A 55546-nucleotide genomic window follows, 5' to 3' on the forward strand; every position below is an offset into this window, starting at 1 on the left:
AAAAAAAACCGCACAACGGCGGGTTTGAGTCAGCGCAACGTTTACCCGTTGGCTAGGTCGACGTGCTGTTTTGCTGTCATGTCCAGGCCTACCGCACGCATCACGCCGATCATGGTTTTCAATGTCGGATTGCCGTTTTTCAGATTGTAGAGGTGTGCGCGGGTGACGCCTGCCTCTTCTGCAATTGAGGTCATGCCTTTGGCGCGAGCTACCACGCTCAGCGCTTGCGCGATAAAGGAGGCATCCCCCGATTCGAAAGCATCAGCCATAAAGATGGCGATAGATTCCGCGTCAGTGAGTAATTCCGCTGGATCGTATTCGTAAATTGGTTCTTTCATTCGTCTGCACTCCACTGGCTTGCCAGAGTTTTAGCGGTTTCTATATCCCGCGCCTGACTGCTTTTATCCCCACCGCAGAGCAATAGGACCAGCTGATCGCCGCGCTGCTGGAAATACACCCGGTAACCGGGGCCATGATGAATTCGCAACTCACTGACGCCTTGACCTACTGGCTGCACGTCACCGACCAACCCGTGGGCTACCCGCAGCACCCGCGCCGCGATAATCAGTTTGGCCTTCTTGTCACGCAGTTTGCGTTCCCAAGTCATGTAAGTGGCGGTTTGGATAATCGTTTTCATGGGTATAAGTGTATTATATATATGACACATAGTCGAGCGGAATGGCCTATTCTCGCATGCGAAAAAGTAAATAAATAGTCATATTGGATGATACTTATAGTTTACTATGTTTGTGTTTGTTGAGATAATTTCTCCGTCGAAGCAATCCTGCTTCGGCAGCTTGGAACCAGCGGCGGCAACCGCCCAGGCAAATCGCGAAGGAGCTTTCAATGAACACTCATACCCAGTTTCAAACCACCGCCCCGATCTTTCACAACTGGCTGACCACTGATGACTTCCTGGCTTTTGCCAAAGGTATTTCTAAGCCGATGACTTCCAATATCGACGACATGAAAGCCAAGTTCGACGCGATCTTCTCTGACGCTTGCAAGCGTGGTTCGACGTACGAAACTGTCGTGCATAACTTCTTTTGCGCGGGTGTCGAGGCCGAGTTCGGCACAGACGAAACAGCCCCCGAGTTCGCGGAAGTTTTCGTGTATGCCCGCGAATATGGCTACATGAATGCAAGCGAAAATGCCGCACGCGAACAGGAGGACGCCGAGAACGGCTATTGCCAACACGGCCTTGATGAACAGACGTGCCCGTGCGGTTGCTTCGAAGGCGACGCATACTAAAACCACCCCGCCGCCCCTGTACGCCGGGGCATCTAAAAGGAGTTTCCATCATGGCCCGTGGCGTAAACAAAGTGATTCTAATAGGGACTTGCGGTCAGGATCCCGAGGTTCGTTACCTTCCCAACGGTAACGCCGTGACCAATTTGAGCTTGGCCACCAGTGAGCAATGGACAGATAAGCAAACCGGGCAGAAGGTCGAAAAAACCGAGCGGCACCGGGTATCCCTGTTCGGCAAGGTGGCCGAGATTGCCGGCGAGTATCTGCGCAAAGGTTCACAGGTCTACATCGAAGGCAAGCTGCAAACCCGCGAATGGGAGAAGGACGGTATCAAGCGTTACACGACAGAAATTGTCGTAGACATGCAAGGCACCATGCAGCTGCTGGGGGGTAGACCGCAGAACCAGGACGGCACCAACCAGGCGCAGCAACAGCGGCGACCACAACAACCGGCCCCGCAACCGCAGCCCGCATATGACCCCATGGATGACGACATTCCCTTCATGGACCCCTATCGTTTTTCTTGCCTGCTGCAGTAGACGTGACGGTCTGTGCAACTAGAGCCCGGCCCAGCGCCGGGCTTTTTTACAGACAAAATAGTACAATTAGATTATACCTTTAGTTGACTTGGTAACGATCTTTTGCGATAATTTCTATGTCGAAGCAATACCGCTAAGACAGCCTGGAACCAGCGGCGGCAACCGCCCAGGCACATCGCGAAGGAGATTCAAAAATGCGTCTATCCAGCAGCTTCCGCAACCCTTGCATGGTTCGCAGCAACACCCCTTTGACTAACGACGAAATCGCGCGTGTCGCGCCGTCCATCTTTGCCGTCGAAGCGCACGACAGCCGCTCCGATCGCTACCGCTACATCCCAACCGTCGACGTGCTTACCGCGCTGCGCGCAGAAGGGTTCGAACCCTTCATGGCTTGCCAAACCCGCGTGCGTAACTCCGACAAGATCCAGCACACCAAACACATGATCCGCCTGCGCCATGCGTCCAACATCATGGACAAGGAAGCCAACGAAATCATCCTGCTCAACAGCCACGATGGCACCAGCAGTTATCAAATGATGGGCGGGTGCTTCCGCTTTGTGTGCGCCAACGGCCTTGTCCTGGGCGAAGCCGCGATGGATCAGAAAGTCCGTCACAGCGGTCGACAAGACGTAATCGGCGAAGTCATCGAGGGGGCATATGAGGTGCTGGACCAATTCGCACTGATCGAGGATCAGCGCGAAACCATGAAGCAAATCCAGATTCGCCCCGAGCTGCAACACGCTTTCGCCGAAGCTGCATTAGCGTACCGCTACGACCCAGCCGAAGGCCCGGCGCCTGTGACAGCTTCACAGCTGCTCATGCCTCGCCGCCGTGAAGATCGCACCGATGATCTCTGGACCACATTCAACCGCGTACAGGAAAACTCCATCAAGGGAGGGCTTACAGGTCGCAACAAGCAAGGTCGCCGCACCAGTACCCGCGCCGTCACCGGCATTGACCAGGACGTGAAGCTAAATCGCGCCCTTTGGGTTCTGGCTCAGCACATTCGCGAAGCCGCCTAACAAGTTCAGGCCGGGCGCTACACGCCCGGCCTACCTCGCAAGGAGATAGCCGCCATGCCGAAAGTTTTCTTTGTACCAGGTCAAACCACAATCATTGATTACGCCCGCGAGATTGGCCCCAACATGTGGGCCGCTCGCTGCAGCTGGCTAATGTTGCCGGAGATTCGCGTGCGTCACCCCGGCGCAGTGCTGGACGATCAAACCGCTTTCCTGCAGGCGCAGGAATCGGCCAACGGCACCAAGCCTGCGCGCATCACTGAGGCGCGCTTTGATTTTGCGGTCAGTCATGGCCAGGTGTTGGACTACTTCGCCGATGACACCGGCGATTCATTCATACTGCAGGCCCCCGAGGTCGGCGATTTGGTGCGCGTGTATGCCCGTTGTTTCGGTCATTGCTGGTCGTTCCTGTGTCTGTCGATCATCACCCATAGCGAGATCCGTTCCCGGATCTGCACAGCGGTGGCCACGAATCATTGACCACTGAAAAACGGAGTTACTACATGCAGTCGATTTACACCGCCGAGGACTGGAAAAGAATATCGCCGGTATTCGCCTCGCGTCGCTTGGCGGTCTCTACGGTAGAGATCGCCAAGGCCATCTTGGTAGATGGCCAGCGACCGCAAGACGTGGCCAACGCTAGGGACATGTCTAAACAGACCGTTCACGCAGCAGTAAAGCGAGTTCGGGCAATCCTAGACGAGCACGGGGCCAGTGAGCTGGTGCCCGTTATGGTCTGGTTACCGCCCGAGCTGGCCGCGCAAGTCATGGAGATGGCCAAGCCCTACATGGATGCCAAACCGGCAACGAAAAAGGGAGGCAAGGATGCGTAAGACCGATTTTAAATCATGGCTCAAAAACAACGGCATGGCCCTGCCGGTGCTGTTTGAAGATGACCCGGTGGCGTACACGTTCGCGCCTCAAACTGTGACCCTCACGCCTGAGTTGCTGCACCAGCTCGACCGCGTGCGCCTGTTGCAAGACGCCGCCGATGATCACAACTGCCCGGATCGGCAAGCGTTGGAAAGCGAGATTGAACAGGCTCACCGCTTTGTAAGCTGGACGCTGCAAGGCATCGTTTATCCCGAATCAAAATGAATGGAACTCACCAATGAAAACCGCCACATCACGACGCCATAAAATCCTATTCGTTGGGTTGGCCATCTTTTTGGTAGCCGGATGGATTCAACAAAAATACGCCAAGGACCGCGCCCAAGCTGACTATGAAAGTCACTGCGCGGAGATTGCGAAAAACCCGGCCCGGATGCCATGCGTTACCCCAACGTCGCCTAATATTCCATTGCCAGCCCAGGGTTAGAATGCTCGTTGCGTAACATCAACTGATTCCAAAAATGAGGTGCCGCATGCAACACCAAATTGCTGACCTTCGACAGATCGCCCAGGTATGGCGTAAAAATAACCAAGAACAGTCTGGTGGGATCGTGTGTATTTGGGAGCAGTCTGCCTACTGCTGGAAAAATGAACTGCGCGACCCTGACCATGAAAGACCAGGTGTGTACGCGGTTTTAGAAGATGGCCAAGTGTTCATTGCCGAAGGTGGTGATTATTCAAACGGTGCCAAACAGTGGGCGGCGATTGCCCCCGCTGCAAACAAGAATCCAGCCTAGATCTACCCCCTAATTTCCCTGTGCGTGCCCCCTTCGGGGGGCGGCTGTCGTGAACCAAGCCCTGGCCAAAAGCGCGCCAGGTCTTGGCCCTTCGGGCTTCCATCCTCACGCCTCCGGCCTTCGGCCTGCGCGCTCCGCTTGCTTTGTAACGGCACAGGGTTTTACCTTGGCCGACCTCCCGGTCGGATTTAAAACCTTCCGGCCTGGCGGCCGGACGCTGCAGCAACTCACGTTCAAGATCTTTGCACGGCTCAGGAAATCGTCCTGCAGTTGCCCACCGCCCGGGCAAACAGCACGTCCAGCCCGTGGACAACTGCTCCGCTCGCTCTGGCCTTTGTTGGGCCTCGCTCGCTGGACGATTTTTCGTGCGTGAGCTCCTGCAGCGAAAAAGCAGCCTTCGGCGACCAAGAGCTGCGCCCTTGGATCCGCAGCTCATACGTCGCCTGACCGGCAGCGGCCAGCCGCAATCAACTGACGTTCATCCTGAAACGTCAGACATTTGCGACCGGCTCAACTGGGTGATGGATCTGCTGGGACTTCCACCAGTTCTTTTGAATCCACGAACGGCACATTGCAGTCGACGCATTGCACGCGACCGCTCAAACCTGGCTTACCCCACAAATTCAAATGGCAGCTCGGGCATGTGTATTTGCGCTTGTTCTTCGGATCCTCGGGGTTTGTGGCAGGAGTCAGCAACCCCGCCGAAGTTAGCGCCAGTATGTCTATCGTCGGATCAGCCACAGGCTGTTCGACGGGTTTTCCATCAGGCCCGTAAAGCTGGGTCGCTGACATGGCCACCCGTTGGGTAACCACGTCAATCCAAGAAAGCATGCCGCCCTGTTCAATCAGTTCCTGGCATGCAACAGCGAATGGCCCACCATCAATGATGTAGTGCGTCATCTGCTGGCCGCATTGCTTACCACCTGGCTCACCTGTATCGGACGGCATCAGTCCGATGGACTTCATTTTGTTGGCCCACTCGCGGTTGTGGTAGCCGCTTCGTGATCGCGTGCCGAAGTGGTCTTGCCACTGATGAACCTGTTCATGTGCAAGCGTGGAAAGCGTCTGATCGATCCGACGATGCGCGAAGTACGCACAGTTGAGCGCAATCTCATCGCTTTTTCCCGCGCCGTTCCGGCGCAGGAAACGCGACGGCGAGAAATACCCAAACGTATTGGCTTTTCGCTGCAGGGTGAAAATGCAGCCGGGCAGCTGCCCGCCAAACAACTTTTCATTGAACCAGTCATAGGCCCCTTCAATTTCTTCGTAAAGCTGCTGACTTGGTGTAGCGGACATAAGGACTCCTTTCTCGCATGCGAGAAAAACCCCAAAGCCTGATTACCAGCGGCGGGGCGGGTGTAATTCGTAGGAAAGCATATCCTGTATCGTACGATACAGGATACACCCCAAAAAAAGGGGGCGTGCCCCCTCGATCAACCGAACAGCCTGAGCTGCTGGCCTACAACCATGAGAAGTGCGCCGATAACCACACCGGCGCCGATGAGCATTGCGCAAAATCCTACGGCGCGGCGCTGCGCTTGCGCCGTGATCAGATTGGCCGAACTCCGGTTAATCTCGTTACCAATCCTTGCGACCGCTTCGCGTCCGGCAAGGATCAGGGCATTGCGCTCCTTTTCCATCATGGATTCGAAGTTCATCTGCGACTGGAGCAGAGCCTTACCCGAGCCATCGCGCACCGCCTCGGAGATCTTCGCCGCCAACTCGCCGTCTACCTGTTCCAGGCGACGGACGAGCGCGTCGAAATCTTCCATCATCTGCCCGACCATCGCTTCACGCGCTGTCGTAGCGTCCTTGGCCATCGCTTACTTCCCCTTTCCAAACAGCGTGGCGTACACCTGATCGAGGTTCTGCCAGGCCGACTTTGCCAGGCGCTGCACAGAGATCATCCGTTTGGCCTGTTCCTTTGCGGCATCGTCTTGCGCGGCTCGCAGTTGCTCGCGGTAATCCGTGGTGTCCTGCACCACAGCGGCGATGCTGGTTTTCAAAGCCCGGAGGCGTTCGAACACTTCGTTCGAGTAAATCACCGCATCACGCTTGAGCATGAATTTCTTCTCCAGCTCGTGGAAACCCATCAACGCTGCGAAGGTGTGCGGCAAGTCGTCCGCGTCGTCGATCTCGACCTTGTTGAAGACCACCAGAATCCGGCTGCGCGGAACGCCCAGCGTGGCCAGCGTCTTGATCGTGTTGATGGTGTCCGCTTGCTGTTTTTTCTCGGATACCGTGGGCACCAGGAAGAAATCGAATTCTTCGTGCGAGCCTGCAAACTGGCCCATGTACTTGAAAAAATCCTCGACGTTGGATGCTCCAACGTCGACCACGGCGTTGTCTTCCGTCATGAGAATTTCCGACAACTCACCGAACCGGCGACCCTTGAGCAGCTCGATCTCGGCGGCATCATCCGATGCGCCGGCATTGATCGTTTCTACCGCGAAACGTACGCCGCCCATGCGTGGCGACAGCAGCGAATCGGACAAGGTTGTCTTGCCGGTGTTACCGCTGAAATTGACTACTGCGATTTTCATTTTGGCGTCCTTTTTCGACGGCCTGCATTCTCATACATGGCCAGATCTGAGGCGTTCTGATCATCCCCAGGATTCATAATCTTGCTCAGCTCAAGCGCCCCAACGGGGCCGCTTGACTGACCTTCGTTTCTCCATCTGTATCGTACGATACACCTCCTTCTATTTCTGGCTCCCCTCGCTCAACCACTGGCTGCATGCTTGGCGCTGGGTTCGTAGTTTGGTTCGATTGCGTGGGCTTCTGTCGTTGCGTTTTTCGATACCGATACAGGTAACTTTTCAGCGTCTCCATGCTCAGCTCGATCCCCTGTTGTTTCAACACATCCAGGATCACTTGGCGACGTACACCCGCGCTCAGTTGTTGCTCAATCAATGGCATCACCTGGCGTATTTTCGCTGCCTTTGACTCAGGCCCTACCGCCATCAGTGCATTCGTTAGATCTTTGTCGCCCATTTTGCACCCTATCTGCACCCCTATTGCACTCTAGGTGCATCTTAATCGCCCCCTACCTGTAGTCAAGTTGCACCCCTCTTGCACTCTCTTAGCACCCTTCCTGCACCCTTTCTGCATACCATCTGTGCTACCCCCCTACGGCCTGCGGCCTGACTAGTGGATACGCCCTTAACAAGAGCTTCAACTTTTCCCCTTAACAGGGTCAAAGTCTCAATACACAACACGCACCCCCCTAGCGGTAGGTTAAAGCCGCGCTGGGAGCGGCTTACAGAGCAAATTCATGAATTTCATGCGCTATACATATGTATTACAAAATTATCATTTAGACCAATAAAATCAAGCATTTTATGTATTGCATTTGCTATACGCTATTTCGGAAGTTATCGTTATCCTGAATTAGTCCCATATTTGGCTCAGAGAGGACCACCGTGGCGAAGACACTTCCAATACGTTTAAACGACGACCAAGAGGCTCGCCTTGAGCAAGCGGCAGCGTTGGCAGGCTACAAACACCTGTCCACCTACGTGCGTGACAAGGCTCTGGCCAACGAAAAATCGGGGAGCCGACAGACCGATTTGGACAGCTGGGCAGATCAGCAACGCATGCTTGGTTTGCTCGAAAACGTCAGCCAGGCTCAGGCGCAAAATCGCACCCTTTTGACCATTGCTGTCTACTTGCTGCGCCAAGGTTTACAGCAAGGAAAGGTCAACCAATTGCGTGCCGAACTCAGCCATCTGGTCGATACCGATCAGTTGATCAGTACGCTGTTGCCAGAGCTGGCCAGCGATATCGAACGTCTATCAGGAGAGGACAATGCATAAAAGAGAAGTCGATTCTGCAGTGATGACAGCGGGTTTCGGTTTGCCGATCGCTGGATGGGCAGCAGGCGTTTATTTGGCACAGATGCCGTTGACGCCATTCCCTGCAGCGTTCAAGGAAACGCTTCACAACGGCTGGCAGAACCCGATTGTACTGGGGGCCACAATTGCCACGTCAGCGGTCGCCGCTTCGCTGGTTTATTACCTGTACGAGTATTGTGACGATGGGTTCCGGGGCGAGCAGTACCAGGAATTTTTGCGGGGCTCGGAGATAAAAAACTGGCATACCGTCAAGGCAAAGGTGCGCCGCCGTAACGAGAAGACGAATCGCGAGCGGAAAAAGCGAGGGTTGGCCAAGTCTGAGCCGGTCATGATTGGCAAGCTGCCTATGCCTCTGCACCTTGAAGATCGAAACACGATGATCTGCGCGTCTATCGGTGCCGGTAAGTCGGTGACCATGGAAGGCATGATCGCCTCGGCATTGAAGCGTGGTGATCGCATGGCCGTTGTCGACCCAAACGGCACGTTCTATTCGAAATTCAGTTTCAAAGGCGATTACATTCTCAACCCATTCGACGCCCGCTCCGCTGGCTGGACCATCTTCAACGAGATCCGTGGCATCCATGACTTCAACCGGATGGCCAAGTCGATAATCCCGCCCCAGGTCGACCCGAGTGACGAGCAATGGTGCGCGTACGCTCGCGACGTATTGTCCGACACCATGCGCAAGCTGAAAGAAACCAACAACCCGAACCAAGACACGCTGGTGAATTTGCTGGTGCGGGAGGATGGCGACACCATCCGCGCTTTCCTGGCCAACACGGACTCCGAGGGCTACTTCCGCGACAACGCAGAGAAGGCAATCGCCAGCATCCAGTTCATGATGAACAAATACATTCGTCCGCTGCGCTACATGAGCAAGGGCGATTTTTCCATCTACCAATGGGTGAACGATCCTAATGCCGGCAATCTGTTCATCACTTGGCGGGAGGACATGCGGGACACCATGAAACCACTGGTGGCCACGTGGATTGACACCATCTGTGCAACGATCCTCAGCTCAGAGCCGATGACAGGCAAACGGCTATGGCTGTTCCTCGACGAGCTGCAGTCCCTCGGCAAACTGGAAAGCTTCGTTCCTGCGGCGACCAAAGGGCGGAAACATGGTCTGCGTATGGTCGGCAGCCTGCAGGATTGGTCGCAACTCAACGCCAGTTATGGCCGTGACGATGCGGAAACGCTGCTTTCGTGCTTCCGAAATTACGTCATTCTTGCTGCAGCGAACGCCAAGAACGCAGGCATGGCCAGCGAAATCCTCGGCTCTCACGATGTTAAGCGTTGGCGGAAATCCTACACCGCGGGCAAGTTGACCAGGACCGAGGAAGTCACGCGGGATGAGCCGGTGGTTCAGGCTTCTGAAATCTCCAACCTTCCAGATCTGGTCGCCTACGTGAAATTCGGTGAAGACTTCCCGATCACCAAGGTAAAGACGCCGTACATTGATTACAAAGAGCGCGCCCAGGCAATCATGATAACCGGTCAAGCCGCGTAACGAGGTAGCCATGTTCAATGTTACCTCTATCAAGGGGAGCAACCAGTACGCTGCAGCTGGCTACTACACAGCTGCAGACGACTACTACGCAAAAGAGTCCCCCGGCGAGTGGCAGGGAATCGGCGCCGAGCTTTTAGGCCTGGATGGGCCAATCGACCAGAAGGAGCTGGCCAAGCTTTTTGACGGCAAGCTTCCGAACGGCGAGCTGATGCCCAAGCCCGTCAACAAGGAAACAGGTCAAATAGTTAATCGTCGGATGGGTTTGGATCTGACGTTCTCAGCTCCGAAATCTGTGTCTATGCAAGCCCTGATCGCCGGTGACAAGGACGTGGTAGCTGCGCACGACCGCGCAGTAACCAAAGCGATGGAGCATGTCGAGAAACTGGCGCAGACCCGCCGAAAGGAACATGGCAAGTCCATGCTCGAACGAACGGGCAACCTGATCATCGGTAAGTTTCGCCATGAACTCAGCCGCGCCAAAGATCCTCAGTTGCACACCCACGCCGTAGTCATGAACGCGACACGGCGTGCAGACGGTAAATGGCGAGCAATACACAACGACGATATTTTCAAGATCCAACCGCAGATCGACGCCATGTACAAGGGCGAGCTGGCCAAGGAGCTGCGCGAGCTGGGCTATGAAATTCGGGTGTTGGACAAAGACGGGAATTTCGAGCTGGCCCATATTTCGAGGGACCAGATCGAGGCGTTTTCGAGCCGGTCCAAGGTGATCGAGGAAGCGTTGGCCAAGGACGGGAAAACACGAAGCAACGCCACGGCCTTGGAGAAACAAATTATTGCGATGGCCACCAGGCCACGCAAAGACGAGCGCGACCGTCATTTGGTCAAAGAATACTGGGTCATCAAGGCGCGAGATCTAGGTATCGAGTTCGGCGGCCGCAGTCAGCTTGATAACCGCGAGTACGGTAGGCGCTCAGAGAGCATCCATGCAGAACACAACCTGCCGGAAGGCATCACCGCTGGCCAAGCAGTGGTGCAATACGCCATAAACCACTTGACCGAACGTGAGCAGGTTGTCGGCGAGTCTGATCTGCGCACAGCTGCGCTACGGCGCGCTGTTGGCTTGGCATCGCCATCCGAAGTCGACGATGAAATCAAGCGTCTGGTGAAACAGGGAACGCTTATCGAATCTCCACCAACCTACACGATGGCCACAGGTAAGGATGGGACGGCGCTGTCACCTGCTGGGTGGCGCGCATTGCTGAAAGAACAAAAGGGCTGGACTGACAAGGAAGCCCAGCAGTACGTCAAGATGGCGATCACCCGTGGCTCTTTGGTTGAAGCTGAAAAACGGTACACCACTCAACGGGCGTTGAAACGAGAAAAGGCGATCCTCGCTATCGAGCGCAGCGGACGTGGCCTAGTCGCGCCGCTGTTGAGCAAGGAGCAGGTAGCAAAAGCACTTGAGGGCTCAACACTATCTGCAGGCCAGTACCAGGCCGTGGAAGTGATCGTCAGTACGAGCAACCGATTTGTTGGCATCCAGGGCGACGCAGGAACCGGCAAAACTTACTCAGTTGATCGCGCTGTTAAGCTGATCGAGTCAGTCAACAACGCCATGACCGAGCGGACTACAACGACCGATGCGGTTTTCCGTGTCGTTGCTTTGGCACCCTACGGCAACCAAGTAACCGCACTGAAAAACGAAGGGTTGGACGCTCACACACTCGCCAGCTTTTTCCATACCAAAGACAAGAAGCTGGACGAGCGGACAATCGTCGTACTCGATGAGGCAGGTGTAGTCGGCGCACGCCAGATGGAGCATCTGATGCGAATCATCGAGCAGTCCGGCGCCCGACTGGTCCAGCTGGGCGACACCAAACAAACGGAAGCTATCGAGGCTGGCAAACCATTCGCCCAGTTGCAGCAGAACGGTATGCAAACTGCGCGGATCAAGGAAATTCAGCGACAGAAGAACCAGGAACTAAAAATTGCTGTTCAGCATGCGGCTGATGGCAACCCGGGAAAGTCACTTGAGCATGTCAATCATGTTGAAGAATTCCGGGAGCCTGGCCAACGGCACCAAGCCATCGTTCGTGACTACATGTCGTTGACGCCGGAAGAACGCAAAGAAGTATTGATCGTCGCCGGTACGAACAAGGACCGCAAACAGATCAACGCAATGACAAGGGAGTCGCTTGGCCTCGTAGGCAACGGGAAAGAGCTGCCGACGCTCAACCGCGTCGACACCACACAAGCCGAACGACGGTACGCTCCAAGCTACAAAAAGGGAATGATCGTACAGCCCGAGAAGGATTACATAAGAACTGGCTTGTCCCGAGGGGAGCTGTATACCGTTGACCAGGCCCTGCCCGGAAACGTGCTGGTGGTAAAAGACAAGAACGGGAACCGCGTCGAGTTTAATCCTCGGAAGCTGACCAAGCTCAGCGTGTACAACCTTGAGAAACCTGAATTTTCCGTTGGCGATCTGGTGCGGATCACCCGTAATGATCAGAAACTGGATCTCACCAACGGCGACCGAATGCGGGTTGTTGGGAACGCCAATGGCGTCATCGAGCTGGCATCCCTCAAAGAGAAAGACGGCACGCCAGAACGAGTAGTGGCCCTTCCAACTAACCGACCATTGCATCTAGAGCACGCCTATTCCGCTACCGTCCACAGCGCCCAAGGTCTTACAAATGATCGAGTGATGATCTCCATCAACACGAAAAGCCGGACAACCTCACAAAACCTTTGGTACGTGGCCATCAGCCGGGCAAGACACGAAGCGCGCATCTATACCGACTCAATAGCCGGATTGCCTGCCGCCATTGCAAACCGATACGACAAAACTACAGCCCTGTCATTGCAGCAGGCGCGAGAGCGTCAGCGTAACGAGTCCATCAAGCCGCGCACGGTGTTGGACGGTAAGGCGCTGGAACGCAAACAGCGTTCCGCTCTGGACGGACCGAGCGCAGGTAAATCAGGCGTGTAGATGATTTTTTGAATTGTGATGAGAATATGGGGTTCCGGTATTGCCGGAACCTTTCGCATTTAGATGACAGGATTTTATGGCTGATTGGAAGAATATAGGCCAGGCCAGGTGGTATGACTGCAAGCTGGGGACCATGAGAGACGAGGACTTGGCTCAGCTTGTCGGTACGACAAAAAACGTAATTCGTTACCGGCGTCAGCTATTCGATATCGAAGCTTGGAATGTAAGAATGGCCATCGAGCCCTACCGGCATTTGTTGGGCATAGAATCAACTCGAACTGTAGCGCGCCTTTGCGGGGTTTCTGCCTACAGCGTTGATCAATACCGCAAATCTTTAGGGGTCAAGGCCAAGCCGGGACCGCCCCCACTCCCAAAGCCGAAGCGTTTCCCGGTCAACCATCCGTTACGTCGCTACAAGCCGCTCTTGGGCATAGTGCATGACCAGGACGTGGCAGATCTTGCAGGCGTTTCAAGAACAACGGTTCGTAACTGGCGCGAAGCGTTGGGGCGTGCGCCTGCTGATCCATTACCGAAGCAGCCAACCACGGCACAGCTAAAAAACTATGTCGGTCCGTGGCTGGGTTACGAATCATTGTCCGGCGTTTCCATCAGTCGCGCTATCGAATTCCGAAACAAGGTGATTGCCGAGCAGAGCTAGGATCGCCGCTGGCAGCCAGGGGTGCCCCCTGGACGGCAGAACAAAGCAACACCAAGGGCGCTGCCCTTGTCAACTCGCTGGGGTCGCCCAGGCCTCAGGTGCGCGGGGTGGTGAAGCTACCCCACACACCCCGGCGCAGACTGGGGGTCACTGCGCACCGTCAAGCAGAATACGCCTGCGGCGGTCCTGCGGAGGCGGGACCCACCTTCGGCGGGGCCCCCGCCATTCCACTTGACCGCGCTACGTTCTGACAGCATGGCGCGGAATCGCATTTATCGAAGGCAGCAAAAAGGGGGCAAAGCCCCCTTTTCTTAAAATCTACCTAGGTTCAATCTCGGCCCATTCCGCCAAGTCCCTTGGGCTGGTGCGAAGGCACCTTTTGTTCATGCTGCAGCTGACGATCTTTGACGATGCCCACACCGGCGAAAGGGTAACGAATGGACAAGTCTTTGCCAGGGTGGACAAGGCCGGACTTTGCACTGCTCAGCGCGGAGCGATCATGCGCAATGTGCGTGACGCGATCACCGTTCACGATCTGCTGTATGACTTGGTTCTCCTTGAACCCAACCACCTTGCCTTCGTAGGTTTTGCCAGCGACAGCGCGCTCGTACGCAGGCATATCCTTCGGTTTTGAATTGGCAAGTTCTGGTTCTGCAGGCTTACCAGCTGCAGCACCGGCATGCTCCTTTTTGCTCAGCTCAAGAGCGCCTTTGAACGACGCCTTGAAATCAGCTGCACCAGGTGCATTATCAAACGGCAAATCCTTGTATGGCTTACCTTCATGCACACCGGTGCCAGCGTACATTTTCGCACGATCACCGGGCTCCTGTACCAGGATCATCGGTTTATTGCTCAAGTCAGCCTTGAACCACGCTTCTCCAGCGGCCTTTGCGTCAGTGAATACCTGACGCTCTTTGCCTTCCTGATTGATGGTGTAGGTGGTCTGAGTAACGTCTTCTTTGGCCATGTCCTAATCCTCTTATCTGTCTTAGATCTGCAGCTATTGAACGCGGTTTAAACCCGCCCTATTCCAGCGGCGCCTTTCGGCAGGTGTTCCGGTGATCTTTGCCCATCCAGCTCCATGGCAGGCTTCGCTATGCCGACGCTTTCAGACACATAACGAATGCTCACTGACCTGTCACTGGTGAACACGTTGGCTTGCACGCTGTTGAGCGACGTGCGCTTGTGTTCAATCAAAACATCGTAACCATTGACCCGCGATGCTTGATAAAACGACTGGGAGTCGCGGTGAACGATTGGGCCCTCGTAGGCCCTGCCAATGTCAGGCTGAATAGCTGGACCGTACTTTTGAAACAGTTCGAAGGAGGGCTCACTACTGCGCTTGTGATCGGTTGCCCAGTCTTCGGCATTCCGTGGCGAAGCGTTCACATGCTCCGCCACGTTCTCACCAGGTCGCTTGCCTCCAGTCAGCTGATAAGCACCACGTTCACCCTGTTGCGTTCGATCCTTGTCCATTGGGTTTTCGTCTTTGTCCATTGGTAGACCCTCGCTCAATACTGTGGTTTGAAAGCTTTGCCCTGATCCCACCGGCTTTGCCAGTGGTTCAGGTATTGCTCGGCGAGATCGGCATCATTCCAAACCACCAATGCGTTCTCGCTGTTGCTTTTGGCGGCGGCAGCGGAGTAGTTGAAGCTTCCGGTTTCTACCGCTTTGCCATCCACAACGATGAACTTGTCATGGTGAATTGCGTAAGTGCTGATCGTGCGCGTCGGTATGCCAGCACGTACCAGGAGTGACAGCGCGTGTTTCCCCGCCCGCGAGCCGTTGCCCTGCAGGTTGCCCTGGTAATCAGCAACCACCGCCACATCGACCCCGCGCTGTTTCGCTGTGATCAATGCTTTCGCTACATCAGGACTGGTAAACACGTAGGCCGAGAGCCTGATCGAGCTGGAGGCTGAATCGATGGTTCGCAGTACCAGGTCGCGGGCAGATCCTTCCGGAGAAAACCCCACCTCGATGCGACGTGCACCGTCAACATCGACCGCCGCCGCTGAAGGCTGGGCGTCCGTTGACTGGTCCGCCCAGGCAATTGGAGACACCAAGCCTAAGAACGAGGAGAAGGCAAAAATGCGGACGGCGTGCAACTTAGAAACCATAGCGCGAGCCTCCCCACTTATCGTTTGCTTGTTTGGCCCCAGCCTGATCATCAACACATTGCGCCACGAAATCACCGCGAGCAGCGGCAGTGCGTGAAGGACTGAAGTTGCCGTGTTTGAATTTCACGATGCTGAAATAGCGCTTGAGATATTTGTCGCAATCACCGTCGCGGGACATGCCAAGCAGACAGAGAGTTGCCCCGCAAGCATCCTCATCACTGTTTTGCCCATACGAAAAGTCAGTAGGGGGTTGCGCGCCTGCTTGGGCAACACCGGCAAATGCCAAAGTCGCCAAGAGAGCTAAGAATTTTTTGCGCATTAGGATCTCCTTTTCTCGCATGCGAGAAATCAGTTGATTATCTGTACGAATGAAGGGGCCGTTTGTTCCTGCTGCACGGGCACTGCCGCTGGCTCAGCATTAGCTGTCGGAGCGTCGAAGGCTGTGAACTTCCGTTTCTCATCGGGCGCATCACCGGTATCCAACTGGACCTGAATCTGCGACTTCTGCTGCGCTTGAGGCTGTGCCTGTGCTATCGCCTGACCGTTTCCATCCGTGAAGGTCAACCACGGCCCTGCAGGCTGCTCAGAGGCTCCCTGAGCGCGCTTGCGCGCTTTAGAGGGTGACTTGGTGCTAGCGATTACAGGAATGGCTTGCGTGGCTTCCTGTACGTCGAACGCGGGCACAATCGGATCATCAGCCGTTGGTTTACTTGCACGGTCGACCACCCTTTCGACGTAGGACATTCCACCAGGGCTATCAGCATCGAAGCCAAGCCGCTCGTTACCGCTGTAATACATGGAAGTCGCTTTCAAAAGAGCTTCTTGTTCAGTAGCACTTGTTTTGAGCGCTTGGGTGTAATACTCAGTGAACAACTTGCTGATGGCCTGCAGGTTACGGCACGGTTCGAACACATCCTGATAGCTCAGGCCCCGGGCTCGCATGTTGGTCATCAACAATTGGCCCAGGCCCATCGCGTAGCGATGGCCGTCACGTTCCAATTTCTCCGCTGTGGCAATTGCTTCACTCAGGGACTTGGGCTGACGCTCAAGGCGAGTACCAACCACACCAATGGCATATGGGTTGAATGACGACTCATTACCGATCAAGGCTTTTAGCGTCGACGCATGGACGTTTGGCGCGCACTTAGCGGCCAAATCTGAAAAGCGTTGTTGCTGGGTTTCTTCTGCGGCAACGTGGCCGACAAGGCAGGCCGATGCAAGGATGGCCAGCGCGAATTTAGGCAGCTTTTGCATATTGCACCTCCGTGATGAAACGACGGCCATCAAAGCCGTATTCCCACTGGATCACTACGTCGATCAGGTGACGTGAGAATTCCACAAGTTGGTTTTTGGTCATGTCAGAGCCGCCACGCGATGCCATCGACGCAAGCCGGTCAAACATCAGGTCGGGGCTGTCCGAGTGGATAGTGCTGAATGAACCGCTATGGCCGGTGTTCAGCAATTCAAGATAGGGGTAAGCCTCAGCACCGCGAAGCTCGCCCATGATTGCGCGGTCAGGCGTAAGACGAAGAATCGACTCAAGGTGATCAAACGGCGTGACCCGCGCTTTGCCTTGGCCACCACGGGAATAGATCAAATGAACCACGTTCTCGCTTTTGAGACGGATCTCGCGGGTATCTTCGATTGTGACGATCCGCTCATTAGGGTCTACATGCTGCAACAGCATGTTGAGGAAGGTGCTTTTGCCCGCGTTTGTCCCTGCCGAAATCATGATGTTTTTGTGGGCCTTGACGCACCCAATGAAAAATTCCGACCAGCGCTTGGCGCGGTACAACTCGACCAGGTGATCATCGCTGTACTGATCTGGCGTGCGTGCCTCGTTGATCTGGTCAAACGCTCCCGAAGCGATGTATTGGTCCATCGTCAGCTGAACGCGGCCAGGTTTACGAATACAGACGATGCCGCCGATATGTTGCTCAACGGCAGGCGCAAGCACGCACTGGACCCGATAGTCGCCACGTTCCGAGTCCGCTACGTGGTCGCTCATGTCCATAGGGATGCGACCGGACAGGATCGGCGCATAAGCGTTGACCTCTTGCTCTGTATGCGCCGCAATCAACTCGGCCAGCGACTTGATCAGCGGAAGGGTGACGCCATCCACAACGACTGGGCGCATGAACCGGCTACCGCGATACGCGGCCCATACGTTGCCTGGACCATTAATAGCGATCTCGGATACCGCTGGGTCATCGAGCAGGAAATCAAAACTGCGCAGCTTTTGGCGGAACGAAGCAATCTCAGACATGGAAAAACCTCAGTTAATGAATTTCACGCCGCCGTTGTCAGCCTCTTTGGCTTCCTCGGCGAACTGTTCGGTGAAGTCCAAATCACGCTGCAGGTAGATCACCACGCGTGAGCCATGAGGAACGGTGACTGTTGGTTGAATGTTTGCGTACCGGCTAAGAATGGTTTGCGAGGACTCAGCAGCAGCCTGTTGCACTTCAGTACGGTACTGAGAGGCCGAGTTTTCTTGATCACCAGAGGAAACGCCGGAGTTGGAGGCACCCGCGCCGATGATCGAGACAGCAGCAGCAACACCGAAGATCTGCGCCCAGTGGTTATCAACGACACCACCCTGGCCAGCGGAGCCCAGCTGATCAGAGCCAGCGCTATCCAAAGCAATTTCCATTGCACGACGCCCCGGCAACTTGGGCATACGCAACCAGTTCCAAACGGTGAACAGGCGCTCTTGACCAGGTGAAAGACTGGCGTTGTAGCTTCCGCATACCGAAGACCCCCAAGGGATCATTACGCGGCGACCCTCCGCTGCATAAACGTCCTGTGCAGTGGTTACGCAAATCTGACCTGGCAATTGACTCTGCGCACGGGGCTGCAAAGTCGCCTCGATTGCAGCGCCCTGCAGAACCTTGTACTGCAAATTCTCCAGAGCCCGAGCTTTCGCCACCGGCACGCCGGTGGAGTAAGTCGACGATGCGAAATTCTCGTTTGCATTGCGGGAGACGCGCCCGGAATTACCCGAGTTACCGCCCAGCAACGACCCACCGGCTGGTGGTTGAGCTGGATCTTGATCGTCACGACCTTGCGCAAAACCATCGTCCTTTGCAGTTGCAAAGATCGCCGAGCGTTGACGCGCAGCGAGCATCTTTTTGCGCGCAACTTCTTCTTGAAATTCCAACGCTTGCCGCTGCTTTTCAGCTTCGCTCAAACCCTCTTGGTTGGTCTGACGCTCAGCTGTTGAACGGGGTGTGTCAGCTGGGGCGCCCGGCTCCCCATCGTTGCTAACTGGCTTTACCTTCGCCGCTTCGCGCTTGGGAGTAGGGTCTTGGACCTTCCGGCGCTCAGCAGCGACAATCTCATCGTTTTTTGCTGGGGCAGCTGGTTCACCACTGTCATGCTTGAGCCAGTAAACGAAACCACACGCCACAACTGCTGCGCCAATCATAAGAACGCCGCTGCGCTTTCCACCAGAACCAGCCTTTAGCATCGAGTTCGATTGCGACTCGTTCCACTCGGCCATTTCTTCTTCGCGGGTTTTGTCCGCTTGCTGATCAGTTGGTTTGATAGGTTCCTTCGCCATGGTTATGCCCCTCCCCCATCACGCGCACCCCGAGTAACAGTGCGTTTATACGGATTCGAAAGGTTTTCAACGCAGATGTAGGAATTGCCGCTGCGCACCACGAACATGCTGGCCAGGCGCTGAACCACCCAATACTCACCCTCGCGGCGAGCATTGACCATCGCCTCGGTGCCATCAGGCAGCACGCGGTAAAACTGCGGGAGATCCGCACCCTTCTTCATCAAAAACTTGGTGAACTGACCATCATCCATAACGCCCTGCAGGCCGATGGCTTCTTTGTCACCCGAATAGCCGTAGTTGATGTTCGGGGAAGAAGGAGTACCGGTGCTGGTGACTGGCCCAGTAGCCGCAGGCGCTGGGGTTTCCGCTGCATCGTTAAACGATGTGACACGGCTGGTCGGATAAACGAATCGGATCAAGTACGACTGACTTGTTTTCGCCTTCGTACTGTTGAGCTGAAAGTAATACGTCCGCTTGGATGTAATCACCGTCATGTTTGTGTCTGCATTGTCTTCCACGGGCTTCAAGAAAACCCGGTTACGGAATGGCATGCTCTGCCAGGAAATCGTGTCACCAAGTGCTACGACCTTGACCATTTCATCCGCTTCGAACTCAATGGATGTTTGGTATCCGTAAGTGCCGACCAGTTCGTAAATTTGGTTTGGGTCATAGGGCACTTGTTTGACACGGTTGTCAGAGGACAGAGCCCTCGGCAACTTTGCAGCTAGTGCATTAAATGCACACAAAGCCAAACTCAGGGTAATAGCTGTCGGTAGAACGAACTGTTTTTTCATGATTAGTTTCCTTGTGGGAATGAATTACTGGCGGCTCAGTTCTTCACTCTTACGGTATAAAGTTGCCAAGGTGCCAAACGGGTTTTCCCAACGATCACCCAAGGCTCTAGGGATCATCGTGTGTGCAACCTTTATAGTTGCCAGGTAGGAAGTAACCCTTGGCTCTTTGTCACCCCACTTGTGATTGGTTGAAATGAATATCACCTGATACTCATCGCCAATCTTGTTCATGCGCTTGGGTTGGGCTTCGATCCAGTCGTTTTCCCCGAGCGATGCGTATGGATTGCGCGCGTTATCGGGGCTGATCTCCTTCTCATATTCGACAGCGACATTGCGGGTCATGTACGTGTGGCAGGTATCGGACAGCTGTTGCTTGCGCCGAGGGTCAAAGGTGTTACAAGCACGAATGAAATCAAACAGAACGCCTTCGATGACAGCCTGCTCTTTGTCGACGTTTTCCGCCGTAACCGTGCGCTGCTTGAGCACTTCATTATCGGCGCCGATCACCGTCACCACATTGACGAACGTCTTTGTTTCAGCCAGGAACGCGATGGCTATGGTCGACCCCACCAGGGCTAGTGCGAAGGCACCGTTCAGAAAGTAACTACGGTTACGTTCTTGTTTTACCTTCTTGTGTTCGAGTTGACGCTGACGGCGCGCAATCTCATCTTTCTTTAATGTCTTGTCCATTGCTTATTTCCCCAATCCTACGGTTCGCAATGCCATCATCGCCAGTGAAGAACCACCGACTGTTGCGCTGGTAGCAATCGCAGCTGCCCACCCACGAACTTGCAACAAGCAGATGATCAACACGCCTTCAACGATGATAAGAGTTCCCCATTGTTGAGCGGTGATCAATGCAGCATCCGAAATGGTGGCTGTATTGGCGATCTCATCAATTGCTTGGCCGAAAATCGCATAACCAAAACGAACAATCGCGATGGACAATATGTAGATCAGCGATAAGTTCAGCATTTTGCTAAACCAGCTCATTGTCCATTGCCGCGTTTGTTCGAAAAATATGAAACCGAGCAGTATTGGCAATATGCACATAATTATTGCTGCGCCAAACTTGGCAATCAGCATATTCAGGATTGCAGCGATAAACAGAATGCAGTTCACCATAAACAAACCGGAACCCATGATGATCATGCCAAACTGACGCCAGCTAACGTTCATCAGCGTGCTTGCAACCTGTCCGACATTCACATAAAGCGCGTCAAGCATTGAAGTGCTATCAACACCTCGGCTCATGATTTGTGCCGCAATGGTTTCAGTCCAAGTACCCCAAATCTGATAGAGCGCCGACCCACCCGTTGACCAATTAAGCGTCAGGAAGACCATAAACGTGAGCATTGCCCGTTTAACAATGTCCCACGGCGCAACAGAGATTTTGCCGTTATAGGTCTGAATACCCAGGACTGCCCAATATGCGACGGCGATTGTCCAGACCAGAGGCTCTACCAAGCCAGCGAGATTTGGGAAGACCTCGGCGACAAAGCTAGTTGTCACCTCATCGGTCGCCCCAATCAGGCCCTTGAGGGTTAGGTCCGCCATGGATTCGATGCCCCGTACACAGACTTGAAGTGCGTGATGACCTCGGAAGAACGGAAGTCATCAGCGCCAAGTGCCACACCCGTTTCGGCTTTGATCTCTTTCGACGTTTTGTCGATGCAGCCAGCGACCAGGCCCCCTTTATACGATGGGCTCTTCATGTAGATCTCGGCGAAGCATGTCCCCGGAAACCACCTGGCCACATCAGCTTTAGTGGCTTTCAACAACGGGTTGCCAGAGGACGCTTCGATCCGTACTGGAGCATCGCCATTGGAAGCCGCAGGAGCCTCACTACCGAACTGAAAGGTGGTGGTGTTGACGTAGATGATGGTCCCCACAACAAAACCGGCGACGATCACGCACACGGTGTTGGTGACGGTGAAGAACTTAGACATTGCGGGCCTCCTTGGCCTGAATAACGAAAGGCTTGAACTCACACGCGCATGGCGACTTTTCGATCTTGCCGGTGTTGGTTACACAGCCCGACGCGGCCGATACGATGACTAGCAGCAGCATGAACTTGCCAAACCGGTAGAACAGCCACAGAGGCCCCCAGGCCGGTACGGTGAGGATCTTGAGAATCAGCCAAAGAGTTTTCATGTGATCTCCTTTTCTCGCACGCGAGAATTAGTCTTTTTTCCAACGGAAGAACTGTTCGTTCTGCGACGTTGCTTGGTTTTCCTGATTAGCCAGGTTCGTCTGCAGGTTCATGTTCAACGCCTGCAGCTTTGACTGGGCCGAAGTGAGCATCCCGTTTTCAGTGGCGATCCGGTTTTGCAGATCGGCGGCATCCTTCGCGTTGGTGGTGTTATCCACTTGCATTGAAAGGGTGGTCAGGTTGTTCAAGTGAACCTGTACCTCGCTGTACAGCGCCTCACCGGCAGACATGGCGGCAACGACAGAGTTAGAGCTGAGCTGGTAGCCCCGTGCCCGGTTGCTGTCAGGATTGGCGAACAGCTCTTGCGGCAAGGTGTTGACCAGTTCCTCGTAATACGACTGCTTGCTGCCGTAGGCACCAGAGTTCTGACGCGAAACCACTTCTTGCCAGGAACCGGGAACCACCGATGCAGAGTTGATCGAATCGCTCAGGCCGATAGCGCCACGGCCATAGGAACCGCGCATGTTGTTCATAATGTCGGTTTGCGTTTCGTACTGCTGTTTCAGCACCTTGTATTGCTCACGCAGCTCCGCAAGGTTTTGAGCCAGTCCAGCCCAGGTGCCCGCGTCGCCAGTTGGCACGCCTGTTGCGCCTGCCTGACCGGTAATTGCCATGGATACGGCAATGGCCAAACTCAGTTTCTTTATCGTCTTCATCATCGAATTGCCTTCAAGTTGTGGGTGTTATTGGCCTTGGCTTCTGCCATGAAAACTGGCACCCAGACCTCGGGGTCATTGGTGCCCAGGCGCTCAATGATTGAGTACATCAAGGCCACACCAACATCGTTTGAAGACAGGACCGGAATGAAATCGGACAGGTCTTCGTCAGGGTTATCGGAGGACAGGTCGAAGCACGCACGAATCGATTCCTGGCCGCGACGAATCAAGAACTTGCGATCCTTTGGGTTCAGCTCGCGCAACCACTTCTTTTCTTCCTCCGTCAGGTTCTTATGGTCTTCGTCTTTCACCGAGTCGCTGGCCAGGTAGATCTTGGTTACGGTCTGCTTGTCGATGGAGTCGGTTTCACTGTGGAAGTACTTCGCGTCCGGGGTGATGAAGATCAAAATCCCGTTTTTACGGCGGATCTGCATGATGAAATTGTCAATTCGATTGCGCCAAAAATCGTTTTTGACCAGGTTCTGACCTTCATCCAAAACCAGAATGAAAGGTCTGCCATCCATAGCCTGCTCAATGCAGTGCAATGGGTAGCTCATCACTACTGGCAATTCCGGGCGTGCATCGCCGCCCTTCATCAGCTCCGACATTTCAAAGCAGTAATGCCGCGACTTACTGAGATCGAAAGTGTCATTTTCGTTATCAAAAACGCCGGCGTTTGCACCTTCGATTCCTTTGGCACCATGCCAAATAGCCATAACGTCAGCTAAGGCGCCGTGCCCGTAGGTCCATACGACATTGCGCAACCGGCGATTTTCGAATGGCAGCTCGTAGTTCTCGTTCACTGCATCCTTGAACCGCTTGATATCGTCGGCCTCAGTTGCGGTGCTTGCGTAGCACTCCCGCATCTGGATCTGCAGATCAATGAGGTAGGCACGGTTCTCAGCCGTGTCAGGCAATTTGAAGGGGTTCCAACCCATGCTGTTGTGTGGGGAAAGGATCGAATGGACGCCGCCCATGGCCATCATGAAAACGGTGGCCCCGTAGCGCATGTCAAACCAGTACACAACCGGCAAGGCTTTGTCCGCTTCACTGACGGTTTCAGCGATCAATGCGGTTTTACCCGAGCCGGTGCCTGCAGCCACGCCAGTGTGGCCAGCGACCATCCCTTCCAATTCACGGTGGTAGTTGAAGTTGTATTGAGTGCCACTTTCGGTTTCGAAAGCAGTGATTGCAGGGCCCCACAGGTTGCCGTCACGACGTCCGCGAGCAAAGTTGTGCAACGATGCGAAGCCCGCAAAGTTGGTTGACTTGATCTTTCCCCGGCGACCGATAAGAGCTTCTTGTTGACCAGGTAGCTGCGACCAGAAGAACGTCTCAAGAGCCAACCACTCACGAACCGACTTGACGTTCAGGTCGACAAAGCACCCTTCGATCAAACCAACTGCATCATCCAGTCGCTTCACATTCGCTTTGCGGCTCTCGGCGGTAGTGTTTGCGTCTGATGGAACGTGAATGAAAATGGTCAGGTGATGTTTTCCATTGACCGTATCGCCACGGCGCAAAGCACGAATACCCTCTGCCAGTTCCTTTGCATCGTCCTCCGAGATTTTGTGTGGATCTGCAACCTTGAGACGCCGGGTTTCATCCATCATCGCGGATTCAGCTTCAATACGGTTTTCGAAGAAAAACGACTGAGTGATGATGAATTCAACTGGCTGCTGAAGGAATTTGTTCATCATGCGCGACGGTGTACGACGCGGCCATTCGGCCATGCTCAACATGGAACCGATGCGTGCTGACGTACTGCCTCGAATCTCACACATGTTTGCAAGGATGCGGAAATTCAACCGGGCGTAGGGCAAAGCCTCCTTGATTTTCAGTTCAGTGACGGGGATCTTCCGGAACTCAAGGTTGATCAAGTAGTTGAAGAAGCTGCTCAGCTCGCAGTATTCCTCGCCCAGGTAATCGTAAACAGCTTCTGCGTCGTACTCAGCGTGATCACCAAGCTGCACCTTGAAGTCGTCCCATTTCCACTGGAAGCGGGACACTGCTTGATATGCAGCTTCGCGATCAACTACACCATTGGTTGCGGTCGGATGACGCTGGATGCACAGACGAGTAGCGCCGTAGTCGGACAAGCCTCGCAGTACAAGGTTTGCGGCCTTGTAGAGCGAGTCCGCCATGGCTTCATGTGTCTCGCCTGCTTCATCTGCAGCTGAGTTACCAGTGACCAGCGCAATTGCCCGATCCATGAGCCCTGGAACGCCAGAGCGAAAGCGATTCCGAACCAGCGAGATATAGATCTCGTTGACGTAGAAACCTCTGTTCACATAGCGCTTGCGCAACCGGGCATTGAAATACTTGGAGAACCAAGTACCGCCCTGCCCTTCGGGAAAGTCGATCACCTTACGGCGGATGACATGAACGTAAATGGCAAAATCACTGCTTGCCACTGTGCGTAGCACGGTATTGCGGCGTTCTTCGAACAGCTTGATTTGCGTGCTAGTGAGCGAGTCGAACATCAGGCCATCAATCTTGATGACCTGCACCAGTGAATCCTCGCCGGTGATGACTGTTTGATCGTCATAATGCACGTCATACGGCACCATCTCGCTGACCACCAACTCATCGAGATCCTGATCGGACCCTTCTGGATGTTGGACACCAAGCGAAAGATCCATATTTCGCACTAGCTTATTAAAAGCTTTATCAACGAGGCGCATAACTTCTATATCCCCACAGTTTACGTAGCCGTGATGCTCTCAACTTGAATGCCGCTCTAAGCACACCAAACAAGTACACGTCTTTGCTACAGATCCAGTACGCAGCGGCAAACAGTATTGGCATCGTAACGAGCACATAAAGTGATCGAAGTAACAGTGCTGCCAACACTGGGGTTATGAGGCTGATCAAAATACTCGATAAGGTAAACGGCCCCACCATTGATGGCCGGGCCATCGCCACTACGAGCACTTCACCTTCATCAGGATCTTGCTCGGCCATGGTTTACCTCAAGCTTGATTGAGCGCCTTCTTTGATCGTGTCGACAAAGTTCGGGGCAAAAAACACCAGGAAGATACCGAATACCGCCCAGCCGAACTGGCCCCACGACATACGACCGGACTTCGCCTGGAATCCGCAGAACGCAATGGCTGCGATACCCAGGTAGTAACCAACGTCAAAGATGAGGAAGGATACGAAGTCCTTGGCCATGCTCTTCAAACCACTGAAGTCCAGTGCCGCATTTGCGAATTCAGGGATCAGGGCCAGCGAGAGAATCGACCCCAGCGTCGCTAACTTGGTGGCCTTGGCCATACGGTCATTACGCATCAGCGCTTTGTGCGACGGGGTCTTTTGCGAGATTACGCTTTGCAGGGTTTGTGATGCCTTGGCCTTGAGCCAAGTACGCCAACTTTCTTTGTGCAGTCCTTCTACGGTGCGTCCAACTTTGGAAGTTTGAGATTGCATACCATTGCCTCTTTCATCATGACGGGGAACCCCCGTACGTTACTGTTATTACTCTAAAAGGATTGTTAGGGCAGGTTTCCTTTATGAAGTCGATAGCAGTATCGGCATTCTTGAATAACCTGGTTTTCCCTAACGCGGTTACAACGTTGTAAACCTGTCCCGTCGATGGACTTTCAATAATTAATGCCCACTTTCGTCCGTCGCTGTCGATTCGTTCCTCAAGAACGACCCGGTAGTCAGGCTGTGCGACGGCGAAAACCGCCAACTCTCTTTTGTCTAGGCTCTGCATCATTTCCCCAGGGCAACCGTTCACTAGATACAGGGGCGATACTGGAGTCCTACACGTCTTTGATCTAGATCCCACCTCTCATTTCTTCCCTCTATCGGGTTTTATTACATGAAATCGACATTTCGTTACACATAATAAGTATTTAATTAAACAAAATCAATTTTTCATTTTAATAAAATTGGATCAGTGCAGAAAAAAACGTAAGGCCTAGCCCCAGGCATTAGCCCGGCTACGGTTATGGTTCTATAAGTGTTTAAAAGGTCTGCGAATTTCCATATTCACGTCATCGAGTGGTGCAAGGCTGCGCCTTGCCTAAGAGCGGATGTGGCACCGTGACAGTGCTTCACGCCCTAATGACAACGGAAATGAGATTTTGTTACGAATAGAGGACGGACGGTCAGAATGCCCGATCTAGAGAGGTCGGGCGGCGGACAGGAGCCGCCCTGATCCGCCACCCTTGATCGGTGCCCATAGATGCGCAAGGAAACACCCCGCTCTATAGAACCCCGACCCGGCGCCGATTTTAGCAGTCTGCCTTTTTCTCGCATGCGAGAAATAGCGAAAAGTAAACCCTATATATGTATTGACCAATGGGTTTACCCATGCAAGGATGTGCCTACACAAATCAGCGCTCACCGGAGAATACCCATGGCGATGAAAGTCACAACCGTGGCGAACCAGAAAGGCGGCGTCGGCAAAACGACTATTGAAGTCCATCTTGTCAGTCTCGCAGCCGAGCAAGGTAAACGCGTTCTTGTCGTCGACCTCGATGAAGGCGATCTGTCGCAGTTCTACCCGCCTCTCGAAGACGGTGACGACACAACCTATGTCCAATCAAGCATGCTATTCAGCGACGAATATAAGGGCTTGTACCCTCGCCAGGTCGCGGCAAACATCTGGCTAATCGAGGCCGATGTTCCATTGCTGGATGTTGACGACATGGATCTCAGCATCGTGACCAGGTTGAAAGAAGCGCTCGATCACTTCTCCGCTGATTTTGACCTCTGCATGATTGACACACCGCCCAACCTGCAACGCCGGATGATCGCCGCGCTCGCAGCATCTGACGCGGTAGTGTCACCCTTCAATATCAGCGGCTTCACACTCGCTCGCATGCCCAAGCTTCTGTCCACTATCGAAGCTGTGCGTGAGCAGTACAACCCGAACTTGCAGTTCCTCGGTTTTCTTCCAAACCAGATCAACAGCCGATCAACCAATGAAATTGACCTGTTGCCAAGCCTTCAGGAGAGCTATGGCGATGCCATGTTTCCGGTCCATATCGTTCACCGGCCATGCATCAACTCGGCACTCGCTAGCGGCAATCCGGTTTGGTGGAAGGCGAAATCCGGTAGTCAGCGTGCTGCAGGACGGGAAATGAAATCTGCCTGTACCGCTGTTCTTGAGAAGGTCTGGTCAATCTGAGGTAGATCACAACATGACGAAGACACCAAATCCTTTTGGCAGGGCAGTTTCTGCGACTGCCAAAAAACTTTCGGATTTTCAGAAGAAACCGGCGCTCAATGATGGTGAAACCATCATCGGCGTCAGCACCGGTGAAATCCAATGCATCAAGCAGATTCGAAACCGTAATAACCCCGGCTTTTCCAAGGAGTCGCTTGAGGAGCTGGGCGACGACATAGAACAGAACGGACAGATCGAGCCTGCAATTCTCCGTCCCCACCCCAAACCCGAGTCAGGTTTCAAATACCTGATGGTTGCAGGTGAACGCCGTTACCTGGCTTGCGAACTGAAAGGCATGTTGCTGAAAGCGGTTGTGCGTGAACTAACAGACGCACAGGCCAAGCGCATCCAGCGTTCAGAGAACGTACACAGCGAAAACCTCAGTCAGCTGGACATTGCACTCGCTCTTAAAGCCGACAAGGACGAGCTGGGAACCCTGCAGGCGGTTGCTGACGAATGGAATAAAAGCCTCAATTGGGTAGCGGAACGCATCGCTTATCTGGAAAACGTAACCAGTGACGGGGCCAGCCGTGAGGCTGTTACCAAGGGCATCACGGCGGATATATCGACCGTCAATGATCTTGGTCGCCTTGATCGCTTGGACAGCGCTGCAGCTGCTGACCTGCTACAGCGTGCAGACGCAAATCCAGATATGAACCTGCGGACAGAGGTAAGAACTGCGCTGCGCAGCACTAAAGCGCTGCGCGTTCACGGCGGGTCTAAAACTAAAGCAAAACCCGCTGGCCCTGCCCTTCTGGATGATGAACTCGACAAGCTACGCGAGGCTAATACCGTCCTGTCAGCACAGGTTGAAACCCTGGAATCCGAAATCGAATATCTCAAAGCCGAGCTGGACAAAGCCCGAGCCGCCCAGGCCGAGAACTGGAAAGCACCGGAATGAGTAGCCGAGTTGCTGACCAGGACCTACGGATCCCGCCCGATGAATTCGAGCGGATCCGTTCAACGTCAAAGATGCATGCGCGCAACCTCGATGTGGCTTATGAGCTGCTGGTCGAAGGCAAGGGCCTTGTAGCCGTTGCAAATGCTCATGGGCTCACCAAGCAACGGGCACTTGCCATTCGCGACAAGATTTATTCGGCTTACTTGATGAAGACACCTGAAGGTTGGAAGTGCGCGCAGATCTGCGCACCCACGGACATGATCGATCGCTTCGTCAAGGAAGCCGATGCGGCACGCGTGCGCTATTGGCAGAAGAATTCAATGAATCACAGGGAGTAGACCCATGAAGCGAATCCTTTTAGGCGTGTTGGTAATAGGCTGCGTTCTGGGAGCCCTGTCAGCTCTGACAGTTGCGTTTATTGGCCATAAGCAGGATCCAGCACAGTACAAAGCGTTCGATTTCAGAACATTTGATCAGCCCGTTATTGACGACGCACCAGGTTGCGAAATTCGATCACCGAAAGGCGAACTAATGAACCGGATTTTCAAGGGTTCGCAACCTAACCAGCTCAACCTTGAGAAAGGAACCACATTCACCATTGATTGTTTCCCGATTAAGGAATCAGAAAAGTCGACAACAAGGAATTGAAACCATGAGCAATGACAAACCAGTCACCATGAAAGAGCTGTCCGAAATCCTACGCCCTCTATCCGAAGCTGTGAGCAGAATCGACCAATCGTTGTAGCTGATGGCTCAGCTTCAACTTGCCGCTGAGTTCGAGCCAGAGCAAATCGAACGGCAGAAGCACTATCAAAAATTAGCCACCGCCGAACTGAATTATAAGAGCGCACGCGAAGCTCGGACCGAAGCGCTGAACAACAAACCATTGCCTTTACCTGATGTTGGCCACACCGAGCTGGTGAAACTGGCCGGGAAGGAGAAGGCTGACAAACAGTACAAACCCGTGATTGATGCTATCGCGCAGATATCAGCGGCATCTGATCACCGCACGGCAGTTGAAAATGCTGCGCCGGTACTGACAAGGCTTCGTGAAGCTTGGAAGCGCTGAAACAGCAACATGGTGCCCCTGTATCGAACGGCACAGGGGCATAACGTCCGAGCCTAGCGACATCCACACCCACCGCAGCGCCTGCACGAAAAAGCGAGTAATCAATATGACGGGGGGCCCCTGCGAGGTGTGATCACCTTGTCATATTTGGGTATATCTCAAGTAAGACACGGCGGCGCTCTCGATCTGCCCGAACGATTCATATTAAGTGATAGCCTTTCTGATACACTTTGATAAACACACCCAAAATGATACAGAGAGGCTTCCATGTTCGTGCGTGCTTATCTCCGAGCCTCCACCGAGGATCAGGACGCCAGTCGCGCCCGTGATCAACTGGAAGAATTCGTTGCGAGCCACGGAAAGGTTATCGCTGCCAGTTACATGGAGAACATCAGCGGCACGCTAGCTGATCGGCCAGAGCTTCAACGCCTTCTGAACGATGCGCGCCGGGGTGACATAATTCTGGTTGAAGCTATTGACCGGCTGTCTCGTATGAATGACCAGGACTGGCGGGCACTGATAACCGCGATAGACAGCAGAGGTCTGCGAATCGTAGCCGTCGACCTTCCGACTAGTTACCAGGGTCTCACATTGCCGTCTGGTGACGAGTTCACTGATCGAATGTTGGCCTCAATCAATTCAATGATGACGGATATGATGGCGGCAATCGCCCGGAAGGATTATCTGCAGCGTCGGCACCGGCAGTCGCAAGGCATCACCAAAGCAAAAGCTGCAGGTGTTTACAAAGGCAGACCGGCAGATCTGGCGCTGCGTAAGCGTGTTAGTGAGCTTCTGGCCGCTGGCTTGGGTATCCGAGCAATCGCCCGTCATGCCGTTTGTTCAACCACGACTGTAATGCGTATCCGAGACGAACTGGTTGAAAGCTTATCCAGTTGAGCCGGTCGGGAATGAGTGACTAGCGAAGGCGTAGCCGTAGTCTGTCATTCATTCCCGACTGGCCGCCGCCGGCAGGCGACTTTGAGTGCCTAACAGCCACTGCATGAGTTGGAGTGGTTAGAGATCATTAGAACCAGGAGATAGAGGCCCTTGAATTACGGGGCTTCCAGGGCATTACCTAGCTCAGAACATGAGCGAACCTCAGTTCACCTACTTTGCACCACCATAGCTCACTAGGTGTGAGCTACGTTAGCTCACTGCATGAGCTACCCCCCCCATGAGCTACCCCTCGTTCATCCTTGAACGATATCCTTCATTTTGTGAGAGATAACGTGCATGGATGCACTACCTATCGCTCACAGCATGAGCTAAGATAAGCCTGCCTTGTTCGATATCTTCCAAATTTGCAGGATATCAAACACGCTAACACAGCTTGTCGGAGGCACGATGATTGATGATGAAGGGGAAGTCCGCGCACTGGTCCAACCGACACAACGCGGCACATGGGTTCAGACGGAACGAGCTGGGCACGAAGCATGGGCGGCTCTGATCGCTCAGGCACCGAGGGCCGGGCAACTAATGCACATCATTGTCCAGCATATGGACAAGTCCGGTGCATTGATCGTCAGCCAGTCGACCTTGGCCAAGATGATGGACACTTCCATTGCGACCACGAAGCGCGCTATCAGCGTCCTGTCCAAGCACAACTGGATTCAAACCATCAGTGTTGGTGGCCAACGTGGTGGAACGCTTGCGTATGTGGTGAATAGCCGAATCGCATGGGCAGACAAGCGCGAAAACCTGCAGTACGCCCGCTTCAACGCAAGGGTGCTTATTTCGTCTGAAGACCAAGCAGATCTCGGCAGTAACAAGCTAAAGCAACTGCCGACCATGAGCGACGGGGAAATCCAATTGCCAGCTGGTCCAGGTATGGAACCACCGGCCCAAGATTCATTAGATGGCGTAGATCTTCCTGATATGCCCTCTATTCCGCATCACGACAAAAACGATCTTTAAGCATCTGACCCACTAACGGCAATTCGGCGGAAACTTATCATGGCAGACACACGCGATGAGATTACGAAGGCAAAAGGCATTACAGCCGATCTTGTCATGGAGATAGGCACCTATTACAGCGCCAAAGACATGCGTGGCGTGCAGACTGGGCTTAGCAGCGCAGCCCGCGAGCTACGTGCTTTTACACAGAACAATTCACTGCGTGGACGGCTGGGCGCCAAGCTTTCCCTAGAGCAGCATGAACTGCTGAACAATGCTGCTGCACTTCTGGATTCCATTAAATACAACGTGGAGCACGCTAAAGAGCGCAAGGACCGCACTGAGAAAGCGACGGCCAAAAAACGTCAGTTATGGGAACGAGAAGCCGAGCAATTGGTAAAAACCCATTTCACGCTGCCAATGAACACAGTAACCGAGCAATTACGGGTACTTGAACTATCCCTGATCGCTCAGGAGGTTTTGGGGCAATCAATCTATATCAAGGATCATTTGCAACTTCGCAAATTGATGCAAGACGAACCCCCGAAGTGGGGCAATCATTCTGTAGCGCAATGGCGTCGTAGTGAGGTGTCAAGCCTCTTGGCAGATATGCAATATGCCCTTCGTTCTTACCTAAGCTGGGATCTGAACATGACTCCCGGCGAGCGGTTGAAAGAGCTGGAGCGTAGCCTAGATGCAGCCCGCGCTGAAATTCTGGCCAGACCTATGTGCGTAGAAACTCTGCGCATTTGGAACGATGAGCTAAAGAGCGCAGCATTCATGACCAGCGCTATGCCTACTACCGATGGATCTAGGCACTGAAATGACGAAACCCGCAGCACGGCAATGCTTGCGGGTTTCTAGGTTTTTTGCGAAGGAGCAAAAATCCACGGCCTGAGTATACACCGGGTACGTGAGGTTTTACAGCGAACGGATATGCGTTCACAACCGGAACGGTACTTACTATGACCATCATCAGATTCCACGAAAACCCCGCAGAATATGCGCCGACTATCTCGTTTAATCATTGCGGCAGAATGCCTTGGAGCGCAAGGTATGACTCAGAATTCAGCGGGTTTGAGCTGATCGAGCTATTCCAATTTTGCGAAGAAGAAGGCCACCGTCAGGGCATTAATGACGCCAATCAGAACCGTATTGGCAGTCGGGAACAAGCCCCGTTCCACCGGGACTTCATGGGTGGCTACCCGAAAAGTCTTTGGGAAAACGCCTATTGGATCGGTGTTCAAGCGCATGGCGACACTACACCGGCAGCGATAGAGCTTGAAATCCAGAAGGTCTTGAGCGCACCGGATACCAGTCGCTGGCTTTGCGATGCGCTGAACAGCGCATTGGATCGTGATTCGACCGACGCAACGAATGACGCCGAGTACCTGTGTGACTTGCTGACGCGGCGGACCAACGCACTCTCACTGGCCAGCGAAGCAAATTGGGGTGAAGAATGATGCCAATTGATCCGATTGATTTGTTAGCCAGGTTGCAATCTTTATACGCAGCGTATCCGGGATTTTTTCAAGGCGCAGCATCCGTTATCGTGGTCGTGCTTGCGTATTTCGCGGTACTGGAGCTTGCAAGCCGCTCTGATAAGACGGAGTAAATCACTATGTCTGATCAGAGATATACCGTGTGCATTGCGCACGGGCCATCAATCAAAACCTACAGCGAACAGTTTCAAACTCAGGCCAGCTATGCACCTCAGTGGAAAGCTGTACTGAAGAAAGCGCACAAGCAGGCGACCGTCAGTTGCCAATGCCCTGGCACCGGTTGCCGTCTTCTTGCTGTACGGCATATGTCGGATAGCGACTCATTCCACCTTTCGCGGTATCCACGCACCGGCGCCGAACACGCCTTGGATTGCGTTTACTACTCGCCAGATCCCGATAAATCGGGCCTTGGCTCGTACAGCAAAGGCGTGGTTGAAGAAACGTCCGAGGGTGATCTAAAGATCAAGCTCACCCTCTCGTTACGCAAGAAAGAGCCCGCAGACACTGGACAGGCACCCGAAGCCACCGGCAGCAGCTCGGGCAGCGGCAAAGCCACCAAACCGGCCTTGACCCTGTTGGGCTTGTTGCACCTGCTTTGGAATGAAGCCGGGCTCAATACATGGTCGCGGGGCATGGCAGGTAAACGCGGGTTGGGCCTCGTTCATAGCAGGCTACAGGACGCAGCAGATCGAATGCTTGCGTCGAGAATGCGGATCGGCGATGCGCTTGTCATTGCGGCGGGCTCGAAGGGGTTTCAATCCGAGGCCAACGAGCGGAAGGTCAAGAGCGCGATCAAGAACAACCGTCGCTTACTGGTGATCGCTCCACTTGCAGGCCATACCGAAGACCGAGAAAAGACCGCAGCTCGCTACCTGACCATCACGGGTTTCAATGGCGTACCTCGCATGTTCCTCGATGACTAGATCTGGTCGACCGTTGCTCGCCGATTCAAGCGTGAGCTGTCGGCCTGGAGGCAAGGACGGCGGGTTATAGCGATTGTTCAGACCGATCAACCCACAGAACCGGGTAAAGCACAGGCGCTCAATGTCGCGTTGATGGTGGTCAGTGACGAGTGGATCCCGGTGGAATCGTCCTATGAAGCGGTGATCGAGGCGAGGTTGCGTGAGGAATCACGCAGGTTCGTCAAACCCTTGCGGTTCGACTCAAGCGAAGACCAGGTATTCCCCGATTTCTGGTTGATGGACGCCAGTGCCGGCACTGAGTATCCGATGGAGGTATATGGCCGTGCTGATCCCAAGTATCTGGCACGAAAAGAGGTAAAGGCTGATTACTACCGGACCCACTACGGGACCAGGTGGTGGGCATGGGACGCAAGCACCGACCCCAAGGGAGAGGCGATCCCCGCATTTCCCCCAGCCAGAAACTAAGACAATTCTCGCACGCGAGAATGCCCTGATTAGGAGGCTGCGCATGAGCGAAGTCCTTGTTAGCACCGTCCATCCAACGCTTGGCGCGTTGTATTGGGTGTATACGTCAAACGCCGGTTGCAACTACCCCGACCACTACACCATCACCGACTGGAGCGAGGTGGCCACACGGTTTCCGCACTACTGGCGGGAACACGAACACCTCCGCTGGGTTCACGGCAAGCACATTGGCCAGGTCTTCAATTCTGATGACCCCTACGGTAGTTACGCAGAGGTTGAAGACGAGGAAACCTTTGAAACGTCTTATGGGAAGCTGTCGGGAATGCTTGCGGATCTTCACGCCAAAAGCGGGCAGTCCGTTGATGAATTCGTGCAATGGATGAAAAAGGCTGACTGGGTTGATGTTCCAGCCCCGGCCAAAGAATTCTTAGACGACTAGCATTGCACCGTCCACATCTGATCCCAACTGGTCATGTAACTAGGGCTCAGCAGAGCCCTACGCATGCCCCAGTCCGGCGACAGGGGAACAGCTGCAGTGCGTAAGCAATCATGTCCCCACCGTCTGTTGATCTTGTCCATAACGCTCATGAGCGCGTCAGTGCGCGCCGGTTGACTCGGCGTGAACAGATCTTGCGTGTACTCACCACGCTTTCGCAGATCCATTAACATGACCTCAGCTTTGCTGTACGCAAAGCCCGGCCTGTAGATGCCTTCCAACGCACGCAGCGCGTGCTTTGTCAGCACGCGCACGTCATCTGTTGGGTAGTCGGGAATGACCGTGGCTGCATTGGCGTACTTCGGACCGTCGCCATGGAACGAGGTCTGTATGCCGATCCGCAGGCCACCGCACAAAGATCGCTGCTTGCGCAGCTTCTCAGCGGCCTTGTGGATATAGGTGGCCAACGCCTGGCCAAGCCCCTCGATTGTGTGGACGCGCTGACCAAACATCTTGCTTGAGCAAATGGTCTGTGTGTCCGGTGGGCTTTGTTCCATGTCGATGCAGGACTCGCCGCGAAGCTCCCTGATCGTTCGTTCCAAGACCACTGAGTATTTGCGGCCCATTGTTCGCGGCTCAGCGTGGGATAGCTCCCACGCTGTTTTAATGCCTTCACCGGCCAGGTTATCGCGCATACGCCTGCCAATGCCCCACACTTCTTCGACAGGCATCCGGCGCAACAACCACTCAACAGCCTCCGGCTTGCGCAGGTCTACAACACCACCGGTTTTCTCACGCCAGATCTTCGAGGCATGTTGTGCTGCCTTGGCGAGGGTTTTGGTGTGGCCGATGCCCACACCGACCGGCAACGCAACCCACTGCAGCACGCGCGCCTGAATAGCTCGGCCCACGTCCACCAATGGTTCGCGCTGGTCCTCTAAGCGTACGAAGGATTCGTCGAAAACAGCTCTGTCGACGGTAGCTGAAATAATGGCGTCCTTGGCTATCACGCGGAATCGGGTGTACTCCTCATAGATTTTGCAGTTCCCGCTCCAGTAGTTGTCCCCTACCATGCCGACCCAGATGTACAAGCAACCTGGTCCGCACGACTGAAAGTTTGGCTGCCCGGAAACGTATTCGATTACACCTACCTTGTAGTCATGCAGGAACTCAACGTTTCCGCCTTGATCCACGACGCGCTCACATGTTTTGTAATTGGCAACATGGGCGTTTTTCGTCACGTTCTCAAAAACTTCGGTAGAGGTGCAGTCCGCGAAGTTCTGCTTAAACCCATCCATGAAGTCAGGGGAACGAACTTGATCAGCCTGATTGAGCATAGGGTCGTTGGAGAGATCTACCGACATGCGGTTGCCGCTGTCGATCAGGGTTCGGTATGCCTCTCCCTCAGAGGACGATTCCGATTGAAGACGGGTGTTTGCTCGCAACCCGAGATCGATCGTCTTCACATCGTCGCCGTAGACGTTCTCGAGCGAGGCAGTGTCTCCAGTTTCAGGGAACAGGTCCTGAAGCGTGACCGAGGCGTCCCCGCCATCGAACACCTGAAGTACCTGCTGGCCTACAGATTGCCCGGCCGAAGATCCAGCGGTCACAGCGTCGGCCTAGGCGTTGAAGGTCATGCTGTTGAGATACAGGCCGATCACGGTCACGTTGACCAGCCGTCTCAGGGTTGTTTTGAGTGGTTGTCGCATCGATCGCATGTCCAAAAATGGGGATGCTTCGATGCTATGGGAAGGGTGAGAAATGATGGCGCGGTTTCAGGCAACAAAATCGCCTGAAAAAGCAAAGCCCCGGCTGGTGGGGTCACCGGCCGGGGCTCGCTGTGTTTTTGATCATGCCTCAGGCACTACTAAGACCTGGCCTGTTGGCGCTGATTGAAAACTGACCAATGGGTCATTTTTAGGTCAGCGGCAGCACCCTTTGGTTACCCAAGCCTTCAGACCTGCTGCCGGGTGGGCGATTCCCCCCTCTCCTCTCCCTACCTCACCTGGTCCAGATACTCATGCTCTCGCCGGTCTGCCTCCTCTGCTTCCTGGAAGGGTCATTCTGCTCGATAGCAACTGTGGGCTATGGTGTGGGACGTAATATTTCGGTTTTCTGGAATTCCTTATAGATTTTGGCCTATAGCCGTTTTGTATGGGGATATCTTATCCTCCTACATTGCGGCGAGATCTGGCGCGATTTCAGTATCAGCGCCTGCGAACAAACGAGCCGCGAGGAATCCGTAGTGAAAAACCATGATTCGAATGAGCACGCTCAAAACGAGCCTATTTCAGGTGAGATTTACCACGTCACGCCAACCCATAATCTTGACTCCATCTTCCGTGACGGTTTACGGCCGCAGATTGGACCTCGCTCCGCTCTACTCGGTGAGGCCAAGGAAATGGTCTATTTCTTTGGGTCGATGCTGGCAGTTGAAGACGCACTCAGTAACTGGCTGGGTGAAGCGCTCGATGACGAGCCTGGAGCGATTTCCGTTCTCGCCGTCGATCGCTCCGGTTTACACCTCGTTTCAGATGGTGGGTACGAGCTTGCGTGCCCTCACCTCATTCGGCCGGAGAACATTTCTCTCGCTTTTCAGGATGACGTGCCGGCAGATGAAAAGAGCGGCCCGGAGACCGGGGGTACCTCATGAGCAAACTAACCCCTAAGTTCGTCAAGGATGTCGACCAGCCCGGCTCCTACCAGGACGGCCGAGGGTTGATTCTTCGTGTATCAGCTACCCTGCGGAAAAGCTGGGTCTTTCGCTATATGCTGGCGAAACAACGGCACGACCTTGCCCTGGGGACATTCCCTGCTTTGAGCCTCAGAGACGCAAGACTGGAGGCTGACAAGTACCGACTCGATATCGCCCGTGGCGTCGATCCAGTCGCTGAGCGCGTGAAGGCCAAAGCTGCCAAAGCCTCGCGAGCCACAACGAGCCACACATTTCGGGCGTCGGCAGAAAGGTACATACGCACGCATTCGTCGAGCTGGTCCAAGAGACACCACCAGCAATGGCAGAATTCCCTCACGAAGCATGTCTACCCTGTCATAGGCGGATTTCGGATAGCCGAGGTCGACACGGACGATATCCTGGATGTGCTAACGCCGATCTGGAGCAAGATCCCCGTCACGGCGAACCGCGTCCGGAATCGCATAGAGCTCGTGCTCGATGCAGCCAAGGCACTGAAGCTTCGGCAAGGTGAAAACCCCGCACGGTGGCGTGGTCATCTCGACAAGCTCTTGCCCAAGCAATCGCATACGGTAGTCCCCTTCCCGTCTCCGACACCTTCACGCACTGCCGAGCTGTTGGCCAGGCTCGATTCCCTGGATGGGGCAGCAGCTCGTGCTGTTGAATTCGCAATTCTGACTGCGACCCGTAACCAAGAGGTAAGCGGGGCCCAGTGGCCGGAAATAGATTGGGAGGAGAAAGTCTGGTACATCCCAGCAGAACGCATGAAAGCGGGCAAGGCTCACCGGGTACCCCTTACGGAGCAAATGCTCGAGGTGCTACGGCAGCAGATCGGAAAGCATGACAAATGGATATTTCTCAACTCCTGGCGAACAGGCCCTATTCCCGGCAATGCCATGGCAAGGGTACTCGATCAGCTCCAGGTCGATGGCGTCGTACCGCATGGGTTCAGATCTACTTTTCGGACGTGGGCCGCGGAAGAAACCGATCACCAGCGAGAGGTTTGCGAAATGGCTCTCGCGCATACCCTCAACAGTAAGGTTGAAGCAGCTTATAACCGCGGCGACTTGCTGGATAAGCGTCGCGCCCTGATGAAGGATTGGGGAGACTTTCTTGTCGTTAACGCTCCCCAGGTGAACGGTGAAGTATCGGATCTGGTTTCGGAGCTTGCCCCTGATGCTGGGTCAGATCTGGCCAAGGTTCAGCCGGCCGCTTGACCACCGAGATGAGGGCGCTCTGCCAGAAGCGCCCTAACAACAACCAATTTTGCCTGAACTTTGCCCCCTCCCTCGCAGTTCCTATATTTCGCAGGTGCGATCAGAATGGAAGTTTCTGCTCCACCACCATAGCTGTGGCGTTGAACTTCCGGCCAAGCCGCATCGTGTCCCCCATGGTCGTAATGGGACGACCACGGAGATCCGTTGCCTTCTTGTCATCAGCCAGGAAGCGCATGGCATCGGCAATCCGGTGCGCGAGCTTGCCGATCGCCTGGTTGTACCCGTCTGCACTTCGCCCGGTCTCCAGGGCAGCATCCAAGGTTGCGCCATGCAACAGGGCGTCGGCCACCCACTCACCGACCTCTTTGGCCGTTTCGTGGTCGTTCTTGCTGTCTGCTACCTTGCCGAGCAGGTAGAACAGGAAGTCATCGTCTCGGTTTGCCGACCAACCGTTAACGAAGCGGCACTCCATCTGGAACACATCGAACAACGAGTAGAGAGAGCCGTCCGAAACCATGGACAGCTCAGGGTAATACGATCGCAGCTCCGCGAACTCTTCCTGCCCGTACTCAGGCACTGGTTCCAGGGTTGCTGAGTACCGCCTGAATTTCTTCGTTGATGGCCACCGTTCGATTCCTCTGTCCGGAAGGCGTTGTGTTGCTCAGCGATTCGCTGCCGTAGCACTGGAAAGGTTGCGGTGTTCCTGGGGAGGCATCGGTTGCCTCATCAGCTCAAACGCCGGTGAAATGAACTCGGCCGTAATGGCAGCGGACAGCGCCTTCAGCTCGAAGTCGGTCACCTGAAAGCTCCCCGGCCAGATCCTGATGAGTGCCGATTTTCGTGCGACAAGGAATTTCTCCTGTTTGAGCATGGCCTCGTTGACGGCGATACCAACAGCCTCGGCAAGCGCATCGCGGCTCCTGAAAAATGAGTCATGGAGGAAAATGGGCAGTCGATCGGCACTCCGCCGACGATCACTTGATTCGGCTTCAGGTCGATGACGACGCGATTGCCACCACTTTCCGCTCCGTCCACTCAATAAACCAGGCCCCGAGAGCGCCAGCAGCAGCGACGGTGCCGGCGACTATCCAGTTTCCCTGGCTGGGCGCATTGAAAACCGGAAACACAGCAAATGAGCCCAGCAGCGTGAGGGGCATAGCTCCCAACCCGAGTAGGCCTTTCGACAGAGCATTCATTGAAAGGGGAACCTTGATCGCTGATTTCGACCAATTATTCCACGCCGTCTGCGCCAGCAAGGCCGTAATCAGTTCGTAAAGGGGAGCCCGCAGTAACAGCGAACCGACGCCGGTAGCTGCGCGCGTGAATCCTGAGATCACAAATTCTTGGCGATTATCGCATTTCAATTTCACCCAAGCGCCGTTCCTTGCGCTGCTGTAGCGGCGGCCATCACGCTTCTCCACGATTCCCTCCAGCTGCATCCGGCAAGCGTTGGCCAGCAGCTGCACTGGGTAAGCTTCCAGGGTATCGCTGAAGCGTACGCGCTCCAATGGGCAGTGCTCGAGGAGCGCCTCAAGTACCTGGCGGCTCAGTTCAACGCCCTCTCCCCGCAGATCTGCACCGTCGAGGTAGAGCAGGTCGAACGCCACGTACACAAATTTGTCGGTACACCGTGCGGCGAACGCTGACTGCAGGGCTTGAAATGCTGGTCGACCGTCGTCTTCCTGGAATACGACCTCACCGTCGAGCCAGGCTGAATGGACGGCTAGGCGTCCCAGCTATTTGGCCAGGAGTGGCATATGATCGATCTAGTCAAACCCGTTTTTGGTGAAAAGCTGCACCTGGTCACCATCGATCCGTGCTAACAGACGATACCAGTCGTACTTGATCTCGTATCGCCATGCTCCTGCCGACGACAGTGTCAGTAGAGTAACCAGTTGTGGCGCGATCCAACACGGGTTTGGTGCCTTGGGCGGTTTCACTATCGCCACCTCGCTATCAGGAACATTCCTTCAGGGTGGAGTGCGTAATTTTCTGAAAGGGGAGCCAGGTTATGAGTATTCACATTGGTGATAAACAACCTCACTTATGCGTTATTGACATATGACGTCGTATTCACGATTATTTACCATATAAGTCTTATAATAACGAAGCCATATTATGGAACTCCTCATACAACCGAACAATCGCATAATTCCCTTCAGTGCCGGTGCCAACCTTCTGGAAGTGCTTCGCGAGAACGGTGTAGCTATTTCCTACAGTTGCTTGTCTGGGCGTTGCGGAACCTGTCGCTGCCGGGTTATAGATGGCAGTGTCATTGATTCTGGGGCGGAAAATGGGCAATCAAACCTCACCGACAAGCAGTATGTGCTCGCCTGTCAGTCAGTACTCACTGGCAATTGCGCTATCGAAGTCCCAGAAGCCGACGAAATTGTCACTCACCCGGCGCGAATCATCAAGGGCACAGTGGTCGCAGTCGAGTCGCCCACTCACGATATCCGTCGCTTACGCGTACGCCTCTCCAAGCCCTTCGAGTTCTCACCCGGACAGTACGCGACACTGCAGTTCAGCCCTGAGCATGCGCGTCCGTATTCAATGGCAGGTTTGCCAGATGACCAAGAAATGGAGTTCCACATACGCAAGGTGCCGGGTGGGCGCGTCACGGAGTATGTTTTCGAACACGTCCGCGAAGGTACAAGCATCAAGTTGAGCGGGCCTCTTGGTACGGCTTATCTACGTCAGAAGCACACCGGACCGATGCTGTGTGTAGGTGGCGGGACCGGACTCGCACCGGTGCTGTCGATTGTTCGCGGCGCGCTGAAGTCGGGTATGACGAACCCCATCCTCCTTTATTTCGGGGTGCGCAGTCAGCAAGACCTCTACGACGCAGAGCGATTGCACAAACTCGCCGCTGACCACCCTCAACTGACCGTACACACGGTGATTGCAACGGGCCCGATTAATGAGGGTCAGCGAGCCGGCCTAATTACCGATGTGATCGAAAAAGACATCCTTTCGCTGGCTGGGTGGAGGGCCTACCTGTGCGGCGCACCAGCGATGGTTGAAGCGTTGTGCACCGTCACCAAGCATCTTGGAATATCACCCGAACATATTTATGCCGATGCCTTCTATCCCGGTGGGATCTGAATAGTTCCCGGCCATGCACCTCTGTCCATCGAGAATTCATCAGGAAGACATTCAAATGAACGTAAACAATAAGGGCAGCGTCTGTATTTGCGGCAGCGAAATGCTCCCTAAATTCCTCATTTACCCCATCTGAGGATTGCTTTATGACAGTAAAGTGGATTGAAGCAGTCGCTCTTTCTGACATCCTTGAAGGTGACGTCCTCGGCGTGACTGTCGAGGGCAAGGAGCTGGCGCTGTATGAAGTTGAAGGCGAAATCTACGCTACCGACAACCTGTGCACGCATGGTTCCGCCCGCATGAGTGATGGTTATCTCGAGGGTAGAGAAATCGAATGCCCCTTGCATCAAGGTCGGTTTGACGTTTGCACAGGCAAAGCCCTGTGCGCACCCGTGACACAGAACATCAAAACATATCCAGTCAAGATTGAGAACCTGCGCGTAATGATTGATTTGAGCTAAGAATTTTAACAGGAGGCACCCCGGGCCCTAGAGCGTAATCACCCCCATTCCATCTTTTTTAGGTGAAAACATGAATTACAATAATAAAATCTTGGTAAGTGAATCTGGTCTGAGCCAAAAGCACCTGATTCATGGCGATGAAGAACTTTTCCAACATGAACTGAAAACCATTTTTGCGCGGAACTGGCTTTTTCTCACTCATGATAGCCTGATTCCTGCCCCCGGCGACTATGTTACCGCAAAAATGGGGATTGACGAGGTCATCGTCTCCCGGCAGAACGACGGTTCGATTCGTGCTTTTCTGAACGTTTGCCGGCATCGTGGCAAGACGCTGGTGAGCGTGGAAGCCGGCAATGCCAAAGGTTTTGTTTGCAGCTATCACGGCTGGGGCTTCGGCTCCAACGGTGAACTGCAGAGCGTTCCATTTGAAAAAGATCTGTACGGCGAGTCGCTCAATAAAAAATGTCTGGGGTTGAAAGAAGTCGCTCGCGTGGAGAGCTTCCATGGCTTCATCTACGGTTGCTTCGACCAGGAGGCCCCTCCTCTTATGGACTATCTGGGTGACGCTGCTTGGTACCTGGAACCTATGTTCAAGCATTCCGGCGGTTTAGAACTGGTCGGTCCTCCAGGCAAGGTTGTGATCAAGGCCAACTGGAAGGCACCCGCGGAAAACTTTGTGGGAGATGCATACCACGTGGGTTGGACGCACGCGTCTTCGCTTCGCTCGGGGGAGTCTATCTTCTCGTCGCTCGCTGGCAATGCGGTGCTACCACCTGAAGGCGCAGGCTTGCAAATGACCTCCAAATACGGCAGCGGCATGGGTGTGTTGTGGGACGGATATTCAGGTGTGCATAGCGCAGACTTGGTTCCGGAATTGATGGCATTCGGAGGCGCAAAGCAGGAAAGGCTGAACAAAGAAATTGGCGATGTTCGCGCTCGGATTTATCGCAGCCACCTCAACTGCACCGTTTTCCCGAACAACAGCATGCTGACCTGCTCGGGTGTTTTCAAAGTATGGAACCCGATCGACGCAAACACCACCGAGGTCTGGACCTACGCCATTGTCGAAAAAGACATGCCTGAGGATCTCAAGCGCCGCTTGGCCGACTCTGTTCAGCGAACGTTCGGGCCTGCTGGCTTCTGGGAAAGCGACGACAATGACAATATGGAAACAGCTTCGCAAAACGGCAAGAAATATCAATCAAGAGATAGTGATCTGCTTTCAAACCTTGGTTTCGGTGAGGACGTATACGGCGACGCGGTCTATCCAGGCGTCGTCGGCAAATCGGCGATCGGCGAGACCAGTTATCGTGGTTTCTACCGGGCTTACCAGGCACACGTCAGCAGCTCCAACTGGGCTGAGTTCGAGCATGCCTCTAGTACTTGGCATACTGAACTTACGAAGACTACTGATCGCTAACAGACGAGTCGACCATGATGATCAATATTCAAGAAGACAAGCTGGTTTCCGCCCACGACGCCGAAGAGATTCTTCGTTTCTTCAATTGCCACGACTCTGCTTTGCAACAAGAAGCCACTACGCTGCTGACCCAGGAAGCGCATTTGTTGGACATTCAGGCTTACCGTGCTTGGTTAGAGCACTGCGTGGGGTCAGAGGTGCAATATCAGGTCATTTCACGCGAACTGCGCGCAGCTTCAGAGCGTCGTTATAAGCTCAATGAAGCCATGAACGTTTACAACGAAAATTTTCAGCAACTGAAAGTTCGAGTTGAGCATCAACTGGATCCGCAAAACTGGGGCAACAGCCCGAAGCTGCGCTTTACTCGCTTTATCACCAACGTCCAGGCCGCAATGGACGTAAATGACAAAGAGCTACTTCACATCCGCTCCAACGTCATTCTGCACCGGGCACGACGTGGCAATCAGGTCGATGTCTTCTACGCCGCCCGGGAAGATAAATGGAAACGTGGCGAAGGTGGAGTACGAAAATTGGTCCAGCGATTCGTCGATTACCCAGAGCGCATACTTCAGACGCACAATCTGATGGTCTTTCTGTGATTCAGTGACCATTTTTACAAATGGTCACTGCAACCGCGGTCACCATTAATCAAAGGGAATGTACGTGTATGGGCAATCAACAAGTCGTTTCGATAACCGGTGCAGGCTCAGGAATCGGTCTCGAACTGGTTCGGTCCTTTAAGTCGGCCGGTTATTACGTATCCGCTCTCGTACGAAACGAGGAGCAAGAGGCGCTTCTTTGCAAAGAGTTCAAGGACGCACTCGAGATTGTAGTGGGCGATGTCCGGGACCACGCAACAAATGAGAAGCTGATAAAGCAAACAATCGATAGATTCGGTCATCTTGATTGTTTTATTGCAAATGCCGGTATCTGGGATTACATGCTGAGCATCGAAGAGCCTTGGGAGAAAATATCGAGCAGTTTTGACGAAATATTCGACATTAATGTCAAGAGCTATTTCAGTGGCATCAGTGCCGCCCTGCCGGAACTGAAAAAGACTAACGGATCAGTGGTGATGACCGCTTCGGTGTCGTCCCATGCGGTCAGTGGTGGTGGTTCTTGCTACATCGCCAGCAAGCATGCGGTGCTCGGTATGGTTAAGGCTTTGGCCTACGAATTGGCCCCCGAAGTTCGCGTGAACGCTGTTTCGCCGGGGGGCACCGTGACGTCTCTGTGCGGTCCCGCGAGCGCCGGTTTCGACAAAATGCACATGAAAGACATGCCCGGCATCGACGATATGATCAAAGGTCTCACGCCTCTTGGGTTTGCAGCCAAGCCCGAAGACGTGGTGGCACCCTATTTGTTGCTGGCTTCGCGAAAGCAAGGAAAATTCATCACCGGCACCGTGATTAGCATTGATGGCGGTATGGCGCTCGGTCGCAAGTGAGCTTGTAGCCGATCAGAAGTTATAGACACATTTCAGGTGACGCCCCATGAAGACAAAACTGTTTATCAATAACGCCTGGATCGATTCTAGTGACCAGCAGACCTTCGAGCGCATACACCCCGTCAGCAGCGATGTGGTGACTGAGAGCGCAAACGCCACAGTGACGGACGCGATAAAGGCGGCGCAAGCGGCCGAGGAGGCGTTCAAGACCTGGAAGGCCGTTGGACCTTCAGAGCGTCGCCGCCTTCTCCTAAAGGTCGCCGATGTCATGGAAAGTAAAACACCCAAGTTCATCGAAGTGATGGCCATGGAGGTGGGAGCTTCCGCCCTTTGGGCCGGATTCAACGTCCATGCGTCTGCCAATGTGTTCCGAGAGGCTGCCTCGCTGGCTACCCAAATTCAGGGTGAAACCATCCCAACGGACAAAGCCGAAACGCTCTCAATGACACTACGTCAGCCGGTCGGCCCGATCCTAAGCATCGTTCCATGGAACGGCACCGCAGTGCTTGCGGCACGAGCCATCGCTTATCCGCTGGTCTGTGGCAACACTGTGGTGTTCAAAGGCTCTGAATTTAGTCCCGCGACGCATGCCCTGATCACCCAGTGCGTGCAGGAAGCCGGGCTGCCCGCTGGCGTGCTCAATTACCTCAACTCTTCGCCTGACCGTTCGCCCGAGATCGCTGACGCACTGATCTCTGCCAAGGAGATCCGCCGCATCAACTTCACGGGTTCCACCCGCGTGGGCAGCATTATCGCGCAGAAAGCCGCGCAACACCTCAAGCGCTGCCTGCTGGAGCTCGGCGGCAAGTCCCCGCTTATTGTTCTGGATGATGCAGACATCGATGCGGCGGTCAAGGCAGCGGTGTTCGGTAGCTTCCTGTTCCAAGGTCAGATCTGCATGTCCACTGAGCGCTTGATCGTTGATGAGAAGATAGCCGACGAATTTGTCGCAAAATTTGTCGAAAAAACTAAGCGCTTGAGCGCAGGCGACCCGTGCGTAACTGGCGACTGCATCATCGGCCCGATGGTCTCGCCAAATTCGGGTGAGCGGATCAATGGTTTGTTCAAAGACGCGATCGACAAAGGGGCAAAAGTTGTTTGCGGCGGCTTGGCCCAAGGTGCGCTCATGCCGGCCACGATCCTGGATCACGTCAAATCTGACATGCGGATTTACGATGAGGAGACCTTTGGTCCCATCACCGTGGTAATCCGTTGTAAAGGCGAAGCAGAGGCCGTCCGCATTGCCAACGACAGCGTCTATGGCCTGTCGTCGGGCGTATTTGGCCGCGACATCAACCGCGCTCTACGCGTGGGTATGTCCATCGAATATGGTTCTGTACACATCAACGGTTCGACCGTCCAGAACGAGGCGCAGGCTCCTTACGGAGGCACCAAGAACACCGGCTACGGGCGCTTCGACGGCCGTGCTGTAATCGACGAGTTCACAGAGATCAAGTGGCTGACCATCGAACCTTTCGAGCAGCAATATCCCTTCTGATAAGCACTAACTCCCAGGAATCAAACTATGAGTAAGCAAGCTGCAGTTATCGAGCTCGGATACATGGGTATCTCGGTCAAGGACCCTGATGCGTGGAAATCATTTGCCACGGATATGCTAGGTCTGCAAGTTCTTGATGAGGGTGAGAAGGACCGTTTCTATCTGCGGATGGATTACTGGCATCATCGGATCGTAGTCCATCACAACGGACAGGACGACTTGGAGTACCTAGGCTGGCGTGTAGCCGGCAAGCCGGAGTTCGAAGCTCTGGGTCAAAAGCTTATTGATGCCGGTTACAAGATCCGCATCTGCGACAAAGTTGAGGCTCAGGAGCGTATGGTGTTGGGTCTGATGAAGACAGAAGATCCGGGCGGCAACCCGACCGAGATATTCTGGGGCCCCCGGATCGACATGAGCAACCCGTTCCATCCCGGTCGCCCCCTGCACGGAAAGTTTGTGACCGGTGACCAAGGCTTGGGCCATTGCATCGTTCGCCAAACCGACGTCGCAGAAGCTCATAAGTTTTATAGCCTGCTGGGCTTCCGTGGGGACGTCGAATACCGGATTCCGTTGCCCAACGGCATGACTGCCGAACTGTCGTTCATGCATTGCAACGCCCGTGATCACTCCATTGCTTTTGGTGCCATGCCCGCTGCCAAACGACTCAATCACTTGATGCTTGAGTACACCCATATGGAAGACTTGGGATACACGCACCAACAGTTTGTAAAGAACGAAATTGACATTGCCTTGCAGCTTGGCATTCACGCCAACGACAAGGCGTTGACGTTCTATGGTGCAACGCCTTCGGGCTGGCTCATTGAGCCCGGCTGGCGAGGTGCCACGGCCATAGATGAAGCGGAGTATTACGTCGGCGACATCTTCGGCCATGGCGTGGAGGCCACTGGATATGGCCTGGATGTAAAACTGAGCTAAAGATGCGCGCTCGTTGGGCGAGGCTCTAGTCCAGCATCTTCATACGCAACCAACCTTGCAGGGCGATGAGATCAAAGGACGTTAAAGCGAAGGGGAAGTGGTTCGGGCCATGCGCATACCGATCCATGACATTTGTTTCATAGTATATAGGTAGATAGGTGAATCAAGCGCTTAGTCAACTAGTGGACACATCTGTTCCATGAGGCTATCTACTATCTATTCAAAACAAGAATAATAAATAGGATGAAAATAATAATGATAAAAAGAACGATTTGTCTTGTGTATCCTCTATTCTGTTTGGCAAGCCCCACATGGGCCGAAGAGTCGCCTTGGACGTACCGTATTGGTATGACTAATGTAGCTTTCGATGCTAGCGCAAAAGTATACTTAAATGGTCAGCGGGTGCCAGGAGGAAGCGCTGATGCGAGCGATAACAACGCGCTTACATTCGACTTCGGCTACGCCATCAACGACCAGTGGAATGTACGTGCGATTGTCGGTATTCCGCCTACAACTAAAGTGACGGGCGCAGGCACACTTCCTGGTATCCAGCTGGGGAAAATAACTTACGCTCCAACAGTATTAACGTTGAACTATAACCTCCCCGCTTTGGGTCCCGTTCGCCCTCACATAGGTGCGGGAGTCAATTACACGCGGATTTTTGAAAGTCGGGACGCTAATCTAAAATCGTTCGATGCCGACCACGCTTGGTCCCCCGCGCTACATGTTGGTGCCGATATTGACGTTAACCGTGGTTGGTTCGTTAGCATTGATATCCGGAAGTTATACCTGAAAACCGACGCATCAGGGTACTTGGGGCCACAGGAGGCTAAAGCACGGGTAACTCTTGACCCATTACTAACTTCGATCGCGATCGGACGCCAATTCTGATGATTCTGTTTAAAGTTCTTTATCTATCTAACCGCAAAGGGTGTTTCCATGTCGAATAAAATTATGAAAACGTCGCGTCTTACCGCCGAAGATATCAACGGCGCCTGGACTATAATGCCCACACCCTCGACGCCTGATGCTTCTGATTGGCGCAGCACTGCCACCGTGGACTTAGAAGAGACTGCCCGCATAGTTGAAGAGCTGATTGCAGCTGGTGTCAACGGTATTCTAAGTATGGGTACTTTTGGTGAGTGCGCCACGTTGACCTGGGATGAAAAACGTGATTATGTCTCGACGATTGTCGAGACCATTCGTGGTCGCGTGCCTTATTTCTGTGGCACGACAGCCTTAAATACCCGAGAAGTCATCCGCCAGACCCGAGAGCTTATCGATATTGGCGCCAACGGCACTATGCTCGGGGTGCCGATGTGGGTGAAGATGGACCTGCCTACAGCGGTTCAGTTCTATCGTGATGTTGCAGATGCGGTACCAGAGGCTGCCATTGCGATTTACGCCAACCCCGAAGCATTCAAGTTCGACTTCCCTCGCCCATTCTGGGCAGAGATGTCCAAAATTCCGCAGGTAGTGACTGCGAAGTATCTAGGCATCGGAATGCTTGACTTGGACCTGAGACTGGCACCCAACATCCGCTTCCTTCCCCACGAAGATGACTATTACGCGGCCGCACGCATCAATCCCGAGCGCATAACCGCGTTCTGGTCAAGCGGGGCCATGTGCGGCCCGGCTACCGCCATCATGTTGCGTGACGAAGTGGTGCGGGCCAAGAGCACCGGTGACTGGGCCAAGGCCAAAGCCATCTCCGATGATATGCGTGCAGCCGACTCGACATTGTTTCCGCGTGGCGACTTTTCGGAGTTCTCGAAGTATAATATCGGGCTTGAAAAGGCACGGATGGATGCGGCTGGTTGGCTCAAGGCTGGGCCCTGCCGTCCGCCCTACAACCTTGTTCCAGAAGACTACCTCGCTGGTGCACAGAAATCAGGCAAGGCTTGGGCCGCGCTGCACGCTAAATACAGTAATGAATTGAAGTAGTTCACCTCCGCAGACCTGAGTGACAGGGTGGCGCAGACGCTGAGGGTGCAGGAATTAAGTGAGCTAAAGCACATTTCTTGCGCCAGGCATTGCCAGATCAGCAAAGTTTGCTGATCTGGCAGTTTCAAAAATTTGGGCGAAAGCTGATATCAGGAATACGGGATAAAGGCAGTGCACCATAACGACGGGGGCGTGCCATTCGTGATGAACGATTTTGCTATTGTGCCGACTTCTGTTCTTGGAGTGTTTGATTGTGATTGTCGATTTTTATTTCGATTTTTTGAGTCCGTTCTCTTACTTGGCCAACCATCGTTTGTCAAAGCTTGCGCAAGACTATGGCTTTTCCATTCGTTATTACGCAATCGATTTGGCGCGAGTTAAAATAGCCATCGGAAACGTTGGTCCATCTAATCGCGACCTGATAGTCAAGCTGGACTATTTGAAAGTAGATTTGCAACGGTGGGCCGAGCTTTACGAAATACCGTTGGTATTCCCAGCTAACTACAACAGCCGACGGATGAATACTGGGCTTTATTACTCGGGAGCCATGGCACAGACTGGTGCCTATGTGAATGTAGTATTTAATGCGGTTTGGGGAGATGGCATAGCTCCAGATTTGGAAAGCTTGCCTGCTCTGGTATCTGAAAAACTAGGCTGGGATCGTAGCGCCTTCGAGGACTTTATCAGCAGCGATGCCGCAACAGAGAGGTATGACGAGCAGACACATGCCGCGATCGAACGCAAAGTGTTCGGTGTGCCAACGATGTTTTTGGGCGATGAAATGTGGTGGGGAAACGACCGTCTATTTATGCTCGAGAACGCAGTGGGAGGTGCGCCTGTAAATGGAGAATAGTCGCTACGGAGCGCTTGTGCCGGCTAAATGCCGATATAAGTGGTTGACCTGATCGTTATTTGCTCGATACAGCGCTTTCAAAATCAGCGGCTACTGAAGTCAGATAAAAATGCGGGACTACTTCAGGCATCCTGTGCGACACAAAGTTTTACCTGTAATTGTCCACCTATTCCGAGTTTGGAATGGTAGCTGACTCGCTATGCGACCAGCGATAGCCTAACAAGACATGCATCACTGGTAACGGTGGGGTGTGAAGCTCCTGCAACAATGTAGCCCCTTGATGTGTGTATTTGCTGCGAGGTGAAGCACAGATGCTCGGAGCCGTACCGGCTTGTGGCGCTAGGCTGGCAAGTATGAGCAACGTAAGTGGGGGTTGGGGCGCAATGGGAACCAAAAACCAACGCAAGCCTTACCAGCGTCGTTCGGTGCCTTCCTCCCATGCCTCCGCCTCGATAAAGCAGCTGCGCATATCGGCTTCCTGGCTGATCTCGGTTAGTAGGTCATGCAAGGTCTTGTCCAGCGCCTCGTCGCTCCGATACGGAATGGTCAGCTCGTAATGGCCGGTCTCCGACCGCTTCATGCCGTAGGGCTCCAGGCAGTAGCGCTCGATGTTCTCCGTGGCCCGCTTCCGACCGCGCATGAACTTGCTGTTGTTCACCACCGCCAGGCGCAGGGTGACGGTGGCCACCCGCTCGACGGTTGACTCTGCCGGTGACGCGATATTGCGCTTTTGACCTCGCGCCAGGGCGCTCTTCTGGTACGTCCCGATCTCGACGCCACGGTGGCGTAGGTAGCTGTACAGGGTGCTCTTGGAGATGTGCAACTTCTCGCCGATGGCGCTGACGCTCAGGCGGCCCTCGCGGTACAGGGTCTCCGCCGCCATGGCGGTGGCCTCGGCCTTGGCTGGCAGGCCCTTGGGACGGCGACCGATCCGGCCTCGAGTCCGTGCCGCCGACAGGCCCGCCTGAGTCCGCTCGCGGATCAGCTCGCGCTCGAACTGAACAGGTTGAACACCAGGCGATCTTGGGCGTGGGTGCTGTCAATGGGGTCGTTCAGGCTCTGCAAGCCGACTTTGCGTGCAGCCAGCTAGCCGACCAACTCAACCAGGTGCTTGAGCGAGCGACCGAGGCGATCCAGCTTCCAGATCACCACGGCATCGCCCGCTCGAACATGGGCTAGCAACTTGTCCAACTCCGGCCGCGCGCTTTTTGCGCCGCTGGCGATGTCTTGATAGATGCGTTCGCACCCGGCCTGTTTCAGGGCATCGACCTGGAGGTCGGCGTTCTAATCCCGAGTGCTCACCCGCGTATAACCGATCTTCATAAAAAGTACCGTTTACTTGACTGCATTAGTAATAGTTGAACTTTGATTAAGCTTACCAGTTATTTGAACCCTAGCGCAGGTGTAAGCGTCCAGCCGCCCCACCTCTACTCAGCTTGAGGAACCGAGGGGCAGTAGTTCATCAATCCGGCTGTTAGGGAAACTCTGAAGAAGACTTCCTGATTTTGGCAAAATGCCCGGATTTCACCCGCCGAGTTTTCCAATGAAGCAGATGACCTTCCTCGACGCCGAGTATGCCGGTAAGCGCAAACAGACCCGCAAAGAGCTGTTCCTGATCGAGATGGATCGGGTGGTGCCGTGGAAGGGTTTGATTGCCTTGATCGATCCGCATTACCCCAAGGGTGAGGGTGGCCCGCCAGCCTATCCACTGACGGCAATGCTGCGGGTTCATCTGATGCATAAGTGGTTCGGCTACAGCGACCCGGCGATGGAGGAAGCGCTGTACGAGACGACCATCCTGCGCCAGTTTGCCGGGTTGAGCCTGGAGCGCATTCCGGACTAAACCACCATCCCCAACTTCCGCCGGCTGCTGGAGAAACACGAACTACCTACCGGCATCATGTTTGCTGAATTTTCGCCTTTGGCTTTGAGTGCGGCATTCAACCGATACAGGTGTGGCATGACACGCCAAAGAAATCAACCTTGGCGGCTAGAACACTTGTCGATGAAGCGAACAATCCGCAAACGTTAAGGCTACCAGGAAAAACCCAGGATGCGGTAGCCGATAGGCCGCGCGCGCATTGGTCTCCTTCCGTCCAAGAGTGTCAAAGGATATTGGACTAATGCAGCATGCCTCGACCACATGGCCGTGGTCCGTTCATCTGTTGGCCATACGTCTATCGAATCGGACGCGGGCGGCGACGACCTCGGGTTGTTGGCGTTCGGCCCAGTCGATGAGCTCAGTCAGGGACGGCATCAGCGAAGTCCCGAGCGGGGTGAGCCCGTAGCGCACAGATGGGGGTGTCGAGGGCGTTACCTCGCGCCAGATGAGTCCGTCGCGTTCGAGGTGACGCAGCGTCTCGGTCAGCATCCGGCGCGAAATGTCGGGCACGGCGCGGGCCAGCGCATTGAATCGTTGCGGACCCTGCGACAAGGTGACCAGGATCAGCGTCGACCACTTGTCGCCCAAGCGGTTAAGCACATCACGCACGGGACAGCTTCGGTGGCCGGGCGACGGCGGCGCCTCATCAAGGGGTTCAGCGGCATCGGTAAACAAGTCGTCAGGGGGCATGTCGGTTTCCTAAAAGTAACCATGGGCGGTGTGCGTGCCTTCTTGTCTCAAAGTTAATGGTTACTTTACTATACTAGGACCCGAAAATAAACCGAGAGGAACATCATGAAGCTTTATTACAGCCCCGGCGCCTGCTCGCTTTCGCCCCACATCGTGCTTCGCGAGGGCAGTTTCGACTTTAAGCTGGAGCGCGTGGATCTGCAGAGCAAGCAGACCGAAACCGGCTCCGATTACAAAACCATCAATCCCTTGGGTTGCGTCCCGGCCTTGCAGCTCGACGATGGGCAGGTGCTCACCGAAGGACCGGCCATCGTGCAATACCTCGCCGACCGCGTGCCGGAAAAACGCCTGGCGCCGTCGGCGGGCACGCTGGAACATTACCGCCTGATGGAATGGCTCAACTTCATTTCCACGGAGTTGCACAAGGGCTTCGGCGCGCTGTTTAACTCGGCGCTTTCCGATGACGCGAAAGCGGTCATCAATTCGTCGCTCGAACAACGTATCGCTCATGCCGAGAAGCGGCTCGGGGTGGGTCCCTATGTGATGGGCAACGACTTTTCCGTGGCGGACGCCTACCTCTTCACCGTGCTGGGGTGGGCTAAGTACGTGAATGTGGACCTCGCGCCCTGGCCGGGACTGCTCGATTATCTCAGCCGCGTGGCGCCCCGTCCCGCCGTCCAGGCCGCGCTCGCGGCGGAAGGCCTGATTCCTGCATCGAAATAAGGGGAATAAGCATGACCAAGCTGTTTAGCCCTGTCCAACTCGGCCCCTTGAACTTGCCCAACCGTGTCGTGATGGCGCCCATGACCCGCTCGCGGGCGCTGGGCAATGTACCGAACGACTTGATGGCCCAGTACTACAGCCTGCGCGCCGAGGCCGGGCTCCTTATCACCGAAGGCACTTCGCCCTCGCCCAACGGCCTGGGTTATGCGCACATCCCCGGCATCTATTCGGATGCGCAGGTGGCGGGCTGGCGCCAGGTGGCGGAGGCCGTGAATGCTGCTGGCGGTCGCGTCTTCGTGCAGCTCATGCACACTGGGCGGGTGGGTCATCCCGCCAACCTGCCGCTGGGCGCTCACCTGCTCGCGCCATCGGCCGTCGCCGCGCCAGGTGAGATGTGGACGGACACCGAAGGAATGCAGCCGCATCCCGTGCCTGGGACCATGACGGAGCAAGACATTGCGGCGGCGATCGAGGAATATGCCGCTGCGTGTAAAAACACCGTGGCTGCAGGCTTCGACGGCGTCGAGCTGCACGGCGCCAACGGCTATCTCATCGACCAGTTCCTCAACACCGCGTCCAACCACCGCAGCGATCGCTGGGGCGGGAGCATTGACAACCGCATCCGCTTCGCGGTGGAGGTGGCCCGCGCTGCTGCGGCAGCGATCGGCGCCGAGCGGGTCGGCATACGCATCTCGCCTTATGGCGTGTTCAATGGCATGGCGTCGGACGCTGACATGGATGCGTTGTATCTGCGCTTGATCGAGGCGCTCAACGACGTCGGCCTGGTCTATCTCCATGTGGTCGACCACAGTTCCATGGGTGCGCCACCGGTGAGCGAGACTCTCAAGGTGCAACTGCGCACGGCCTTCAGGGGTAAATACATCCTCTCCGGCGGCTATGACGCGGCGCGCACCAATGCCGATCTCGCCGCGAACAAAGGCGATCTCGTCGCCTTCGGCCGCCCCTTCATCGCCAACCCGGACCTGGCGCAAAAACTGAAAAGCGGCGGGGAACTCAAGCCGGCCGATCCCGCCACCTTCTACACGCCTGACGCAAAAGGCTACACGGAGTTCTGATGCGCAAGCCAGCGCCGTTCATCAACCACGGCGGCGAGCCATGCGTCTTCATGGAGTGGCGCCCGCCGACACTTGGGCGCGGCATCGGGCATTTCTGGAAGGATTGCCCGTCACCTTGCCCGAACGACCGCAGGATGAAGTGCTTCGAGGATATCGTAACGGGTGCAGTCGAACGTACACCAGTACCTTCAAATGACGGATGTGATTTTTCCCGGAGGGACCCAAGCGGACGATGCACTGCGGTTGAACCAGCAGGTTTTTCCCTCTGCACGCTGCGTAACGCCTGCTAACGTCGCAACACATTGATGGCTGCTGGGGTCGAAAGACGTATGAATATCCTTTTTGCTCATTATCTCAACCTATTTCAACAGGAGTGACACATCATGCATTACCGCTCACTTGGCAAATCCGGTCTGCTCGTTTCCGAGCTGTGTTTTGGCACTATGAGCTTTGGCCAGCAGGGCTACTGGGAGAAAATCGGCGGGCT

At 54.5% G+C, this 55546-nt stretch carries 65 protein-coding genes and 2 pseudogenes (1 of these 67 cut by a window edge); 39 read left to right on the forward strand and 28 right to left on the reverse strand.

The genetic code is table 11. The annotated features are described in order from the left end of the window. Positions 1-41 precede the first annotated feature (41 nt). Together BZ163_RS19360 and BZ163_RS19365 are read right to left on the reverse strand one after the other, a co-directional pair. The gene (locus BZ163_RS19360; RefSeq protein WP_011117436.1) at positions 42-338 is read right to left on the reverse strand and encodes an addiction module antidote protein; all 297 of its coding nucleotides are present in this window, start codon (positions 336-338) and stop codon (positions 42-44) included. After that, positions 335-637 (reverse strand): type II toxin-antitoxin system RelE/ParE family toxin, encoded by a 303-nt coding sequence (locus BZ163_RS19365; RefSeq protein WP_011117437.1) that lies wholly within the window; start codon positions 635-637, stop codon positions 335-337. Before BZ163_RS19365 ends, BZ163_RS19360 begins: the two co-directional genes overlap by 4 nt. A gap of 209 nt (positions 638-846) precedes the next feature. Here BZ163_RS19365 and BZ163_RS19370 point away from each other — a divergent pair, with 209 nt between their 5' ends. From BZ163_RS19370 to BZ163_RS19400, 7 genes are all read left to right on the forward strand, one after another. Continuing rightward, a complete protein-coding gene (locus BZ163_RS19370; protein ID WP_011117438.1) occupies positions 847-1251 on the forward strand; it encodes a hypothetical protein in 405 nt (134 codons plus the stop codon). Positions 1252-1301: 50 nt separating this feature from the next. Then, the gene (locus tag BZ163_RS19375) at positions 1302-1787 is read left to right on the forward strand and encodes a single-stranded DNA-binding protein (protein WP_011117439.1); all 486 of its coding nucleotides are present in this window, start codon (positions 1302-1304) and stop codon (positions 1785-1787) included. A gap of 194 nt (positions 1788-1981) precedes the next feature. Next, positions 1982-2809 (forward strand): DUF932 domain-containing protein, encoded by an 828-nt coding sequence (locus BZ163_RS19380; RefSeq protein WP_011117440.1) that lies wholly within the window; start codon positions 1982-1984, stop codon positions 2807-2809. A 54-nt stretch (positions 2810-2863) separates the two neighbouring features. Next, complete coding sequence (locus tag BZ163_RS19385; protein ID WP_011117441.1) at positions 2864-3286, forward strand: hypothetical protein; 423 nt, start codon at positions 2864-2866, stop codon at positions 3284-3286. 23 nt (positions 3287-3309) lie between these two features. Beyond that, positions 3310-3639 carry a TrfB-related DNA-binding protein gene (locus tag BZ163_RS19390; protein WP_011117442.1) on the forward strand — a complete coding sequence of 110 codons (330 nt, stop codon included), beginning with the start codon at positions 3310-3312 and terminating at the stop codon, positions 3637-3639. Continuing rightward, the gene (locus BZ163_RS19395; protein WP_019694539.1) at positions 3632-3904 is read left to right on the forward strand and encodes a hypothetical protein; all 273 of its coding nucleotides are present in this window, start codon (positions 3632-3634) and stop codon (positions 3902-3904) included. Before BZ163_RS19390 ends, BZ163_RS19395 begins: the two co-directional genes overlap by 8 nt. 266 nt (positions 3905-4170) lie before the next feature. Then, positions 4171-4434 (forward strand): hypothetical protein, encoded by a 264-nt coding sequence (locus tag BZ163_RS19400; RefSeq protein WP_019694540.1) that lies wholly within the window; start codon positions 4171-4173, stop codon positions 4432-4434. Positions 4435-4944: 510 nt separating this feature from the next. Here BZ163_RS19400 and BZ163_RS19405 read toward each other — a convergent pair. The 4 genes from BZ163_RS19405 to BZ163_RS19420 all read right to left on the reverse strand — a co-directional run bounded on the left by BZ163_RS19405 (position 4945) and on the right by BZ163_RS19420 (position 7428). Then, complete coding sequence (locus tag BZ163_RS19405) at positions 4945-5730, reverse strand: SprT-like domain-containing protein (RefSeq protein WP_011117444.1); 786 nt, start codon at positions 5728-5730, stop codon at positions 4945-4947. Between the two features lie 137 nt (positions 5731-5867). Then, positions 5868-6254 (reverse strand): hypothetical protein, encoded by a 387-nt coding sequence (locus BZ163_RS19410; RefSeq protein WP_019694541.1) that lies wholly within the window; start codon positions 6252-6254, stop codon positions 5868-5870. A gap of 3 nt (positions 6255-6257) precedes the next feature. Next, positions 6258-6977 carry a StbB family protein gene (stbB, locus tag BZ163_RS19415; RefSeq protein WP_011117446.1) on the reverse strand — a complete coding sequence of 240 codons (720 nt, stop codon included), beginning with the start codon at positions 6975-6977 and terminating at the stop codon, positions 6258-6260. Between the two features lie 85 nt (positions 6978-7062). After that, positions 7063-7428, reverse strand: a complete 366-nt coding sequence (locus BZ163_RS19420) for a TraD protein (RefSeq protein ID WP_128872253.1) — start codon at positions 7426-7428, stop codon at positions 7063-7065. Positions 7429-7856: 428 nt separating this feature from the next. Between BZ163_RS19420 and BZ163_RS19425 the strand changes: the two genes are divergently transcribed. The 4 genes from BZ163_RS19425 (at position 7857) to BZ163_RS19440 (ending at position 13412) form a co-directional block, all read left to right on the forward strand. Further along, positions 7857-8249 carry a hypothetical protein gene (locus BZ163_RS19425; RefSeq protein ID WP_011117448.1) on the forward strand — a complete coding sequence of 131 codons (393 nt, stop codon included), beginning with the start codon at positions 7857-7859 and terminating at the stop codon, positions 8247-8249. Further along, positions 8242-9798 carry a type IV secretion system DNA-binding domain-containing protein gene (locus BZ163_RS19430; RefSeq protein ID WP_011117449.1) on the forward strand — a complete coding sequence of 519 codons (1557 nt, stop codon included), beginning with the start codon at positions 8242-8244 and terminating at the stop codon, positions 9796-9798. The genes BZ163_RS19425 and BZ163_RS19430 overlap by 8 nt, the downstream gene beginning before the upstream one ends. A gap of 10 nt (positions 9799-9808) precedes the next feature. Continuing rightward, the gene (mobF, locus tag BZ163_RS19435; protein WP_011117450.1) at positions 9809-12754 is read left to right on the forward strand and encodes a MobF family relaxase; all 2946 of its coding nucleotides are present in this window, start codon (positions 9809-9811) and stop codon (positions 12752-12754) included. A gap of 229 nt (positions 12755-12983) precedes the next feature. Beyond that, entirely contained in the window at positions 12984-13412 is a 429-nt protein-coding gene (locus tag BZ163_RS19440) for a hypothetical protein (RefSeq protein ID WP_128872254.1), read from the forward strand. 328 nt (positions 13413-13740) lie between these two features. On the opposite strand, the gene BZ163_RS19445 is transcribed toward BZ163_RS19440, so the two are convergent. Genes BZ163_RS19445 through BZ163_RS19520 form a run of 16 tightly spaced genes read right to left on the reverse strand, consistent with a single transcriptional unit; the run spans position 13741 to position 26179 of the window. Continuing rightward, positions 13741-14379 (reverse strand): hypothetical protein, encoded by a 639-nt coding sequence (locus BZ163_RS19445; protein ID WP_011117452.1) that lies wholly within the window; start codon positions 14377-14379, stop codon positions 13741-13743. Positions 14380-14426: 47 nt separating this feature from the next. After that, a complete protein-coding gene (locus BZ163_RS19450; RefSeq protein WP_011117453.1) occupies positions 14427-14909 on the reverse strand; it encodes a hypothetical protein in 483 nt (160 codons plus the stop codon). A 14-nt stretch (positions 14910-14923) separates the two neighbouring features. Further along, complete coding sequence (locus BZ163_RS19455) at positions 14924-15529, reverse strand: phospholipase D family protein (protein ID WP_011117454.1); 606 nt, start codon at positions 15527-15529, stop codon at positions 14924-14926. Further along, complete coding sequence (locus BZ163_RS19460) at positions 15519-15848, reverse strand: TrbM/KikA/MpfK family conjugal transfer protein (protein WP_011117455.1); 330 nt, start codon at positions 15846-15848, stop codon at positions 15519-15521. The genes BZ163_RS19455 and BZ163_RS19460 overlap by 11 nt, the downstream gene beginning before the upstream one ends. A 29-nt stretch (positions 15849-15877) precedes the next feature. Beyond that, complete coding sequence (locus BZ163_RS19465; protein WP_011117456.1) at positions 15878-16783, reverse strand: lytic transglycosylase domain-containing protein; 906 nt, start codon at positions 16781-16783, stop codon at positions 15878-15880. Beyond that, a complete protein-coding gene (gene virB11 / locus BZ163_RS19470; protein ID WP_011117457.1) occupies positions 16767-17795 on the reverse strand; it encodes a P-type DNA transfer ATPase VirB11 in 1029 nt (342 codons plus the stop codon). Before virB11 ends, BZ163_RS19465 begins: the two co-directional genes overlap by 17 nt. 9 nt (positions 17796-17804) lie before the next feature. Beyond that, positions 17805-19088 carry a TrbI/VirB10 family protein gene (locus tag BZ163_RS19475; RefSeq protein WP_011117458.1) on the reverse strand — a complete coding sequence of 428 codons (1284 nt, stop codon included), beginning with the start codon at positions 19086-19088 and terminating at the stop codon, positions 17805-17807. A 2-nt stretch (positions 19089-19090) separates the two neighbouring features. After that, entirely contained in the window at positions 19091-19882 is a 792-nt protein-coding gene (locus tag BZ163_RS19480; protein ID WP_011117459.1) for a TrbG/VirB9 family P-type conjugative transfer protein, read from the reverse strand. Between the two features lie 24 nt (positions 19883-19906). After that, on the reverse strand, positions 19907-20572 hold the full coding sequence (locus tag BZ163_RS19485; RefSeq protein WP_011117460.1) for a type IV secretion system protein: 666 nt from the start codon (positions 20570-20572) through the stop codon (positions 19907-19909). A gap of 3 nt (positions 20573-20575) precedes the next feature. Then, complete coding sequence (locus tag BZ163_RS19490; RefSeq protein WP_011117461.1) at positions 20576-21439, reverse strand: type IV secretion system protein; 864 nt, start codon at positions 21437-21439, stop codon at positions 20576-20578. Next, positions 21427-21831: a hypothetical protein gene (locus tag BZ163_RS19495; RefSeq protein ID WP_011117462.1), complete on the reverse strand. Its 405-nt coding sequence runs from the start codon at positions 21829-21831 to the stop codon at positions 21427-21429. Before BZ163_RS19495 ends, BZ163_RS19490 begins: the two co-directional genes overlap by 13 nt. Continuing rightward, the gene (locus tag BZ163_RS19500) at positions 21824-22036 is read right to left on the reverse strand and encodes a hypothetical protein (protein WP_011117463.1); all 213 of its coding nucleotides are present in this window, start codon (positions 22034-22036) and stop codon (positions 21824-21826) included. The genes BZ163_RS19495 and BZ163_RS19500 overlap by 8 nt, the downstream gene beginning before the upstream one ends. 27 nt (positions 22037-22063) lie before the next feature. Further along, positions 22064-22753 (reverse strand): type IV secretion system protein, encoded by a 690-nt coding sequence (locus BZ163_RS19505; protein ID WP_011117464.1) that lies wholly within the window; start codon positions 22751-22753, stop codon positions 22064-22066. After that, complete coding sequence (locus BZ163_RS19510) at positions 22750-25392, reverse strand: hypothetical protein (protein ID WP_019694561.1); 2643 nt, start codon at positions 25390-25392, stop codon at positions 22750-22752. Before BZ163_RS19510 ends, BZ163_RS19505 begins: the two co-directional genes overlap by 4 nt. A gap of 28 nt (positions 25393-25420) precedes the next feature. Beyond that, a complete protein-coding gene (locus BZ163_RS19515; RefSeq protein WP_011117466.1) occupies positions 25421-25714 on the reverse strand; it encodes a VirB3 family type IV secretion system protein in 294 nt (97 codons plus the stop codon). 3 nt (positions 25715-25717) lie between these two features. Next, positions 25718-26179 (reverse strand): TrbC/VirB2 family protein, encoded by a 462-nt coding sequence (locus BZ163_RS19520; RefSeq protein WP_011117467.1) that lies wholly within the window; start codon positions 26177-26179, stop codon positions 25718-25720. A gap of 937 nt (positions 26180-27116) precedes the next feature. On the opposite strand from BZ163_RS19520, the gene BZ163_RS19530 reads away from it, so the two are divergent. The 12 genes from BZ163_RS19530 to BZ163_RS19585 all read left to right on the forward strand — a co-directional run bounded on the left by BZ163_RS19530 (position 27117) and on the right by BZ163_RS19585 (position 35121). Next, a complete protein-coding gene (locus BZ163_RS19530; protein WP_019694514.1) occupies positions 27117-27890 on the forward strand; it encodes a ParA family protein in 774 nt (257 codons plus the stop codon). A gap of 13 nt (positions 27891-27903) precedes the next feature. Then, entirely contained in the window at positions 27904-28830 is a 927-nt protein-coding gene (locus tag BZ163_RS19535; protein WP_011117385.1) for a ParB/RepB/Spo0J family partition protein, read from the forward strand. Continuing rightward, positions 28827-29168: a TrfB-related DNA-binding protein gene (locus BZ163_RS19540; RefSeq protein WP_011117386.1), complete on the forward strand. Its 342-nt coding sequence runs from the start codon at positions 28827-28829 to the stop codon at positions 29166-29168. The genes BZ163_RS19535 and BZ163_RS19540 overlap by 4 nt, the downstream gene beginning before the upstream one ends. A gap of 4 nt (positions 29169-29172) precedes the next feature. Further along, positions 29173-29478 (forward strand): hypothetical protein, encoded by a 306-nt coding sequence (locus tag BZ163_RS19545; RefSeq protein WP_011117387.1) that lies wholly within the window; start codon positions 29173-29175, stop codon positions 29476-29478. A 100-nt stretch (positions 29479-29578) separates the two neighbouring features. Beyond that, on the forward strand, positions 29579-29899 hold the full coding sequence (locus tag BZ163_RS19550) for a hypothetical protein (protein ID WP_012727769.1): 321 nt from the start codon (positions 29579-29581) through the stop codon (positions 29897-29899). A 267-nt stretch (positions 29900-30166) separates the two neighbouring features. Continuing rightward, positions 30167-30796 (forward strand): recombinase family protein, encoded by a 630-nt coding sequence (locus BZ163_RS19555; protein ID WP_011117388.1) that lies wholly within the window; start codon positions 30167-30169, stop codon positions 30794-30796. A gap of 447 nt (positions 30797-31243) precedes the next feature. Further along, entirely contained in the window at positions 31244-31813 is a 570-nt protein-coding gene (locus tag BZ163_RS19560; protein WP_011117389.1) for a replication protein, read from the forward strand. Positions 31814-31852: 39 nt separating this feature from the next. Beyond that, the gene (locus BZ163_RS19565; RefSeq protein WP_011117390.1) at positions 31853-32614 is read left to right on the forward strand and encodes a hypothetical protein; all 762 of its coding nucleotides are present in this window, start codon (positions 31853-31855) and stop codon (positions 32612-32614) included. Positions 32615-32757: 143 nt separating this feature from the next. After that, the gene (locus tag BZ163_RS35780; RefSeq protein WP_011117391.1) at positions 32758-33255 is read left to right on the forward strand and encodes a hypothetical protein; all 498 of its coding nucleotides are present in this window, start codon (positions 32758-32760) and stop codon (positions 33253-33255) included. Between the two features lie 158 nt (positions 33256-33413). Next, positions 33414-34217, forward strand: coding sequence for a DUF1173 family protein (locus tag BZ163_RS36510; protein ID WP_011117392.1), 804 nt, complete (start codon positions 33414-33416; stop codon positions 34215-34217). Continuing rightward, positions 34218-34682 (forward strand): DUF1173 family protein, encoded by a 465-nt coding sequence (locus BZ163_RS36515; protein WP_080690698.1) that lies wholly within the window; start codon positions 34218-34220, stop codon positions 34680-34682. 43 nt (positions 34683-34725) lie between these two features. After that, on the forward strand, positions 34726-35121 hold the full coding sequence (locus tag BZ163_RS19585; protein ID WP_011117394.1) for a hypothetical protein: 396 nt from the start codon (positions 34726-34728) through the stop codon (positions 35119-35121). Here BZ163_RS19585 and BZ163_RS34890 read toward each other — a convergent pair. Further along, positions 35118-36677, reverse strand: a complete 1560-nt coding sequence (locus tag BZ163_RS34890; RefSeq protein WP_019694516.1) for a Y-family DNA polymerase — start codon at positions 36675-36677, stop codon at positions 35118-35120. The genes BZ163_RS19585 and BZ163_RS34890 overlap by 4 nt on opposite strands. Positions 36678-37363: 686 nt before the next feature. On the opposite strand from BZ163_RS34890, the gene BZ163_RS19595 reads away from it, so the two are divergent. Both BZ163_RS19595 and BZ163_RS19600 read left to right on the forward strand, forming a co-directional pair. Then, entirely contained in the window at positions 37364-37771 is a 408-nt protein-coding gene (locus BZ163_RS19595) for a hypothetical protein (protein ID WP_011117396.1), read from the forward strand. Next, positions 37768-39027, forward strand: coding sequence for a site-specific integrase (locus BZ163_RS19600; protein ID WP_011117397.1), 1260 nt, complete (start codon positions 37768-37770; stop codon positions 39025-39027). The genes BZ163_RS19595 and BZ163_RS19600 overlap by 4 nt, the downstream gene beginning before the upstream one ends. A gap of 100 nt (positions 39028-39127) precedes the next feature. On the opposite strand, the gene BZ163_RS19605 is transcribed toward BZ163_RS19600, so the two are convergent. The 3 genes from BZ163_RS19605 to BZ163_RS19615 form a co-directional block, all read right to left on the reverse strand. Beyond that, the gene (locus BZ163_RS19605; RefSeq protein ID WP_011117398.1) at positions 39128-39544 is read right to left on the reverse strand and encodes a hypothetical protein; all 417 of its coding nucleotides are present in this window, start codon (positions 39542-39544) and stop codon (positions 39128-39130) included. A 144-nt stretch (positions 39545-39688) separates the two neighbouring features. Next, positions 39689-39898 carry a hypothetical protein gene (locus tag BZ163_RS19610; RefSeq protein ID WP_019694519.1) on the reverse strand — a complete coding sequence of 70 codons (210 nt, stop codon included), beginning with the start codon at positions 39896-39898 and terminating at the stop codon, positions 39689-39691. A 118-nt stretch (positions 39899-40016) separates the two neighbouring features. Then, complete coding sequence (locus BZ163_RS19615) at positions 40017-40763, reverse strand: hypothetical protein (RefSeq protein WP_080690697.1); 747 nt, start codon at positions 40761-40763, stop codon at positions 40017-40019. A 382-nt stretch (positions 40764-41145) separates the two neighbouring features. Between BZ163_RS19615 and ndoR the strand changes: the two genes are divergently transcribed. From ndoR to BZ163_RS19665, 10 genes are all read left to right on the forward strand, one after another. Next, the gene (gene ndoR, locus BZ163_RS19620; RefSeq protein ID WP_011117469.1) at positions 41146-42132 is read left to right on the forward strand and encodes a naphthalene 1,2-dioxygenase system ferredoxin--NAD(P)(+) reductase NdoR; all 987 of its coding nucleotides are present in this window, start codon (positions 41146-41148) and stop codon (positions 42130-42132) included. A gap of 143 nt (positions 42133-42275) precedes the next feature. Continuing rightward, on the forward strand, positions 42276-42590 hold the full coding sequence (gene ndoA, locus BZ163_RS19625) for a naphthalene 1,2-dioxygenase system ferredoxin NdoA (protein WP_011117470.1): 315 nt from the start codon (positions 42276-42278) through the stop codon (positions 42588-42590). Positions 42591-42660: 70 nt separating this feature from the next. Further along, complete coding sequence (gene ndoB, locus BZ163_RS19630; RefSeq protein ID WP_128872255.1) at positions 42661-44010, forward strand: naphthalene 1,2-dioxygenase system large oxygenase NdoB; 1350 nt, start codon at positions 42661-42663, stop codon at positions 44008-44010. A 14-nt stretch (positions 44011-44024) separates the two neighbouring features. Beyond that, positions 44025-44609 carry a naphthalene 1,2-dioxygenase system small oxygenase NdoC gene (ndoC, locus tag BZ163_RS19635; RefSeq protein WP_011117401.1) on the forward strand — a complete coding sequence of 195 codons (585 nt, stop codon included), beginning with the start codon at positions 44025-44027 and terminating at the stop codon, positions 44607-44609. 68 nt (positions 44610-44677) lie between these two features. Then, positions 44678-45457, forward strand: coding sequence for a 3-(cis-5,6-dihydroxycyclohexa-1,3-dien-1-yl)propanoate dehydrogenase (gene hcaB, locus BZ163_RS19640; protein WP_128872256.1), 780 nt, complete (start codon positions 44678-44680; stop codon positions 45455-45457). A 46-nt stretch (positions 45458-45503) separates the two neighbouring features. Next, positions 45504-46955 carry an aldehyde dehydrogenase gene (locus tag BZ163_RS19645; RefSeq protein ID WP_011117403.1) on the forward strand — a complete coding sequence of 484 codons (1452 nt, stop codon included), beginning with the start codon at positions 45504-45506 and terminating at the stop codon, positions 46953-46955. Between the two features lie 27 nt (positions 46956-46982). After that, positions 46983-47891, forward strand: coding sequence for a 1,2-dihydroxynaphthalene dioxygenase (gene nahC / locus BZ163_RS19650; RefSeq protein ID WP_011117404.1), 909 nt, complete (start codon positions 46983-46985; stop codon positions 47889-47891). 255 nt (positions 47892-48146) lie between these two features. After that, a complete protein-coding gene (locus BZ163_RS19655; protein ID WP_012727770.1) occupies positions 48147-48782 on the forward strand; it encodes an OmpW family protein in 636 nt (211 codons plus the stop codon). 48 nt (positions 48783-48830) lie between these two features. Next, positions 48831-49835 carry a trans-o-hydroxybenzylidenepyruvate hydratase-aldolase gene (locus BZ163_RS19660; protein WP_011117406.1) on the forward strand — a complete coding sequence of 335 codons (1005 nt, stop codon included), beginning with the start codon at positions 48831-48833 and terminating at the stop codon, positions 49833-49835. Between the two features lie 253 nt (positions 49836-50088). After that, entirely contained in the window at positions 50089-50688 is a 600-nt protein-coding gene (locus tag BZ163_RS19665) for a 2-hydroxychromene-2-carboxylate isomerase (RefSeq protein ID WP_011117407.1), read from the forward strand. A gap of 409 nt (positions 50689-51097) precedes the next feature. Here the strand turns inward: BZ163_RS19665 and BZ163_RS19670 are convergent. Beyond that, positions 51098-52011, reverse strand: a pseudogene (locus BZ163_RS19670) (recombinase family protein). Positions 52012-52231: 220 nt separating this feature from the next. Between BZ163_RS19670 and BZ163_RS19675 the strand changes: the two are divergent. Then, positions 52232-52591, forward strand: a pseudogene (locus tag BZ163_RS19675) (transposase); the annotation flags it as partial. 255 nt (positions 52592-52846) lie between these two features. Here BZ163_RS19675 and BZ163_RS19680 read toward each other — a convergent pair. After that, positions 52847-53260, reverse strand: coding sequence for a helix-turn-helix domain-containing protein (locus BZ163_RS19680; protein WP_011154418.1), 414 nt, complete (start codon positions 53258-53260; stop codon positions 52847-52849). Positions 53261-53365: 105 nt separating this feature from the next. On the opposite strand from BZ163_RS19680, the gene gstA reads away from it, so the two are divergent. From gstA to BZ163_RS19695, 3 genes are all read left to right on the forward strand, one after another. Then, positions 53366-53983: a glutathione transferase GstA gene (gene gstA / locus BZ163_RS19685; RefSeq protein ID WP_011117411.1), complete on the forward strand. Its 618-nt coding sequence runs from the start codon at positions 53366-53368 to the stop codon at positions 53981-53983. Positions 53984-53994: 11 nt separating this feature from the next. Then, positions 53995-55059 (forward strand): alkene reductase, encoded by a 1065-nt coding sequence (locus BZ163_RS19690; RefSeq protein WP_011117412.1) that lies wholly within the window; start codon positions 53995-53997, stop codon positions 55057-55059. 383 nt (positions 55060-55442) lie between these two features. After that, a protein-coding gene (locus BZ163_RS19695; RefSeq protein ID WP_011117413.1) for an aldo/keto reductase crosses the window boundary here: on the forward strand, positions 55443-55546 show its start. The gene runs 928 nt beyond the window's last position; only the first 104 of its 1032 coding nucleotides appear in the window; the start codon lies at positions 55443-55445; the stop codon falls past the right edge of the window.

It is taken from the genome of Pseudomonas sp. VI4.1, assembly GCF_002029345.1.
Classification (GTDB): domain Bacteria; phylum Pseudomonadota; class Gammaproteobacteria; order Pseudomonadales; family Pseudomonadaceae; genus Aquipseudomonas.

Coding starts and splice junctions, on each gene's coding strand:
- BZ163_RS19360 (WP_011117436.1), bottom strand. CDS start 338: ATGAAAGAACCAATTTACGAATACGATCCAGCGGAATTACTCACTGAC.
- BZ163_RS19365 (WP_011117437.1), bottom strand. CDS start 637: ATGAAAACGATTATCCAAACCGCCACTTACATGACTTGGGAACGCAAA.
- BZ163_RS19370 (WP_011117438.1), top strand. CDS start 847: ATGAACACTCATACCCAGTTTCAAACCACCGCCCCGATCTTTCACAAC.
- BZ163_RS19375 (WP_011117439.1), top strand. CDS start 1,302: ATGGCCCGTGGCGTAAACAAAGTGATTCTAATAGGGACTTGCGGTCAG.
- BZ163_RS19380 (WP_011117440.1), top strand. CDS start 1,982: ATGCGTCTATCCAGCAGCTTCCGCAACCCTTGCATGGTTCGCAGCAAC.
- BZ163_RS19385 (WP_011117441.1), top strand. CDS start 2,864: ATGCCGAAAGTTTTCTTTGTACCAGGTCAAACCACAATCATTGATTAC.
- BZ163_RS19390 (WP_011117442.1), top strand. CDS start 3,310: ATGCAGTCGATTTACACCGCCGAGGACTGGAAAAGAATATCGCCGGTA.
- BZ163_RS19395 (WP_019694539.1), top strand. CDS start 3,632: ATGCGTAAGACCGATTTTAAATCATGGCTCAAAAACAACGGCATGGCC.
- BZ163_RS19400 (WP_019694540.1), top strand. CDS start 4,171: ATGCAACACCAAATTGCTGACCTTCGACAGATCGCCCAGGTATGGCGT.
- BZ163_RS19405 (WP_011117444.1), bottom strand. CDS start 5,730: ATGTCCGCTACACCAAGTCAGCAGCTTTACGAAGAAATTGAAGGGGCC.
- BZ163_RS19410 (WP_019694541.1), bottom strand. CDS start 6,254: ATGGCCAAGGACGCTACGACAGCGCGTGAAGCGATGGTCGGGCAGATG.
- stbB (WP_011117446.1), bottom strand. CDS start 6,977: ATGAAAATCGCAGTAGTCAATTTCAGCGGTAACACCGGCAAGACAACC.
- BZ163_RS19420 (WP_128872253.1), bottom strand. CDS start 7,428: ATGGGCGACAAAGATCTAACGAATGCACTGATGGCGGTAGGGCCTGAG.
- BZ163_RS19430 (WP_011117449.1), top strand. CDS start 8,242: ATGCATAAAAGAGAAGTCGATTCTGCAGTGATGACAGCGGGTTTCGGT.
- mobF (WP_011117450.1), top strand. CDS start 9,809: ATGTTCAATGTTACCTCTATCAAGGGGAGCAACCAGTACGCTGCAGCT.
- BZ163_RS19440 (WP_128872254.1), top strand. CDS start 12,984: ATGGCCATCGAGCCCTACCGGCATTTGTTGGGCATAGAATCAACTCGA.
- BZ163_RS19445 (WP_011117452.1), bottom strand. CDS start 14,379: ATGGCCAAAGAAGACGTTACTCAGACCACCTACACCATCAATCAGGAA.
- BZ163_RS19450 (WP_011117453.1), bottom strand. CDS start 14,909: ATGGACAAAGACGAAAACCCAATGGACAAGGATCGAACGCAACAGGGT.
- BZ163_RS19455 (WP_011117454.1), bottom strand. CDS start 15,529: ATGGTTTCTAAGTTGCACGCCGTCCGCATTTTTGCCTTCTCCTCGTTC.
- BZ163_RS19460 (WP_011117455.1), bottom strand. CDS start 15,848: ATGCGCAAAAAATTCTTAGCTCTCTTGGCGACTTTGGCATTTGCCGGT.
- BZ163_RS19465 (WP_011117456.1), bottom strand. CDS start 16,783: ATGCAAAAGCTGCCTAAATTCGCGCTGGCCATCCTTGCATCGGCCTGC.
- virB11 (WP_011117457.1), bottom strand. CDS start 17,795: ATGTCTGAGATTGCTTCGTTCCGCCAAAAGCTGCGCAGTTTTGATTTC.
- BZ163_RS19475 (WP_011117458.1), bottom strand. CDS start 19,088: ATGGCGAAGGAACCTATCAAACCAACTGATCAGCAAGCGGACAAAACC.
- BZ163_RS19480 (WP_011117459.1), bottom strand. CDS start 19,882: ATGAAAAAACAGTTCGTTCTACCGACAGCTATTACCCTGAGTTTGGCT.
- BZ163_RS19485 (WP_011117460.1), bottom strand. CDS start 20,572: ATGGACAAGACATTAAAGAAAGATGAGATTGCGCGCCGTCAGCGTCAA.
- BZ163_RS19490 (WP_011117461.1), bottom strand. CDS start 21,439: ATGGCGGACCTAACCCTCAAGGGCCTGATTGGGGCGACCGATGAGGTG.
- BZ163_RS19495 (WP_011117462.1), bottom strand. CDS start 21,831: ATGTCTAAGTTCTTCACCGTCACCAACACCGTGTGCGTGATCGTCGCC.
- BZ163_RS19500 (WP_011117463.1), bottom strand. CDS start 22,036: ATGAAAACTCTTTGGCTGATTCTCAAGATCCTCACCGTACCGGCCTGG.
- BZ163_RS19505 (WP_011117464.1), bottom strand. CDS start 22,753: ATGATGAAGACGATAAAGAAACTGAGTTTGGCCATTGCCGTATCCATG.
- BZ163_RS19510 (WP_019694561.1), bottom strand. CDS start 25,392: ATGGATCTTTCGCTTGGTGTCCAACATCCAGAAGGGTCCGATCAGGAT.
- BZ163_RS19515 (WP_011117466.1), bottom strand. CDS start 25,714: ATGGCCGAGCAAGATCCTGATGAAGGTGAAGTGCTCGTAGTGGCGATG.
- BZ163_RS19520 (WP_011117467.1), bottom strand. CDS start 26,179: ATGCAATCTCAAACTTCCAAAGTTGGACGCACCGTAGAAGGACTGCAC.
- BZ163_RS19530 (WP_019694514.1), top strand. CDS start 27,117: ATGGCGATGAAAGTCACAACCGTGGCGAACCAGAAAGGCGGCGTCGGC.
- BZ163_RS19535 (WP_011117385.1), top strand. CDS start 27,904: ATGACGAAGACACCAAATCCTTTTGGCAGGGCAGTTTCTGCGACTGCC.
- BZ163_RS19540 (WP_011117386.1), top strand. CDS start 28,827: ATGAGTAGCCGAGTTGCTGACCAGGACCTACGGATCCCGCCCGATGAA.
- BZ163_RS19545 (WP_011117387.1), top strand. CDS start 29,173: ATGAAGCGAATCCTTTTAGGCGTGTTGGTAATAGGCTGCGTTCTGGGA.
- BZ163_RS19550 (WP_012727769.1), top strand. CDS start 29,579: ATGGCTCAGCTTCAACTTGCCGCTGAGTTCGAGCCAGAGCAAATCGAA.
- BZ163_RS19555 (WP_011117388.1), top strand. CDS start 30,167: ATGTTCGTGCGTGCTTATCTCCGAGCCTCCACCGAGGATCAGGACGCC.
- BZ163_RS19560 (WP_011117389.1), top strand. CDS start 31,244: ATGATTGATGATGAAGGGGAAGTCCGCGCACTGGTCCAACCGACACAA.
- BZ163_RS19565 (WP_011117390.1), top strand. CDS start 31,853: ATGGCAGACACACGCGATGAGATTACGAAGGCAAAAGGCATTACAGCC.
- BZ163_RS35780 (WP_011117391.1), top strand. CDS start 32,758: ATGACCATCATCAGATTCCACGAAAACCCCGCAGAATATGCGCCGACT.
- BZ163_RS36510 (WP_011117392.1), top strand. CDS start 33,414: ATGTCTGATCAGAGATATACCGTGTGCATTGCGCACGGGCCATCAATC.
- BZ163_RS19585 (WP_011117394.1), top strand. CDS start 34,726: ATGAGCGAAGTCCTTGTTAGCACCGTCCATCCAACGCTTGGCGCGTTG.
- BZ163_RS19600 (WP_011117397.1), top strand. CDS start 37,768: ATGAGCAAACTAACCCCTAAGTTCGTCAAGGATGTCGACCAGCCCGGC.
- BZ163_RS19605 (WP_011117398.1), bottom strand. CDS start 39,544: ATGGTTTCGGACGGCTCTCTCTACTCGTTGTTCGATGTGTTCCAGATG.
- BZ163_RS19610 (WP_019694519.1), bottom strand. CDS start 39,898: ATGCTCAAACAGGAGAAATTCCTTGTCGCACGAAAATCGGCACTCATC.
- ndoR (WP_011117469.1), top strand. CDS start 41,146: ATGGAACTCCTCATACAACCGAACAATCGCATAATTCCCTTCAGTGCC.
- ndoA (WP_011117470.1), top strand. CDS start 42,276: ATGACAGTAAAGTGGATTGAAGCAGTCGCTCTTTCTGACATCCTTGAA.
- ndoB (WP_128872255.1), top strand. CDS start 42,661: ATGAATTACAATAATAAAATCTTGGTAAGTGAATCTGGTCTGAGCCAA.
- ndoC (WP_011117401.1), top strand. CDS start 44,025: ATGATGATCAATATTCAAGAAGACAAGCTGGTTTCCGCCCACGACGCC.
- hcaB (WP_128872256.1), top strand. CDS start 44,678: ATGGGCAATCAACAAGTCGTTTCGATAACCGGTGCAGGCTCAGGAATC.
- BZ163_RS19645 (WP_011117403.1), top strand. CDS start 45,504: ATGAAGACAAAACTGTTTATCAATAACGCCTGGATCGATTCTAGTGAC.
- nahC (WP_011117404.1), top strand. CDS start 46,983: ATGAGTAAGCAAGCTGCAGTTATCGAGCTCGGATACATGGGTATCTCG.
- BZ163_RS19655 (WP_012727770.1), top strand. CDS start 48,147: ATGATAAAAAGAACGATTTGTCTTGTGTATCCTCTATTCTGTTTGGCA.
- BZ163_RS19660 (WP_011117406.1), top strand. CDS start 48,831: ATGTCGAATAAAATTATGAAAACGTCGCGTCTTACCGCCGAAGATATC.
- BZ163_RS19680 (WP_011154418.1), bottom strand. CDS start 53,260: ATGCCCCCTGACGACTTGTTTACCGATGCCGCTGAACCCCTTGATGAG.
- gstA (WP_011117411.1), top strand. CDS start 53,366: ATGAAGCTTTATTACAGCCCCGGCGCCTGCTCGCTTTCGCCCCACATC.
- BZ163_RS19690 (WP_011117412.1), top strand. CDS start 53,995: ATGACCAAGCTGTTTAGCCCTGTCCAACTCGGCCCCTTGAACTTGCCC.